Origin of the sequence: Raineya orbicola (assembly GCF_002843425.1) — a bacterium.
Lineage (GTDB): Bacteria > Bacteroidota > Bacteroidia > Cytophagales > Thermonemataceae > Raineya > Raineya orbicola.
Genome location: NZ_NKXO01000016.1, coordinates 1 through 57,671, shown reverse-complemented (window position 1 = coordinate 57,671; position 57,671 = coordinate 1). Strand labels below are relative to the sequence as shown.

The following is a 57,671-nucleotide window of genomic DNA, read 5'->3' as shown; positions in this document are numbered from 1 at the left end:
TTCTTTGTAGAGGTTTTCAGCCTCGGCATAGCGACCTTGGTTTTCGTACACCCCTGCCAAATTACTGCAAGATTGGGCATAATCGGGGTGTTCTTTTCCGAGGGTTTTGGCACGAATGGTTAAGGCTTCTTTGATTAGGTTTTCGGCCTCGGCATAGCGACCTTGGTCTTGATATAACGCCGCCAAATTATTGCAAGATTGGGCATAAAGTGGGTGTTCTTTTCCGAGGGTTTTGGCATAAATAAAGTGAGCTTCTTTGTAGAGGGTTTCGGCATCGGCATAGCGACCTTGGTTTTCGTACACCCCTGCCAAATTATTGCAAGCTAGGGCATAAAGGGGGTGTTCTTTGCCAAGGGTTTTGACAAAAATAGAGTGAGCTTCTTTGTAGAGGGGTTCGGCCTCGGCATAGCGACCTTGATAATGGTATAACAAAGCCAAACTATTGCAAGAGTTAGCATAATCGGGGTGTTCTTTTCCGAGGGTTTTGGCATAAATAGAGTGAGCTTCTTTGTAGAGGGTTTCGGCCTCGGCATAGCGACCTTGGTCTTTGTATAACGATGCCAAATTATGGCAAGATTGGGCATAATCGGGGTGTTCTTTGCTGAGGGTTTTGGCACGAATGGCTAAGGCTTCTTTGAATAGTTTTTCAGCCTCGGCATAACGACCTTGGTCTTTGTATAACGCCGCCAAATTATTGCAAGAGTTGGCATAGTCGGGGTGTTCTTTGCCGAGTTTTTGGCATAAATAGATTGAGCTTCTTTGTAGAGGTTTTCAGCCTCGGCATAGCGACCTTGGTTTTCGTACACCCCTGCCAAATTATTGCAAGCAGTGGCATAATCGGGGTGTTCTTTGCCGAATTCTGTTTCAGCTTGTTTGAGGGCTTTTTCTAAAATAGGTTTTGCTTCTGAGTACTTATCTTCATTAAGTAGCTTCACTCCTTGCTTATTTAACTCTCCCCAGCTTTGGGCAAAAGACACATAGCTCCCTGCTAAGGCTATGCAAAAAACAAGTAAAAAAACACGAGTTTGCATAAAATCAATATTTTGCCTATACAAGCAAATATAAGTGATTTCAGTTTGTTTTTCAAAAGATTGGAGGATTTTTTTGCGAGATAAAGTTGCTTTAACACGCCAAAGAAAGCGTTTGGCAAATGTCTTGATAGAAGGCACGCCTGAAAAATTTGATTTTGATTTCAAAGGCTTCAAGCGAAATAAAAATGAGTAAAACTCAACTATTCATTTCGCAAGAAGTTGAGCAAATAGTTTAATTCTTGCAGTTGTGTATCGCTTAGATTTTGGCAAATATCATCTAATTCTTGGGCTTGTTTGTCCATTGTTTCAAGCAATTCTAAACCTTTGTTGGTAATGGTAATATCTACGCTGCGGCGGTCATTGGGGCATTCTTTGCGTTTGAGTAAGCCTTTTTTGTAGAGTTTATCTACAATCCGAGAGGCATCGGGCATTTTATCAAGCATACGTTCTTTGATGTATTTCAAAGAAACGGGCTTTCCGCCCGCCCCCCTGACAATACGCAAAATGTTGTATTGCTGCATAGTGATTTTATACGGCTTGATGTGTGTTTGTACTTTGTTTTCAATAAATTTGGCTGTATAAAGAATATTGACCAAAGCCTTATGCTTTTCGTTCCGAAAACGGCTTTGGATAGCTTCCTCTATGGTTTTCATACATTCTTAGTTACTTCTGATAAACTCTCCTTGAAAATTTAGCTTAATCTCATTGCCTACCAGCCAAGCACCATTATCTAAAAGTTGGTTCCAGGTTAAGCCGAAAGAAGTACGGCGAATAAGTGTTTTCGCTTTGAAACCTGCTTTTACATTGCCCCAAGGGTCGCGGGCTTGCCCTGTATATTCAGCTTCTAAAATCACAGGTAATGTTTTTCCTTTGATAGTGAGATTTCCTGTAACTTGAAATTTCCTATCAGCAACTTTCTTAAAATCAATACTGATAAATCGTATGATAGGAAATTTTTCAGCATCTAAAAAATCAGGTGAAACAAGATGCTGGTCGCGTTGAGTATTGTTGGTATAAAGCGAGTTTGCTTTGATTTCCGCTACTATTTTGGCATCAGAAAAATCTAGGTGTGTGGTGCGAATAGTAACATCAAAATCTTGCATAAAGCCAACTACTTCTGCAATTACCATATGAGGTACAGCAAAAGTCAGATTGGAATGTAAAGGGTCTAATTTCCAAATATACTCCATAGGCTTGATAATTTTTCTTGAGAATCTTTTCGCAAACTAAATGTTTAAGAAAAATTTTCCAAGAAAATATGGGCTTAAATCTGAAAAAAACCTCTGACATTTTTTCAAATTTAGTCAGAGGTTGAATTTTTACTTATTTTGCTACACCTGCCGATATCTTAAAGCCCATATGTACCGTGTTGCTGATGAGTTTATCTGTAATACCCCACTCCATACCCCAATCTTTGCGATTGATGTTGAATTTGGCTTCGGCTTCCATTTTTCCGCCTTCCAATTTTACTATCGCTGGGAACGTAATGGATTTGGTAACGCCTTTCATTGTCAAGTTACCTGTAATGCTGTGAGTAGGGTTTTCCAATGTGTATTCTTTATCTTTTTCGCTTACTTTTTGAGTGGTATCGGCTTTGTAAGGTTCTACCGAAACTACTTCAAAAGTAGCTGTGGGGAATTTCTCGGCATCTAAAAAGTCAGGGCTTTTGAGATGACCTGTAAGTTTAGCATTTTCTTTTTCAGTTTCAGGAATATCCAAAACTTTCAAAGATTTCACATCAATTACAAATTTACCCCCTACGATTTTACCTTCCTTTACTGATACAGAGCCTTCGGAAAGAGCAAAAGTGCCGTTATGCTTGCCTGTGGGTTTGGTACCAACCCAAGTAATCACGCTATTAGCTACATCTACTTTCAAGGTTTGAGCTTCAGCGGCTTTGGTGCTATCTACCTTTTGGGCTTCGCCTGTTTTGGCTTCATCGCTTTTAGGAGCCGATTCGCAAGAAGCGAAAAGAATTGCCCCTGATAAGAAAATTCCAAGAATTTCTAAACTTTTCATTGCTGTAAGAGGTTTTAATGTTAAAAAATGAAATTTGTTTGCAAATATATGTAATAACTTTTAATGTTACAACATTTTTTGAAAATCTTATCTAAATTTTTTCCTATTCAAAACAAATTTTTACTTTCTTTGTGAAATTTTTGTGAAAGCGTACAAAAAAATGAACCCTACGGCAGAAAAGTTCTTGCAAGATGCTGAACAAAAATCTTTTGATTTGAAGCATCGACAGACCATCAATTACAATATTGGTAAATACAATAATGCTGTTCGGCAAGGTTTGGAGCAGTACCATAATCACGATTTGGCTCGTGAGCGGGCTTCGTATCTGAAAACAGAAACTATCAATCATTTAGGCGAATTGCTTTTGGATTTTGAGGAGCATTTTACCAAGCGTGGTGGTAAGGTAATTTGGGCGGAAAATGCCAACTCGGCACTGAAAAGCATTGAAGAAATTTGCAAAAAATATAAAGCCAAGTCCGTAGTAAAATCTAAATCAATGACTACGGAGGAAATTCATTTGAATGAGTTTCTGGAAAAAAAAGTTATTGAACCCATAGAAACAGATTTGGGAGAATTTATTGTGCAATTGGCAGGGCAGAAACCTTATCATATTGTTACGCCTGCGATGCACCTTTCTAAAAAAGACATAGCCGATATTTTTGTTGAAAAATTGCGTATCAAGCCTACCGATGATGCCCAAGAACTTACGCTTACAGCTCGCAGAATTTTGCGAGAAAAATATTTAGAGGCTGAAATTGGCATTACAGGGGGCAATTTCCTGATTGCAGATGTAGGAGCGGTGGCAATTACTGAAAATGAAGGAAATGCCCGTATGGCAACCACTTTCCCAAAAGTACATATTGCGATTGTAGGCATTGAAAAGGTTATTCCCAAACTGGAACATTTGGATTTATTTTGGCACTTACTTGCCACTAGCGGCACGGGGCAAAAAATCACGGTGTATAATTCTATTTTTTTCGGACCGCGACAAGCCGATGAATTAGACGGACCCGATGAAATGTACGTGATACTTCTGGATAATGGCAGAACTCGTCTGCTTGCCGATGCTGAAAAACGAGAGGCTCTGAATTGCATTCGTTGCGGTGCTTGCCTGAATGCTTGCCCTGTGTATAAAAACATTGGTGGGCATACCTACAACACCACTTACAGCGGTCCTATTGGCTCGGTGATTACGCCACACCTTGCAGAGCTGAAAGAATACAAACATTTGAGCTTTGCAAGTTCGCTTTGTGGGGCGTGTAGCTCGGTATGTCCTGTAAAAATTCCTATTCATAACTTGCTCTTGCTCAATCGTAAGCAGAGTGTTGAAGAAAAGCAAACTACTTTTTTAGAGCGTTTGGGGTTCAAGTTTTGGGAAAAAGCAATGCTAAGCCGAAAAATAATGGACTTTTTTTCTGCTAAAATCAAAAACAAATGGCTGAAAAAATTTTTCGGAAAAACTTGGGGAAAGCATCGTACTATGCCCCAAATTGCTGATAAGTCCTTTGCAAAAGAGTGGGAGGAGAAAATGAAAATATAGTTAGAGGTTTAGTTTCTTAAAATCTATTCAAGATGATAGTCGTTGAAAATCTTACAAAAATATACGGAAAGCAGAGAGCAGTAGATAATATCAATTTTGTGGCTGAAAGTGGTAAAATCACGGGCTTTTTAGGTCCGAATGGAGCGGGAAAATCAACTACTATGAAAATTGCCACTGGTTATTTAAAAGCGACTTCAGGCACTGTGCAAGTAGCAGGTTTTGATATAACAACTCACACAAAAGAAGCTCAAAGAGCTTTGGGGTATTTGCCCGAACATAATCCGCTGTATTTGGATATGTATGTACGTGAGTATTTGGGTTTTATGGGTAAAATTTACAAGGTAGCCCGTTTAGAAAATCGTATCAAGGAAGTAATAGAAATGTGTGGCTTGGAGCGTGAGGCTCATAAGAAAGTAGGAATGCTTTCCAAAGGCTACCGCCAGAGAGTAGGTTTGGCACAGGCTTTGATACATAACCCATCGGTGATGATTCTTGACGAACCCACCACTGGTTTAGACCCTAACCAAATCATTGAAATTCGCAATCTTATCAAGCAAATTGCCCAAGAAAAAACTATTTTGCTTTCTACGCATATTATGCAAGAAGTGCAAGCGATTTGCGATAAAGTGGTGATTATTCATTTGGGAAAAATTGTGGCGGATGCCCCTGTGAGTGAAATTACCAAACTTTTTCAAACTGAGCGAATTTTAAAAGTAGAATTTGCAGAAAGCATTGACGAAAATATTATTGCGAAAAACTTTGAAAAAATCTTGCAAATTCAGCATATTGCGGGCAATTTGTGGGAAATCCGAACACCCGCCGATATAGACTTGCGAGCCGATTTGTTCCAACTAGCTAAAATGCAAAATTGGACAATCTTGGAAATCAAACAAGAGGAAAAAAATATTGAAAATGTATTCAGAGAACTTACAAGAACCGCTATTTAAGCAAGAAATTCAAATTACTTCCAACAAACACCCTCGTCCTATTGGTTTGGATATTCGCCTTATTTTTGATGATATTCCCAAGCCACTTGTTCTTTTTATTCACGGCTTCAAAGGTTTCAAAGATTGGGGGCATTTCAATTTGATTGCCGAGCAGTTTGCTCAAAGAGGTTTTATTTTTGCTAAAATCAATCTTTCACACAACGGCACTACGCCTACCCATAAAAAAGAGTTTGTAGATTTAGATGCTTTCGGCAGAGAAACTTATACCAAAGATTTAGACGACATTACGGCGGTTTTGGATTATTTCTTTTCCGAAGATTATTTGTTCAAAAGAATTACATTGCTGGATAAATTGTTTGTCATCGGACACAGCAGGGGCGGAGCTTTGGCTCTGTTGAAAGCCGCCGAAGATAATCGCATCAAGAAAGTAGTTACTTGGGCATCTATTGCCAACACCAAATTTTTATTTACCCCCGAACGCATTGCCGAAATTGAAAAAAATGGGGTAATTTATATTGAAAATGCCCGCACCAAACAAGAAATGCCTATTTACAGAGAAGTATACGAAGATTTACTAAAAAACTGGTTGCATTACGATTTAGAAAAACAAGTACCTAAAATTCAAGTACCTATCCTCGTAATACACGGAAAAGCGGATACTTCTGTTTCGGTGGATAATGCTCGCCAATTATCATCTTGGGCTAAAAATGCAGAAATGATATTACTGGAAAATGCAGACCATACTTTTGGAGGAAAAGAGCCCTACACCGATGCCTTGCTCCCTATTCATACCGAAGAGGTAATTGATGAAACTATCAAGTTTTTACAAAGCGATTAGTATTAAGAATTTGGTGGGCAGGTTGTGCTTCAGCTCACTCCTCTACCGTCACGAAAGCACTCCCAACTTTTGGGTGGTATTTGTTAAGTAGAACTTTGTGCTAATTACAGCTTTTTACTTCAGAAAAAAGCTAGCCAATAGGCAAAAAGGCAAGTTGCAGGGAAAAGTAAATAAAGAATAGCAGGAAACAAAGCGTATTGCGTGAGAATAGTCCCTTGTTCTGAAATTTCAGGGCTACCGGGTAGAGAGTTAATAAGCAGAGCTTTTTCAGGCTGGTGGGGTAAGAACAATACTTTCAGCGGTTTATCGGTAAAAAACTTATGCGTTTGATGAGTGTTGTGGTGTATTGTATAGGTTTTTCCTCCACTCTGTAGATGAAAAGACATTTTCATTACCCTTTGCTTATTGACGGTGGTGTTAGTAGGCTTCATTCCACTAAAAGTAGCCTCACCCATTGTACCTTCGCGTAAGATGCGAATTTTAGAAAAAACCTTAGGAATAGCAATGGCAAGTATTATCCCGCCAATGAGTGGAAAAATAACAATAAAAAGCAGGAAATATGGCTGAAACTGCTTATGACGCAAGTTTTCAATGCGAGAGTAAGTAGGTTTGCCTTTTTTGTAAATTACCGTGGCAGTATTACCTACTTGATAATCAGAAGAGTAGCCGTAGGAAATGCCTGTGTATTCTTGTCCTTCTACCTGAAATTTGTAATGATACGCATAAATAGAAACTCTATTTTCACGGGCGTTGGCATATTCCTTTTTGTAAATAATGGCTTGGGTACGGGGACTATCTTTGGATAAAACGAAATCGCTGAAATCGGAAATAGAAGCAAATACACAAAAAATGATACTCCCAAAGGTAAAAAATATCCAACCGAAAAGCAAGAGAAAATTGCTTTCAAAAAACATTCTGATAAGCAAAGGTAAAGGAATATGACGAGTGCGGTGGAACATAATTGCCATACATAATGTAGCTCTACAAAGCCTAATAAACCTTCATTGATAGGTCTCCGCCTAGATGGATAGTCTTCGGTTTTGTAGCCTAATTGTAAATTTATACCGAAAGAACGCCAAATATTATATTTTAGGCTCGCTTGTTTAGAAAAATCTGCATCATAAAAACTTTGAATACAAATCTACTTGCAAGTATAAGAAAAATTTTTTGAAATTCAAAATATTATGTTTAATAATGCCTAATCCTTGATTTGTATGAGGAAAACCATATTTGAGATAAAAAGTACACTTCCTCTCATTGATTTTGAAATTGCTTACTAAAAATCTAATCAACCAAAGAAAGAAATTTAGTAAAGGATTGAAAAGTTTAGAATATAATTTCCATAAGTTCGTTATCAGGTGTAATAGCCCATATGCAGTTAGGTGAAGAGAATATAAAACTGCTTATTACAAGGCTATAGTTTTTATCTGCCGGAATACCAATTTCCTTAACGAGTTTATGTTCCCTTGTTTTAGTGTTTAGTTCAACTATTATGTATTTTTCTTGATATTTTAAGAGAATACGGAATAAGTTTTGGGATATAGGAATGATATCGTAAACGTAATAGTTTAGAGAGCTATCTTTACCATTAAAGAAATCAGAATTATTAGGATAAAGGTTTCTTAATAGCTGAAAAAATTCACCTGTTTCGATATTACCAATTAGATTTTCATAAATAAAAAAATAAAATGGGTAATGAATATAACCATAAATATATTTGTATGATTCCGTGTTTGTATTTACAAAATTAGGAAATTTAAGAGGTTTTAATTTTTGAAAAATGATTTTCTTATTTTTCTCATCTATATGTAGTTCCGCTATTAGCTTGGTACTTGTATCTGGTTGAACATTTTGGATACTTCCAAATATTTTTTTTGTTTTTTTGTCATAACTTAGTAAGTTAAAAGACATAATGTAATTACTAGGTAGCTTATCAGATTTTTCAAGGCTGTAGACATTAAATGTATTATCTTTAATCCATTCTGCAATGACAATTTCTTTGTAAATGTGATATTTTCTATCTTGAATTTTTACATATGATAAACCTAGTTCAATAAAATCCCTGCTTTCAAAAGAACGGTGATGAGATCCTAAATCAATATTTTGTTTATTCACCTGACTCAATATTTTTGAATATTTAACAACAGATTCATGATAGTTTGTGGTATCACCGAATATTTTTTTGTAAATTTCTAACTTGTCAAAATCTTTTGATGTAAAAACTTTTAACAGTTTTTTAGAGTTTTTGGAAAGAATATAATATTTATCAAATTGATAATCAAATAAGTAAATAAAATCTTGGTTTAATGAAACAGAAATAAAATTGCCAAGTAAAATCTCTTGGGGAAGTAAACGAGTAAGTGTAATTTTTACTTCTTTATACGGTTGAAGTTCTTGTAGTGTAAATTTATTCAATTTTATTGACTTAATAACTTTTGCATTCCAAGTGATGTGAATGTATGACTCATAACGATTTGAGTTTTTTTGTAAGGCATTATAGAGAGAGTCTGAAAATACTGTATGGGCTAAGGGTAGCTCAAAATTCATATTTTCTTGAAAAAAATACTTCGCAACTCTTTTGTCATTTTCCTTCATTACGATTTGTGGAGAGAAGTCTTTTGGAATTTTATTAAACTCTTTGATAGGTTGGATACAATTTATACAATCTTCTAAGCTGATAGCAAAATAAACACTGAAGTTTTTATTGCTTTGTGTATAAGCATAAAAGGTTTTGAGAAAAAATAATAATGATAATATGTAAACATTTTTTGAATAACTTATAAGAGAAACCATATAGAAATATTGATGGTTAAACCATAAAGAGTTTGAAATTTTAGATTAGAAATAAAATTTTAGATAATCAATTTCCTACTTGAAAAGAACTTCTTTTCAAGTAGGAAGTATATGTTACTTATCAATTTTTTTTATTTCTTTCCCTTTTCTTACATAAATCTCAGCGGATTCTAAGTATCCAAAAATAAAGTTGTTATTTTCAGGGCTATACATATCTATATGCCAGATGAGATTTTCATCTTTATTTGAAACTTGACTGCTAGATTTTGAATAAAAGGAAAAACAAGTTTTCTTAGGATTATTGGAGCAGGTAATAATGTATGTACCAGGAGTTTTGCCAGGTTTTACACTTATTAAATCACCTAAAACCACTCCGTCATTCCCGCCCAATCCAGGTTCGTCTGCAGGTTCAATAGCCATTTGAGCTTGCGAAAAATGGAATATGCTTATTCCAAGTAGTATTGACAAATATAACTCTTTCATAAATGTTTAAGTTTAGCGAATAAAAAACTTACTTTGTGTTTTTTGATAAAAAACATAAAAATTCTTAAAGATATTTGAGGCTGTCTTTATAAAATTTTCTTTTCGTTTTTTGTAAGTTATATGTTAATTTTTGGGAAATAATTTATCGTATACAATACAATTGCAAATAAAGTTTCTAAAAATAACTATTCTGTTTTTACAAAAAACTTTCTAAAACTAGTTTGAATTTCCTCTTTAATATCAGAAATTTTAATTTGCAGGACTATATTTTTATTTTCATCATAAACTATCAAGGTAGGATTTGAATCTTGATATTTTCCATTGTTTTTAATAGTCATACACTTGTGCATTATAGCACTTCCACATTCTACTATAAGAGTACCATTAGGACCTGGTGAAATTCCTTTCCAGTTGCCCATAATAATAATATCATTAGGGTTATCTGGATCTGGTAACTCTATTGGTGGAGGAGGGCTAAAAAAGGTAGATACTTCTTGCCCATTTGAATAAAATGAGAAAAAAAAGAAAATCGAGCAGAAAAATAAAAGATATTTCATAATGATAAATGGTTAAGTTTAAAAATACTCTGCAACGTTGCGATACAAAATAACAAAAAAAAAAAAAAAAAACAAGAAAAAAAGTTTTTTTTTTACCTTTGCCTTGCAAATTTCCGAAACAGGGGTGCCTTAATACAACGGGCTGAGAACATACCCTTTGAACCTGATGCAGATAATGCTGCCGCAGGGAGTTAAGGTAAGAAGCAGGTGGAGCTACCCCCTTGAAGCTCCTATTGTTTCACAATTTAACTTTTCAATTTTTTATGAAATCTACAATTGTCTGCTTTTCAGCAGGCTTGCTTGTGCCTTACTTAGGTTTTGCACAACAAGCCACTCGCGACACTTTGCTTCAAGAAAAAGAAATTGAAGCTGTAACCGTTACGGGTATTCCGTACATTACAGAACTTACACGCTCTACGCTCAAAAAAACAGACCTGCAAAAGCGTAATTACGGGCAAGATATGCCATTTCTGCTCAATTTTACGCCTTCGGTAGTGATTACTTCCGATGCAGGAGCAGGGGTGGGTTATACGAGTATGCGTGTGCGAGGCTCTGACCCAACTCGCATCAACACTACTATCAATGGCATTCCGCTCAACGATGCCGAGTCGCAAGGTGTATTTTGGGTAGATTTGCCTGATTTGGCTTCTTCAGCTACTTCGGTTACCTTGCAAAGAGGGGTAGGCACTTCTACCAATGGGGCAGGAGCTTTCGGGGCAAGCCTGAACATACAAACCTTTGATAAACCCACCGACCAACCCTTCGCTGAATTTAACAACTCTTGGGGCAGTTTCAATACTTGGAAACATACCTTGCAGGCTTCTACGGGAAAAATGCAAAATGGCTTCGTGGTAGATGCTCGTCTTTCTAAAATCAAATCTGATGGCTTTATTGAAAGGGCTTTTTCAGACCTTTTGGGAGTGTATCTTTCAGGAGGCTATTATGGCAAAAATACTACTTTGCGGCTTGTTACTTTGCAAGGCAGAGAGCGTACCTATCAGGCTTGGAATGGTGTTCCTGAGGATAGATTGAAAGAAAACAGGCGTTTCAACGTCTATGACTACGAAAATCAGGTGGATAACTACAACCAAAACCACTATCAAGCCATACTTGACCAGCAAATTACTAGTAACCTCAAAGCTAATGTTTCGCTTTTTTACGTAAGAGGCTTTGGTTATTACGAGGAGTTTAAGAAAAAGGATAAGTTTTCCAAATACGGCTTGCCCGATGTGGTAATAGGTTCAACAACTATTGAGAAAAGCGATATTATTCGCCGCCGTTGGCTGGATAATCATTTCTACGGAGGTGTTTATTCTTTGGATTATACGCAAAAAACTTGGAATTTCATTTTAGGAGGTGGTTGGAACAGATACGAAGGCAAACATTTTGGCGAAATCATTTGGGCTGAATTTGCCCCTAATGCTCCTATTCGCTATCGCTACTATGATAACGATGCTATTAAAGTGGATTTTAATCAGTTCTTAAAAATTGCCAATGAGTGGAACTTGGGCAACAACAGCAAAATTTCTGCTTTTGTTGATGGGCAATATCGTTACATTGGTTACAACTTTTTAGGCTTTGACCAAAATCTGCAAAGCACCCAACAAGATGCTGAATTTCATTTTTTCAACCCCAAAGCAGGAGTTGATTATGCTTGGCAGAAACATCGCATTTATGCTTTGTGGGGCATTGCTCACCGAGAGCCTAATCGCAATGATTTTGTAGAATCTACGCCTGCGAGCCGTCCCAAAGCAGAGCGTCTGAACAATGTAGAACTTGGCTACCAAATCACTTGGAGCAGAGCTAACCTCAAAATCAATAACTTTTTAATGGATTACACGAATGAGCTGATTTTGACAGGCAAGGTAAATGACGTAGGAGCATACACACGTACCAACGTGCCTCGTAGCCGTAGAATAGGGGTAGAGTTAGAAGGCAATGTAGAACTTTCTAAAAAATGGATTTGGCAAGCCAGCTTTACATTGAGCCAAAATAAAATTCCTGAATTTACGGAATTTGTTGATGATTACGATAATGGCACACAAGTAAGTTTTACCTACCAGAATGTAGATTTGGCTTTTTCACCTCGCATCATTGCCGCCCAACAGCTTACTTTTAAGCCTTGGAATGCTTTTGAAATAGGATTGCTTTCTAAATACGTGGGCAAGCAGTATCTGGATAACACCCAAAACGAAAACCGCAAACTTGATGCCTTTTTTGTGAATGATGTACGCTTCGCTTACACAGTTCCTACCTTCAAAGGCTTGAAAGAGCTACGATTAGGACTTTTGGTGAATAACATTTTCAATGAGGAATATGAGCCTAATGGTTATACTTTTGGCTACATTGTAGGCGGGCAAAGATTGTGGGAAAACTATTACTACCCGCAAGCAGGAACTAATTTTCTGCTTAATGTAGGTTTGAAATTCTAATCATAAAGCAAAAATTTTTCATAAAGCGACTACATCAACGGCGAGGTAGTCGCTTTTTTTTGAGTAACTTATAGGAACTTTCTGACATTCAAGCAAAATTTCAATACTTTTGCAGAAAAAATAAACTAATAGCAAAATATGTATCAACGCGAGGCGGGTATTATACGACTTTCGCCGAAATTTGGGCATAGTCGTTATTATTATTTAAGGAAGTTGGCTCAGGAAATAAGGCGTGTTGTAGCAGTGTATCTCAAGCCTTTACAGAAAGTTTCAAGAATAGCGGATTTTGGCTGTGGGAATATGCCTTACAAAATTCTTTTTGAGCCTTTTTGTGAAAAATACATCGGTATTGATTTGCCTGAAAATCCCTACGCCGATATTCATATTTTTTCTGATGGAAAGGTAAATATAGGCGACCATCAAATACAAGTAGTGCTTTCTACGCAAGTTCTGGAACACGTGCCTAATCCTAATTTTTACTTACAAGAGGCACATCGTATATTAGAGAAAAATGGCTTGCTGATACTTACTACTCACGGCTATTGGATGTTTCACCCCGACCCTACGGATTTTTGGCGTTGGACATCTATGGGTTTGCGTAAAATTATTGAAGAAGCAGGTTTCGAGATTTTGGAATTTAGAGGCATTGTGGGAAGAAGTGCAATAGGTATGCAATTGGTACAAGATGGGTTAATGTTTAAGCTACCGAAGTTTTTGCGTTTTTTGCTTACAATCCCGATGCAGGGTTTAATTTTTTTACTTGATAAAACCCACTCGCAGAAAGCTCGCAATGCCGATGCGGGAAATTTTGTGGTAGTGGCAAGAAAAAAGTAAGTTCTTGATTTTTAAGAAAAAACTCCCCAAAAATTTGGGGAGTTGATGAGTAAATTTTTATTACAAGCCGAGCATAGCTTTGTAGGTATCGGCATCCATCAGATTATTCATTTCTGAAAGGTTCGTAGGTTTGATTTTAATCATCCAACCTTTGCCATAAGGGTCTGAATTAACCAGTTCGGGACTTCCCGAAAGTGTATCATTAAATTCTAAAATTTCACCACCTATGGGCATAAAAAGATCTGAAACGGTTTTTACGGCTTCCACAGTGCCAAAAACGGCATTGGCTTCTAAGGTTTGCCCTACGCTGGTAATATCTACATACACAATATCCCCCAATTCTTTTTGGGCGTGGTCGCTGATACCTATGTAGGCAAATTCACCTTCAAGGCGTACCCACTCGTGTTCTTTGGAGTATTTGAGGTTACTTGGAAAATTCATAAGGTTTCATTTATATTTTTTGTGGAACAATAAACAGCGAACTGATAGACTCATACTCGTGTACGCTACGAATAGCTTTGGCAAAAAGCGGAGCAACACTCAATACCGTGATTTTAGAGCATTGTTTTTTTAGCGGTATGGTATCAGAAACAATCACTTCTTCCAAAACCGAATTTTCAATATTTTCATAGGCTTTTCCTGAAAGTACAGGGTGCGTACAAACTGCTCTAACACTTCTTGCTCCTTTTTCTTTGATGATTTGAGCGGCTTTGGTGATAGTTCCGCCTGTATCAATAATATCATCAACAATCACCACATCAGCACCTTCTACATCACCAATAATTTGCATAGCGGCGATTTCATTGGCACGTTTTCGGTGTTTATCACATACAACCATATCAGCGGCAAAAATGGTAGCAAAAGCTCTGGCTCTGCCCACGCCTCCCACATCAGGGGCGGCAAAAACCATTTTGGGTAAGTTCAGACTTTGCAGATAAGGGGCAAACACTACTTGCCCGTCAAGATGATCCACAGGAAAGTCAAAGAAACCTTGAATTTGTCCTGCGTGTAAATCGCAAGTGATGAGCCTATCGGCACCTGCGGCAGAAAGCAAATTAGCAACCAATTTGGCAGCAATAGCTACACGAGGTTTATCTTTTCTATCTTGGCGGGCATAGCCAAAGTAAGGCATCACTACCGTAACATATTGAGCCGAAGCACGCCGAGCCGCATCAATCATCAGGAGCAATTCCATTAGGTTATCGGCAGGAGGGAAGGTAGATTGTATCAAAAACACATTACACCCACGCACCGACTCAGTGAAACTGGGGCTGATTTCCCCATCACTAAATCTTTGAATAGCTATTTCGCCTAAATCCTTACCATATTCTAATGCAATTTTTTCAGCCAAATAGCGTGAGGCTGTGCCTGAAAAAAGTTTTACAAATGCTGGATTTGCCATAAAAATTTTTTTGCAAACTTACAATTCTTTTTGGAAAAACCTTTGGAGAAAGGTTACAATTTTTTCAAAGTAGCATAAACCAACTAAATGGTACTAAAATTGTATTTGCTTTTATTTGTGGTTCTTTGAAATTATCTGTAACAAGCAAATTGTATCGGCTATCTATACGAACTTTTATCAGTTGTTGGATATTTTTTTTATGAGTACCAATTTCTAAAATTATAGGGCTTTCTCTTGTTTCTATGATTATGTCGGGGTTTGCTTCCTTGCTTGCTGAATGAAAAGAAATAATAAGTTCTGGCAAAATTCTTTTCAAGTACATTACAATGGTATCCTCTAAAAGCTTACTCTGGAAATGTTTGGGTAAATTTTCTCCGTAAATGGTAGTTAGCAAAGCCCTACGCAAAGAGGGAGACATAAAAAATGCCTTACGATTTTTGAGAATTCTGCCCTCAAAACTTGCGTATGGGGGTAAGATATGTAATATTTCGGCGTTGGCTAAAAAGTTTAGCAAGTTATTGATTTCTAATTGTTTAATTCCAATTGCTTTGGATAAACTATCAGGATTTATTTCATCTGAACCTGCTAATCGTAAAAGTAGTTTTTCGGCATTGTGAAAATTATGCAAATTTGTAGCGAGCCCTTCTAATTTGGGAATATCCTCATAAACCACTCTTTTGAGCATTTCAAGGATAGCATCGGTGATAGCTGATGGCTCTTTATACATCAAAAAACTTGGAATATTCTGATAGTTAATGTAATTTTCTTGTAATTCAGTCAAATCCCATTTTTTTTCCTGAATTTTTTGGAAATAATTTGAAATGTTTGTTTGAACATTTTGCAATTTTTCATAGGATTCGGTTGCCGAATTGCTGAAAAAAAGAGCTTCTTTCAGTTTGTGGCTTAAGTTTTTTTCAGGCAGGATAGTTTCAGAAGAGAGTAAGAATGTTTTAGCTGTTACAAATTCAATAAATTTGAATGGATAAATTTTTTCTATTTTCATTCTGCGGGCTAAATCGGCGGTGTTTTTAAGCAGTAGAGCAGATGAACCAGTACAAAGAATAAAAGCCGTACGTGCTTCATCATAAAGAATTTTGAGTGCTGAAGCCCATTTTTCATCTTCTTGAACTTCATCAAACAGAAAAACAATAGGCTCTGAAAGTTGGTTAAAGCTCTTTTGAAGAATGTTTTTCTGGAATTCTTGCAAGGCTTGTAGTAAACTGATACCTAAATTGCTGAGAATGTTAATGTTGAAAAAGAAAATCTTTGCACAATGATGTTTATAGATAAAGTCAGCTATTTGCCACATTAACGTAGTTTTTCCTGTTCCTCGCAGACCTACGAGGCTAATCATACGAGGTTCTGTTCCTTGGGTGAAAAAATCTTTTGCATATTTTTGCAGTAAAACAAAAGCGGTACGTTTAGGATAAGCCTTTTGTATAATGGGGTGTTTTAAGCGGCTTTCTAAACTTTGTGGGTTGATGGATGTATTTTGTAATAAATAGTGTAAATTTTCAAGCATAATTTATCTGTGAGCATACTGCTCTGTATAATATTTCTGATACTCTCCCGAAGTTACTTGATGTAACCATTTTTCATTCGCCAAATACCAATCTACGGTTTTTTCCAAGCCTTCTTCAAATTGTAAAGTAGGTTTCCAGCCAAGCTCATTCATAATTTTAGAGGCATCAATAGCGTAGCGGAGGTCGTGTCCTGCACGGTCGGTAACGAAAGTAATGAGCTTTTCGCTTTCACCTTCGGCTCTGCCAAGTTTTCTATCCATAATTTTGCAAAGCAGACGCACCACATCAATATTTTTCCATTCGTTGAAGCCTCCAATATTGTAAGTTTCGCCAATTTTACCTTGATGGAAAACCAAATCTATGGCTTGGGCGTGGTCAATGACATAGAGCCAATCGCGTATATTTTCACCTTTCCCGTAAATAGGCAGAGGCTTGTAATGCTTTATGTTATTGATACACAAAGGAATAAGTTTTTCGGGAAATTGATTAGGTCCGTAGTTGTTTGAGCAGTTGGAAATGAGTATAGGAATTTTATAGGTATTATGATAGGCTCTTACGAAGTGGTCGGAACTGGCTTTGGAGGCTGAATATGGCGATTTAGGGTCATAAGGAGTTTTTTCAGTAAAGAATTCATCGGGGTTGTGCAGTGAGCCATACACTTCATCGGTAGAAACGTGGTAAAAGATATGTTCCTCTAAATTATCTTTCCAAGCGTTTTTGGCAACATTTAGCAAATTCACCGTGCCAATAACGTTAGTCATTACGAACTGAATAGGATTGAGTATAGACCTATCCACGTGAGACTCTGCCGCCAAATGTATTACCCCTTTGAAATCGTGTAGAGCAAAGAGTTTTTCTAAAAAATCTACATCACAAATATCACCTTTGATGAAAGTGTAATTAGGTTCATTTTCAATATCTTGCAAATTCATCAAATTGCCTGCATAGGTGAGGGAGTCAAGGTTGTAAATGTGATAGTTGGGATACTTCTTTACAAAAAGTCGTACTACGTGAGAACCAATAAAGCCTGCACCACCCGTAATGAGAATTTTTATTGCTGACATAGTAAGTTTTTGAAGGTTTTAGGCTCAAAAAGTTTATTTTTACAAAACAAAAATTTCTAATCCTTATCTCTTATCTCCTATTTCCTGTCTCTTGTCTCCTGTCTCCTGTCTCCTGTCTCTTGTCTCTTGTCTCCTATCTCACTCATTACCATTCTCCTACGCTAATATTCTGATAAGTTGTGATACCAAGTTTGTGTTTTTCAGCAAGCATTTCCATAATGCCATCTTTCAAGCCCAATCCTGGAACTAAAATTTCCTTGATTTTTGCCCATTTCATTACCGAAAGATATACATTAGAAGCAGGTGTAATTACATCGGCTCGGTCGGGATTTAGCTCCCATTCATTGATAAGTTCTTCCAAAGTATATTTAGAAAGCCTTTGTACAACTTCTTCAATTTCTTTGATAGTAAGCGACTTAGATTTTTTTCGGGCAAGTTCCCAAATTTTATTGATATTACCACCAATACCTACCGCTGTAATTTTAGGTACTACATCACGAATATTCTTTTCTACCCAATTTTGCATTTCTTGCCAGTCTTTTGCTGAAACGGCATTTTCCAAAAGCCTCACCGAACCCACAGGAAAAGATTTACTTGCTAACACTTTTTTTTGGGAAAAAAGCGTAACTTCTGTACTGCCACCGCCCACATCTATATGCAAATAGTTTTTATCATCTAAAACTCGCAAAAGTCCTTTATTAACGATTTCGCTTTCTTGGTCTCCTGAAATAATCTGCAAACGCAAGTCAAGTTCTTTTCTAACTTTTTCGGCGATTTCAGTTCCATTACGAGCTTCACGCATTGCCGAAGTAGCCAGAGCAAGGTAGTCATCAACCTGATGCAATTCCATTAGAATTTTATAGGCTTGCAAAAGTTTCAGAATGTCTTTTTCCTTAGCTGAGCTAATTTCTCTATTTCTGAACACTTCCAAGCCCAAACGTAAGGGAAAACGGACATATTCTACTTTCTTGAAAGAAATGCTTTCAGCGTGATACAACACACTGCTGATTTGCATACGAGCGGCGTTAGAGCCAATATCTATTGCGGCAAATTTCATTGTGCAAACTTACGAGGCAAAAATAAAAATTGCAAAGGTTTGTAAGAAAAAATTGGTTTAATCAATTTTAGGACGATAAAACCAAAGTACATCACTCAAAGAAACACCTAAACGTGCTTCAATGTAGCGTTCTTGCAAGCCATTGCGAGAAAGGTTGCCTCTTTGCCCTGCAATAATGCCCAAGTGTAGATAAGTAAGTTTGCCTTGCCCGCCTGAAAAAGCAAAAGAACCACCTAAAGAAAAGTTGGTTTCGGCAAGTGTTTTTCCTTCAATTTGTAAGATTTGTGGCGTATGATTGAAACCTATGCGATAGGTACTTCTGTTCAAAAATTTATTAGAGCCGAATTCAGGTGTCCATTCGCCGCCAATGGCAAAAGTAAGGCGATTAGTCAGTTGTGTATCGGGTATATCAAAACGCCTGAACTGCGACCAATTTTGTGAAATCATTTCGGCGTGTATGGTGTAATGGTTTAATTTTTCGTAAGAAACACCTACTCGCAAGCGAGCGGGTAAGAAAGTTTTACCTTTTATAGTGGTAAGTGTATCTACAAAAGAAGGAGCAATCAGGTTATTACCAAAGAAATCGCGTTTTTCAAAAGCCTCAAAACGCTTGGTTTTCATTTGTGCCGAGAGGTCGTAAGTAAGCCCAAAATTCAAAAACTTGCGGTCTTTTTCCAAAGGGTAGCGGTACGAAGTACCCACATTCCAAGTAATTTGGTTGATATTATCTCTTTGGAGAAAAGCTATTCGGCTATTTTGCCCCGAAGCAATGAGTTCTGTAACCGATTCGCGTGTGAGATTGCCAAAAAGATAAGACATCTTTACGCCTAAACTCAAATTTTTGATAGGCATAAAACCATTAGCCCAAAAAAAGTTATTCAGTCCGCCTTCGCCCTTGAAAGTGTAGTACGCAAAAAAATCGGAGTTTTCTACTTTTGCAGAAGTTTCGGTAAGGTATTCTAAATAGCTGTATGGTTGCAAACCAATGGCACTCGTCCATTTCTTGGTAATAGGCAAAGCCAATGTGGCATAATTGAAATTCCCCGTAGTAAAACTTTGTTGGGCTTTATCGGAGCGAAGTTGCTGGATTTTGAAATTATAACCTGCATCAAAAATTACACTTCCATTCCGAACAAGGAGAGCAGGGTTTAGGGTATTTACCCAAAAAGAGTTGCTGGTACTTACGCCTACACTGCCCATAGATTGCTGGGCTATATTACCTTGGGGGGTAAGCATACCCAAGCCGAAACCAGAAAGAGGAGAGTTTTGAGAAAAAAGCTTTTGCATAAGCAAAAAGCAAATAGTAAAAAGAAATAGCTTGATTGAATGATTTTTCATAGATTAACTTTGTATTCAATATAAATTGTTTCAAGAAACCCAACGAGAAAGCTCGCGGCTTTAATCCCTGAACTTTGAACTTCAAACGAACTAATTGCTTGCCATAGGCAGATTGTACATCAAAATTTGGTTTAATCCGTAAAGTACAAGTTTTGGGATTGCAAAAGTACCTGCTTTTTTGATATTTTCAAAATAAATACTATCTCCACCACATAAAATAGTTTGCAAATCGGGGTGTAAAATTTGATAGTATTCACGCAAGCTATGAATTTCGCCCTTTACGCCATTTACAGCACCGCTCAGAATAGCTTCTTCAGTAGTAGTAGCAGTGATAGGCACTTCTTGTTCGGGTTTCCACTCTACAAGAGGTAATTTTTGGGTAAATTCGTGCATAGCTTTGAGCCGCATTTTTACGCCGGGGGCAATCATTCCACCCATAAATTTGTTATCGGCAGTTACAAAGTCGTAGGTTATGCAAGTACCTAGATCGATAACAAGGCAGGGCTTATCGGGAAAAAGAGCCTTTGCCCCAATTGCCGCCGCAAGCCTATCAGTACCGAGCGTTTGAGGGCTTTTGTAGCAATTTTCAATAGGTACAGGTACATTATTATCAAAAATTAGTGGTTTTTTGGGTAGTTTTCCTGCGAGTAAATCAGTATCTTTCCTTACAGAGCTAACAATAAAATTATCGGCATTGTAACTTTCAATAGTACGCAAAAGTAAATCTTGGTCTGTGGTTTCCAGACCTTCTACCAGACGATTATCCTCAAAAAGAGCTGTTTTAGAGCGTGTATTTCCTAAATCTATGGCTACATTTTTCATTGGAAGTCTGATTTGATTTTGGGGTTTGATGTGTCTGCACTTGAACCCTTTCACTTAAATCTTTCATTTTTTGGCTCAAAATTAGCAAATATCATTCCAAACAATCAAGAATTTGTCTAAAAGATTTTGCATAAGGAAAACATTTTTTTACGGATAAAGTTGTATTTTGCAAGCAAAAAACATTTCAACCCTAAAATTTACTTCTATGGCAGATGCTTATATTTATGATGCACTTCGCACACCACGTGGTAAAGGTAAAGCCGAAGGGGCTTTGCATACTATTCAACCCGTGGAACTAGTGAGTACCTTGCTAAAAACATTGCGAGAAAAAAATCAATTAGATACAAGTCTGATTGAAGATATTATCTTGGGTTGTGTTACGCCTATTGGCGAACAAGGGGCAGATATTGCCCGCACAGCGGCATTGGTAGCGGGTTATGCCCAAACGACGGCAGGGGTGCAAATCAATCGGTTTTGCTCTTCAGGTTTGGAGGCTATCAATATGGCGGCGGCATACATTATGTCGGGGCAAATAGAGGCTATCATTGCAGGAGGGGTAGAGTCTATGTCAAGAATACCGATGGGGTCTGATGGGGGAGCATTATTTACCAGTCCTGCCATTATTGCCAAGCATAAAATTGTTCCACAAGGCATTTCTGCGGATTTAATTGCTACCAAATATGGCTACTCTCGTACTGACTTGGATACTTATGCGGTACATTCTCATCAAAGAGCTTACAAAGCTCAAAGTGAAGGATATTTCAAGAAATCTATTGTACCTGTCAAAGACCAAGCAGGTTTTGTGATTTTAGATAAAGACGAAACCATTCGCCCTGATACTACTTTGGAAACTCTTGCCAAACTTCCTCCTTCTTTTGCTATGATGGGGCAGATGGGTGGTTTGGACGGCTTGGCTCAGTTGCGTTATCCCGAAGTAGAACGCATAGAACATTTACATCACGCAGGAAACAGCTCGGGTATTGTAGATGGGGCTTCTGTTACGCTTTTGGGTAGCAAAGAATTTGGCGAAAAAACAGGCTTGAAGCCGAGAGCAAAAGTGAAGGCTTTTACTATCATTGGCTCCGAACCTACCATTATGCTCACAGGACCTGTGCCTGCGGTGCAGAAACTTCTTAAAAAGCAGGGTATGCAAGCCAATGATATTGACCTTTATGAAGTAAATGAAGCCTTTGCGGTTGTGCCATTGTATTTTATGGATATGCTTGGCATCTCTCACGACAAAATAAATGTGAATGGCGGTGCTATCGCTATGGGGCACCCCTTGGGAGCAACAGGTTCAGTAATTTTAGGAACATTGTTAGATGAATTAGAGCGAAGAAATTTACAAACAGGACTTGCAACACTCTGCGTTGGTGGCGGTATGGGAATTGCAACAATTATTGAAAGGGTGTAAGCTCGGAATTTGAACTTTCCTGACAAAAGCCCCTAAATAATCATTAAATTTTGTAGGGGCGAAAAGAATAAAAAAGCAAAGGCTGTCTGAAAAAGACAGCCTCACTCTTTCTTTGTAGCGGAGGCAGGACTCGAACCTGCGACCTTCGGGTTATGAGCCCGACGAGCTACCAACTGCTCTACCCCGCGATGTAATTTGCGAGTGCAAAGGTACGAATAAAAATATACTTTGCAAACTTTTTTGTGAAAATTTTTATTTTTTTGCAAAGCATATCACAAAAATATACCTTTGCAAGACCTTGAAGTTAATTTTTATGCAGTATCAAAGCCAAGATATAAGTCGTTTCAACTTTTTAGTTACAGGCGGTGCAGGTTTTATAGGCTCCAATATTGTTGCCTATTTGATTGATAATCAGGCGAAAAAAATTAGAATTTTGGATAACCTATCTACGGGTTATCTAAAAAATATAGAGCCTTTCCTTAGCCTTCCGAATGTAGAGTTTATTCAAGGGGATATAGCGTCGGTAGAGATGTGTTTGCGTGCTTGCGAAGGGATTGATTATGTGTTTCATCAAGCCGCTTTGGGTTCGGTGCCTCGTAGTATTCAGAACCCACTAGCAAGCCACGAAGCCAATGTTACGGGATTTCTGAATATTCTTTGGGCTTGTAAAGAAAATAAAGTAAAACGCTTGGTGTATGCTTCTTCTTCTTCAGTATATGGCGATAGTCCCATTTTACCTAAAAAAGAACACCAAATAGGCAAGCCACTTTCGCCTTATGCCCTTACCAAATCTATCAATGAGCAATACGCAGAAGTATTTGCACGTGTATATGGCACTGAAAGCATAGGCTTACGCTATTTTAATGTTTTTGGCTATAATCAAAGTCCCGAAGGGGCTTATGCGGCGGTGATACCACTTTTTATGAAAGCCTTGCAGTCCCAAAAATCTCCTATCATACACGGCGATGGTAAGCAAACACGTGATTTTACTTTTGTAGAAAATGCCGTACAAGCTAATATTAGGGCAATGTTTGTAGAAAATCCCGAAGCTGTGAATCGTGTGTATAATATTGCTTGTGGTGAGCAACTTTCGGTGCTTGAAATTTTTGAAATTTTGCGAGATTTTTTTAAGGTGGATATTGAACCTCAATTTACCGAATCACGCAAAGGTGATATTCGTGATAGCCTTGCCGATATTTCTGATGCTCAGAAATTCTTGGGATACAAGCCTACTATTTTTGCCAAAGAAGGCTTAAAACTTACGGCTGAGTGGTTCAGGGAAAATCTTTAAGCTGTGGCTACAATTTTGAGAATATCTTCAACAATTTCCCTGCTATTAGAAAGACGTGGAACTTTGTATTGCCCACCCAATCTGCCTTTACGTTTGAGCCACTCGTAAAAAGTACCCGTAGGCAAACTATGCACAACAGGTTTTTGCAGGGCTAAATCCTGATAGCGTTTGGCATCATAATCGGAATTGACTTCTCGGAGGGTTTTATCTAAAATTTCTACAAAGAAGTTCAAATCAGTGGGTTGTTGTTCAAATTCTATAAGCCACTCGTGTCCGCCTTTACTGCCATCACCTATGTAAATAGGGCAAGCAGTGAAATCTACAATGGTAGCGTGTGTGTATTCACAGGCTTTGGCGATGGCTATATCTGCATTTTCTACCATCAGCTCCTCGCCAAAAGCGTTGATGAAATGTTTGGTTCTGCCTGTAATCTTGATACGATACGGATTGAGCGAAGTGAATTTCACGGTATCACCAATTCTATAACGCCATAAACCACCATTGGTAGAAATAACCATAGCATAATTGGTATCGGGTTCTACCTCCGAAATGGTTAGCGTTTTGGGAAAGGGCTTATCCCACTCATCAATAGGAACAAATTCATAAAAAATACCATAGTCCAGCATCAGAAGCATATCATCGCGGCTCATATCGTCTTGCAAGCCAAAAAAGCCTTCGGAAGCATTATAGACTTCCATATATTTGAGATTGGGGGCAATTTGGTTGAAAAGTGTTCTGTAAGGTTGAAAAGCCACTGCCCCGTGAAAAAAGACTTCCAGATTTTCCCAAACTTCGTGAATATTTTTTTTGCCTGTAATTTCTAAAATTCTTTGCAAAAGCACTACCATCCACGTAGGCACGCCCAAAAGACTTGTAATGTTTTGGTGCATAGTTTCTTGTGCCATTCGCTCAATTTTTTCCTCCCATTTAGCAAGCATAGCAACCTCTAAGCTGGGAACTCGTAATTTTTGAGCCCAAGCGGGGAGTTGTTGGGTAACAACCGCAGAAACATCACCATAAAAAACTCCTTTGGTTTCAATACTTTCTTGGAATGTACCGCCAATACCTAAACCTTTTCCAAGAGCAAATTTTGTTTGGGGGTTATTCTCTAAATACAAGGCAATTAAATCTTTACCACCCTGAAAATGGCATTTTATAAGTGATTCTCGCGAAACAGGAATAAACTTACTTCTTGCGTTAGTTGTTCCTGATGATTTGGCAAACCAATGAATAGGGGAGTTCCAAAGAATATTTTGCTCTCCTTTCATCATTCGCATAATGTAAGGGGCAATTTCTTCGTAAGCGGATACAGGTACTCTTTGGGTAAATTGTTCAATATTGCGAATAGAAGCGTAGTCATATTTTTTACCCCATTCGGTAGATTTGGCTTTGTTAATCAGGTAAAAGAATTGTCTTTCTTGCACTTCGGCGGCGTTTTGCATAAAATGCTTAATGCGGCGATAAGGAAAATGCAAGATTTTTTTTATCAGTGGTAATGCCAAACGTACTAACCCATTCATACGAAATACAAAATCAGGAAAAAATACAGAAAGTAGGAGCAATTTTTGAAATAATAACTGCAAAATTATAGCTTTTTGCTTGTAAAGTCAAATTTTACTTTGCCACAATTTGAAAAATTTGCTTATTTGCACCTTGCTAAAACTAAAAGCTATGATAGGAAAAATTGCACTCGTTACAGGAGCAACTTCGGGGATAGGGGAAGCTACAGCTCGGCTTTTTGCTCAAAAGGGCTTGCGAGTGATTATTTGTGGCAGAAGAAAAGAACGCTTGAAAGAATTAGAAGCAGAGCTTTCTAAAATTACAGAGGTTTATACCCTTTCCTTTGATGTAAGCCAGCAGAAAGAAGTTGCCGAAAGTCTTAATTCTTTGCCAAATGAATGGAAAAGTATAGATATTTTGGTGAATAATGCGGGGAACGCCCACGGATTAGAGCCTATTCAGGCGGGCAGATTGAGTGATTGGGAAGCGATGATTGATATAAACCTCAAAGGGTTGCTTTATGTAACGCAGTGTATTTTGCCACAAATGGTAGAGCGAGAAACGGGTCATATTGTCAATATTGGTTCTATTGCGGGCAAAGAAGCCTATCCCAATGGGAACGTATATTGTGCCTCCAAGGCGGCGGTAGATAGTCTTACGAAAGGTATGCGTATAGACTTGAATCCGTATGGTATAAGAGTTACGCAAATAGCCCCAGGACTCGTAGAAACAGAGTTCTCGTTAGTACGCTTCAAAGGAGATGCACAGAGAGCTAAAAAGGTGTATGAAGGCTACCAGCCGCTTTCAGCCCAAGATATTGCTGATGCAATTTGGTATGCGGTTGCGGCACCTGCTCACGTACAAATTGCTGATATAGTCATTTTCCCAACAGCACAGGCTTCGGCAACCATTGTTAAGAAAAAAACCTGAACGCAAAGCGAACAGGTTTTTTAGATTTATTAGGGTTTATTTTGTTTCGGCTTTTGTTTGTTTTTTTCTTCTTCCAGAGCCTTTTTCTCGTCAAATTTTTCGTCTTTGTGTTGCTTGTTAGGGTCGTATCGGTCTTTGATTTCAACTCCTTCTACTTCAAGCACTTCAAACTCTACGCGTCTGTTTTTAGCTCTGCCTTCTTTGGTATTGTTGGTAGCAATAGGTTTGCTCTCACCAAAACCTTTCCAAGTCATACGTTCCATAGGGATACCCCGTTTGTTGATGTATGTATAAACGGATTTGGCACGGCGATTTGAAAGGTCAAGGTTGCGGTGGTCGGGACCTACGGCATCTGTATGAGCATAAATACCAATTTTGAGGGAAGGATTTTCAGCCATTAGCTGATAGATGTATTCTACTTCTTTTTCAGATTGTTTGGTGAGCTTATCTGAATTGAACTCGAAGTTGATATTATTTACTATCAAAACCATATTCTTTTTGAGGCGTTTGAGAAGCACAATTTTTTCAACTTTCTTTTTGTTGTCAATAATACTCATCGTATCGTTCTTGAAAAAGTAGCCTTTGGCAGTAACGTGCAGGTCAAACTTACCTGTGCCAATGTTTTCAACGGTGGTTTTGCTTACTTCTTGTTTATCAAAAACGCTTTTCTTGTTTTTGTCGGTGATGAGCAGATGTGAAGGCACAGGCTGGCGAGTTTCTTCATCAAGAATAATCACCACAGGTATATTTTGAGGTATGGGTATCAGTGGAATTTCAATCATATCACCTTCCTGATATTTTTGCAATTCTTGCGGTGTAAGTATGAGCGTTACAGGTTCAAAACCTTCTTTTTGGGCTACTATTTTGTAGGTTTTTTTCTTATGAAACGTACCTTCTACAATGCCATCTTCGCCAGAAAGGCTACTTGTAACTACTTCTTGAAGCGAAATATTCACACTGGTAGCTGGAATAGGCTTTTTGGTTTCGGCGTTAAGCGTAATGGCTTTCAGTGTGATGTAGTTGCCAAAAGGTTTGCCCGAGAATTTGTAGATATCATCTTGGGCATTGGCATTAGCTCTATCAGAGGATAGATAGCCTGCTCTGCCTGTGGCATCTACAATAATTCCGAAATCATCTTGCGAAGAGTTGAGTGGAACGCCTACATTTTCAGGTTTTACGAATTTGCCTTTGAGGTTTTCAGCAAAGAAAATATCTAAACCACCAAAACCGCCGTGTCCTGTGGAAGCAAAAAATAAATTACCTTTGCTATCCATAAAAGGGAACTCTTCTTTGCCTTCGGTGTTGATTTCCTTACCCAAATTGATAGGCTTGCCCCAAGCACCATTTTCCCATTTACACATATACAAATCGGTTTCGCCTAAACCGCCGGGCATATCGGAAGCGAAATAGAGTGTCTGTCCGTCAGGGGAAAGAGTGGGGTGTCCTACGCTGTACTCATCGCTGTTGTAAGCAAAAGGAGTAATATTCCCCCAAGAGCCATCGGGCAATTTTTCGGCAAAGAAAAGTTTGAGCTTATTGATTCCATCAGAGCTTTCTTTATACTTTCCTTCGTGATAGTTGTTGCGGGTAAAAATAACCTTATTGCCATTGTCATAGAACACAACAGGACCTTCGTGATAGCGAGTATTGATTTTTTTGTTGAAAATTTCAATGCCACTGCCGTCAGGATTGGTAACATACAAATCCAAAAAAGAAGATTTATTCCACTTAAATTCATCTTTTCGCCAGCCATTGCTTGAAGGGTGGCGATTGGAGCAGAATACGATTTTATCGCCTAAAAAAGCAGGGCTAAAATCAGAGCCATTGGAGGAGTTGAATGGGGCAGGCTCTATGGTGTAATCTTTGTTGTTTGCTAAAAGCGAGGGCATTTCGTTGTTGTAAAAATCTACAAATCTTTGCCCTCGGCTATCTTCATTATACACGTTGTACCATTTTTTTGCCTCTTCGTATTTACCTTCGCTGGCAAGAGCCTCGGCATAGTATAGCTTGTGAATGGATTTTGCCGTAGGTCTTTGCAAGACTTTGGCAAGCCACTTTTCAGCATTTTTGTTATCATTATTTTGCCTATAACATTCGGCAAGTTTCTCCTCCGAATCAGTATCATCAGGATTTTTAGCTAAAATACTTTCGTAATACTTAATGGCTTCGGCATAATGAAAATTGGTAAAATTTTTATCTGCCATTTTCTTTTTTATCCCTTGCCCACAGAGTAGAGCGGGCAAGAGAAATATCGCAAGGAATGTGATTTTTTTCATAACAAAAACTTTTAATTTTTGTGATAGACCCTCTTTTAAGTGCTTAAACATCAGAAAAATCGGGGAGTAATAATTCGCGTTTTACTGGTTCTGAGTTGATAGCGAAGCATTAGCTCGTGGCTACCTGTATTGTATCTACGCAAATCGGTTGTAGAAAAATCGTAGGCGTATCCTGCTGAAAGTTGTTCATTGATTTTATAGCCCAGCAAAATATTAGCAGAACTAAACGAACGCCAAGAAAGTCCTGCACCGAATTTATCCAAATACCATAGTGTTGCATTGATGTCTAACTGCAAAGGAGCGGCTTGAACGCCTTTGAAAAGCAAGGAGGGTTTTAGTTGCCAATCTTCGCTTAAATCAAAGGCATAACCAGCCATTACGAAATAGTGTCGGTATTGTCTTGCCCCATCGGTATCGTTCAAGAAAGCGGCATCGCCTGATTGAGCATTGTTGATAAGATGAGGTACAGAAACCCCTACAAAGAGTCTTTCAGTATTGTACCACACTCCTGTACCTACATTGGGCAAAAACTTACTGAACATTCCTGCACCTTGAAAAGTAGGGTCATTATTTATGGTATTCACACTTCCAAAGTCTGCAACAAACTGGCTGCCACCTACCTGCAAACCAAATGCCAAACGAGAACTTTCATTGAGTTTAATTCGGTATGAGTAAGAAGCATAAATTCCCAACGTTTTGAATATCCCAATTTGGTCGCCTACTACATTAAGCCCTAACCCCATAGTTTCGTTGCGTAAAGGAGCATCTACTGAAAGAGTTGCTGTGGTAGGGGCTCCCTCTATACCTACCCATTGTTTGCGGAATAATCCTGTAAAGGTAAGAACTTCATTGCTACCTACATAAGCAGGATTTACTGCGATGGGGTTGAACATATATTGCGAAAACATCGCATCTTGTTGGGCTTGTGCTTTTAAGCCTAAAAGCACATACACACTTGCAGAAAGAATTCGGAGGTTTTTCATAAAAGTATTCTTTTATATTCCTTTTTAGCCCTGCTCTCATTAGGTAGAGAGCAGGGGTTAGGTATTTTTTATCTTTGAATAGTAAGGTAACGAGCGTAACGTTCGCCTGTGTCTTTGAATTCGGCGGTGTAGAAGTAAGTGCCGTCAGGGAGTTGCTCGCCAATACGGATACCTATGTTAGATGTTCCGTTCCAATCATCTTGGTAATTGAGGTTTTCATATACCAAATTACCCCATCGGTTGTAAATTCTAAGTACCACAGGTCTGCCGTTTCTGCCCTTGATAACAAAGTTGTCGTTGATGCCATCGTTGTTAGGCGAGAAACCTTCGGGAATTTGTACCACAGGGTCTTCAATTACAATAGTAACTGTTGCTGTACTACATTGCCCAAACTGGTTACAAACTTGGTAAGTGAAAGTTACTGTTCCTACAAATCCTGGGTTGGGTGTGAAGGTAAATGAACCATCAGGATTTACCACAAGCGTACCATTTTGCGTAGCAGTTCCACCATTTACTAAACTAAATGTAGGGGCTTGCCCTGCGGGTACTACATCATTTGTTCCCAAATTACCACTTACAGGGTTGTTGGGTGTTGTGGTGTAATTATCATCAACGGCTTGCACGGGTGGAGCTACATTGATAGTTACTGTTGCTTGTGAGCAACCCACAGGGTTACAGATTTCGTAAGTGAATGTAACCGTACCACTAAACCCTGGGTTAGGGGTGAAGGTAAATATTCCATTAGGATTGAAGACCAAAGTACCATTTTGCGTAGCAGTTCCACCGCTTACAAGATTAAAGGTAGTTGTTCCACCACTTGGGTTTTGGTCATTTGTACCTACATTGCCGCTAACAGGAATACCTGCACCTGTGTTGTATTCATCATTTACTGCCAAAGGAGGCTGACCCACCGTGATAGTAACCGTTGCCGTACTACACTGACCTAATTGGTTGCACACTGTATAGGTGAAGGTATCAGTGCCTACAAAGCCGGGATTTGGAGTGTAGGTATAAGAGCCGTCAGGGTTCATCGTAACGTTACCATTGGCAGGTGGGGTAGTTACCGTAAAGGTATAAGTACCACCTGCTGGTAAATTATCGTTGGGGCTTACATTGCCGTTTACTGGCGTGTTAGGTTGCGTACCAGCGGTATCATTGCTTGCTACTGGTGGAGCGAGTATCGTAATAGTAACTGTAGCTGTGCTACAAACATTTACTTGATTACATACTTGGTATGTGAATGATACCACACCACTAAAACCTGTATTGGGAGTAAAGTTGTAAGTACCATCAGGATTTACTACCAAAGTACCATTGGATGCTGCGCTGCCACCGTTTACTAAGCTAAATGTGTAAGTAAAGCCCGTAGGCAATAAATCATTCGCCGCTAAATTACCTCCAACAGGAGTGTTGATAGGTGTTGTGTAATTGTCATTCACAGCCACAGGGTTCGCTGGAACTGTAATAGTTACGGTTGCCGTACTACATTGCCCTACTTGGTTACATACTTGATAGGTAAATACATCAGTGCCAGTAAATCCAGTGTTAGGCGTGTAGGTATAAGTGCCATCGGGGTTCATCGTAACACTACCATTGGCAGGTGGCGTCGTTACCGTGTAGGTGTAAGTACCACCTGACGGCAAGTTGTCATTCGTGCTCGCATTTCCATTTACAGGGGTATTGATAGGCGTATTTGCCGTATCATTTACCGCTACTGGTGGAGGCAATACTAATACACTCACGGTTGCGGTGCTACACTGCCCTAACTGGTTGCATACTTGGTAGGTAAAACTCGCTGTTCCAGTAAATCCTGTTGCAGGCGTGAAGGTATAAGTACCATCAGGATTGATAGTTACAGTGCCTTGTGCAGGATTGGGTGGGGTTGCTACTGTGTAAGTGTAAGTTCCGCCTGCGGGTAAGTTGTCGTTAGAGCTCAAATTACCATTTACAGGGGTATTGATAGGTGTTACTGCACTATCATTTACAGCCACAGGAGGAGGCAACACGACTATCGTCGCTACTGCTGTATCGCATTGAGCAGGTATAAGGCTGTTGCAGACTTGATACGTAAATGACACTGTACCACTAAAACCTGTGTTAGGTACATAGGTAAATGTGCCGTCAGGGTTAAAGGTAAGTGTGCCGTTAGCTGCTGCACTGCCACCACTCACCAAGCTAAAGGTATGAGGATTGCCTGATGCTGGTAATACATCATTGCCCACGACTGAGTTGCTCAAACTGCCGTTCTGTGGCATTGTGTAAGAATCATCATTGGCTACTGGTGCAGGAACTACATTGATAGTTACGGTTGCGGTACTACACTGCCCTACTTGGTTACATACTTGATAGGTAAATACATCAGTGCCAGTAAATCCAGTGTTAGGCGTGTAGGTATAAGTGCCATCGGGGTTCATTGTAACACTACCATTGGCAGGTGGGGTAGTTACTGTGTAGGTGTAAGTACCACCTGACGGCAAGTTGTCATTCGTGCTCGCATTTCCATTCACAGGGGTATTGATAGGCGTATTTGCCGTATCATTTACCGCTACTGGTGGAGGCAATACTAATACACTCACGGTTGCGGTGCTACACTGCCCTAACTGGTTGCATACTTGGTAGGTAAAAGTTGCTGTTCCAGTAAATCCTGTTGCAGGCGTGAAGGTATAAGTGCCATCAGGGTTGATAGTTACAGTGCCTTGTGCTGGGTTGGGTGGCGTAGCAATCGTATAAGTGTATGTTCCTCCCGAAGGTAGGTTATCATTTGTGCTCAAATTACCGCTCACAGGCGTATTGATAGGCGTTACCGCATTATCATTCACCGCCACAGGAGGAGGTAACACGACTATCGTCGCTACTGCTGTATCGCATTGAGCAGGTATAAGGCTGTTGCAGACTTGATACGTAAATGACACTGTACCACTAAAACCTGTGTTAGGTACATAGGTAAATGTGCCGTCAGGGTTAAAGGTAAGTGTGCCGTTAGCTGCTGCACTGCCACCACTCACCAAGCTAAAGGTATGAGGATTGCCTGATGCTGGTAATACATCATTGCCCACGACTGAGTTGCTCAAACTGCCGTTCTGTGGCATTGTGTAAGAATCATCATTGGCTACTGGTGCAGGAACTACATTGATAGTTACGGTTGCGGTACTACACTGCCCTACTTGGTTACATACTTGATAGGTAAATACATCGGTGCCAGTAAATCCAGTGTTAGGCGTGTAGGTATAAGTGCCATCGGGGTTCATCGTAACACTACCATTGGCAGGTGGGGTAGTTACTGTGTAGGTGTAAGTACCACCTGACGGCAAGTTGTCATTCGTGCTCGCATTTCCATTCACAGGGGTATTGATAGGCGTATTTGCCGTGTCATTTACCGCTACTGGTGGTGGCAATACCAATACGCTCACCGTTGCCGTGCTACACTGCCCCAACTGGTTACATACTTGGTAGGTAAAAGTTGCTGTTCCAGTAAATCCTGTTGCAGGCGTGAAGGTATAAGTACCATCAGGATTGATAGTTACAGTGCCTTGTGCTGGGTTGGGTGGCGTAGCTATCGTATAAGTGTATGTTCCTCCCGAAGGTAGGTTATCATTTGTGCTCAAATTACCGCTCACAGGCGTATTGATAGGCGTTACCGCATTATCATTCACCGCCACAGGAGGAGGCAACACGACTATCGTCGCTACTGCTGTATCGCATTGGTTTATAGGTGTTACTCCGTTACAAACCTGATAAGTAAATGAAACAGTGCCACTAAAACCAGTGTTAGGAACATAAGTAAATGTGCCATCAGGGTTAAAAGTTAAAGTACCATTTGCCGCAGCACTACCACCACTCACAAGTGTGAAAGTGTGAGGATTTCCCCCTGCTTGTAAAATATCATTAGTAGCAACAGAATTACTCAAATTTCCATTTTGAGCCATTGTGTAATTATCATTCACCGCATCAGGAGCAACATTTACAGGTGTAGGTGTAGCTGTTGAACTATTATTTCCTGCTACTGGGTCGGCTTGGTCGCCAGATATGGTTGCGGTGTTCGTATAAGAACCGCTTGCGTTCACGGTAACTGTAATTGTCAGAGTAGCTGATGCACCATTCGCCAGTGCTCCGATACTCCAAACCCCTGAAACGTTGTTGTAAGTACCTTGTGAAGCTGTTGCTGATACAAAGGTATAACCTGAAGGCAGAACATCATTCACCACTACGCCAGTGGCATTGCTTGGACCAGCATTGTTTGCCGTGATTGTGAAGGTGATGTTAGAACCCACAGGTGGCGTCATATTGCTTGCCGTCTTGGTTACGCCCAAATTCGTTTGAGGCACAGGCGTAGGTGTAGCTGTTGAGCTATTATTTCCTGCTACTGGGTCGGCTTGGTCGCCAGTTATGGTTGCGGTGTTCGCATAAGAACCGCTTGCGTTGACGGTAACAGTAATAGTCAGGGTAGCAGATGCACCATTCGCCAATGCACCAACGCTCCAAACCCCTGAAACGTTGTTGTAAGTACCTTGTGAAGTTGTTGCTGATACGAAGGTATAACCTGAAGGCAGAACATCATTCACCACTACGCCAGTGGCATTGCTTGGACCAGCATTGTTTGCCGTGATTGTGAAGGTGATGTTAGAACCCACAGGTGGGGTCATATTGCTTGCTGTCTTGGTTACGCCCAAGTTTGTTTGGGGTACAGGTGTAGGTGTAACGGAGGAAGTATTGTTTGAAGTGTTCGGGTCGTTTTGGTCGGGAGTAGAAATCGTTGCTGTATTTGTATAAGGACCACTCGCATTGACCGTAGCTACAATAGTAAGGGTAGCACTTCCTCCAATGCCCAAACTTCCTACATTCCAAACACCTGTTACGTTATTATAAGTACCCTGCGAAGGGGTAGCTGAAACGAAAGTATATCCAGCAGGTAGTAAATCATTTACTACAACATTGGTAGCAGGGTCTGGACCTGCATTGCTTGCTGTTAGGGTAAAAGTAACGTTTGTACCTACATTAGGCGAGCTATTACTGATTGCTTTGTTGATACCTAAGTTTGAAGTACAAACTATGCTGAATAAAGAAACTGATACAGAGCTAATGGTCCCACTATTACCACTGGTAGCACCGTTGGCGGTAAATTCTGTAACCGCAGCTGAAGTGGTTGTTCCGTTTTGTCCACCATTTACTTGCTTGGTTGAGCCATCGGTAGTTGCATTGATAACTATTACTCCTCCTCCTCCGCCACCACCAGGACCTTCAGACTCATTATTTGTGATTAGCTGATTTCCACCATTTCCGCCATTGGCTCTAATATTTATCGTATTAGCAATTGATGTAGCTTGAATAGCTACAGTACCACCACCGCCGCCACCACCTGGAGCATCGTTGTGTCCGCTGATGGTATTAAATCCATTTTCACCATTTGCACTGATGGTACCGCTTCCCGTAATATTTCCTGTTGCAATTAAAAATACAATACCACCGCCATCTCCACCATCTGCGTTGGCACCATTGTTTCCATCACCCGCACCGCCACCGCCGCCGAAGAAAATTTGATTTTGAAAGTTAGCAGATACAATAGGTCTTCCGCCAAGTCCTCCGACAGCATCTCTATTATCACCTCCCCAAGCAGTATTTTGCACATCAGCAGCAGGGATGCCCGGTGCAATAAAATTAGCGGGGTATGAAGGACCAAGTGTACAAGCATTTTGATTCGAACTTCCAAAAGAATACCCCCCTCTGCCACCACCTTGTGAGTTGGTTAGAGCGTTTCCGTTAGCGATATAATCTGGGTCCAAAGCCCAAGCACCGGGATTACCACAAGTTCCAAAACTATTCATTACCCCTGCTCCTCTGAACCAGCCTGCGGGGTTTCCACCATTGGCACCCCCACCTCCACCGGCGTTGTGTCCATTACCGCCGCCTCCGCCATTTGCTGGTGCTCCTCTGCCGTATCTACCATTATACAAATTATCGTAATCATCTCTATAGCCAGCTATACTTTCTCCTTTTTCAGCAGATTCATTAGAGCTATTAGTTACAAAAGCAATTGAGAAGTTATTTCCTGTTGGAGATGTGTTAGGGTCTATTGTACCACCTCTAAAACCTGCTGCGTTGGCGTGGATAGTTCCGTTATTTACAATATTAGTAGCATGAACAACCATAAAACCGCCTCTGCGGCGTTCAAGAGCAGAAGGGTCTGCTCCACCAAACGAGGGTGCCCCCCAAGGAACAGCTACCACACTTGCCCCTGCATTTACGGTAAGTGTAGTGTATTGAGGCACACGTATCACCTGCACATAACGTGCCGCAAAATAACTGTATTTTGTTCTACAAGCCAAGGTGATGTTATTTCCCGAAACACTGGCTACTTGGGCAAATTCATACGTACCTGCTCCATTGTAGTTCGTAACTTGTCCGTAATTGATGGTGTTGGTGGAGTTGATAATTGCCCCTTGGGCTTGATAAATGATTATCAAATCGCCAGGGGAAAGTGCATTGTTGGCATATACCGAGCTATTGGTTACAAAACCCGCAGGTAGATACCCTATGCCATCTCGGTTCAAGTCATTGATATTGACAACCGTGATTACATTGGAGCCAGCCGTAACATCAGTAGTTACACGCGTGTAACGGTTGAGCACCGTGTTGGCAGTAGTTACCGTTAGTGCTCCATCTTTGCCTGCTTGGGCATAGCTACTTGTTACGTTCAGCCAGTACAATAGTAATAATATTGTGCCGAACCCTAAAATGTTTGGAGTTAAGCCAGTACCTTGCCTAAAACCAAACAACTTTTTGTAGGTAATTTTTGATAACATAAAAAAGCAGTTTTTGATGTTGTAAAAATAAGAAAGAGTCTATAATCCAATTTTGTGTTTTCGGCGAAATGCTACAAATACTCGGCGAAAACTCTAAAAAAAGCTATGAAACTTTCCAAAAATAATGAATGATGAATTTTTCAACGCGTTACGATACGAGAGGTGTGACGAAACGTTACAATTATAGAAAAAAAATAAAAAATTGAAAATATTGAAAATACTGAACAAAAATAAAAAAACCTGATACTAAGAGAGTATCAGGTAAAATTTATTCCTATTGTTTTGTAAGAAATTAGATTGTTGTTGTGCTTTTTCTTTTCCAGCCTTTGTAAGGGTTGTAGCCATTGGTATTTTTCTGGTAGTAGCCTGTGCCATCATAAGGGCGTTTGTCGGGGTGGCTTTTACATTCAGTAGAACAAGCTCCTTCATATTCCCAACCACATTTTTCGCAGATAGGTACGTGATTGTTGCAATGAGGATTGGCACAATTTATCATTCTATCACATTCAGTACCACAGATGTAGCAATGAGAGATTACTTTGGGATTTATCTTATTGATTTCAACAGCAATGCGATTATCAAAAACATAACATTTACCTTCAAAATCTTCTCCGCCCGCCTCTAAACCATATTTAATAATACCACCGTGTAGCTGATAGACGTTCTCAAAACCTTGCTCCAAAAGATAGGCACTTGCTTTTTCGCATTTAATACCGCCTGTGCAGTACGTAACGATTTTTTTCCCTTGCAGTAAAGGAAAAACCTCTTTTACCTTTTCGGGAAATTCTCGGAAGTTTTCAATATCCAAAGTAATAGCATTTTTGAAACGCCCAAGTTTGTGTTCATAATTGGAGCGAGCATCTAAAATGACTACATCTGGGTCGTCTTTTAGTTTTTTGAATTCTTCAGGTGAAAGATGAATGCCTGTTTTTTGGGTGGGGTCTATGTGGCGTAAGCCCGAATGTACAATTTCGGGTTTCACTCTTACGTGGATTTTCGTAAAAGTGTGTCCTTGAACTTTTTCAATCTTAAAATCAGTATTTTTGAATCGTTCATCAGAAAGGACATAGTCCATATACTTCTGACAGGCTTCTTTGGTGCCAGAAACCGTCCCATTCAGCCCTTCGTGGGCAATAATGATACGCCCTAAAATGCCATTTTCAATGCAAAACAAATGATGCTCTTCGCGATATGCTTCGGGGTCGGCAATGTGGGTATAGCAATAGTACAAAAGCACCCAATACTCTTGCCCTTGGGTAAGATTTTGATTTTCCATAATAACCTTGTGTTTAGCTCTGCTTCAAACAGAGTGGTAAAAATTTTCACAAAGTTAATATTTGTTTTTGAAACGAGAAAATGATTTTTGTCAGAAAAATCAACCCTCAAATATGATTTAACCTAACAAAAAGTCAATATCTTCGGCTGAAAAGTGCTTGTAAATGCTTTCTTCTGTATTTATTAAATTTTGCGATAAAGTTTTTTTTCGTTCTTGTAAAAGCAAGATTTTCTCTTCAATGCTTCCGTGTGTGATAAATTTGTAGGCGATTACGTTTTTCGTTTGCCCAATGCGATAGGCTCTATCAATGGCTTGGGCTTCTACGGCAGGATTCCACCAAGGGTCTAGCAGAAAAACATATTCGGCGGCGGTAAGATTTAGCCCTACACCACCCGCTTTCAACGAGATAAGAAAAACAGCAGTTTTGGGATTTTGCTGAAAATCATTGACTTGCTCCTGCCGATTGAGCGTGGCTCCGTCTAAATAAGCGTAACGAATATTGTTTTCTTCTAAATATCTGCGAAAAATTGCCAAATGCTTTACAAACTGACTGAAAATCAGGACTTTTTTACCTTCTGCTAAAAGCGTTTGCAGTTTGTAGCAAACATCTTCCATTTTTCCTGAAATTCCCTGAAAATCAGTATTTACAAGTTGTGGGTGATTGGCAATCTGACGCAGTTCTGTAAGAGCTTTCAGAATGATAAATTGCGATTTGGCTACGCCAAATTTTTCAATTTGTTCTAAAATTTGGTTTCGGTGTCTGGATTTTGTTTCCTCGTAAATTTTGGCTTGTTCGGCACTCATTTCGCAAAAAGCAATATGCTCCATTTTGGGGGGTAATTCGGTAGCGACTTGCTCTTTGGTGCGGCGTAAAATAAAGGGTCGGATAATTTTTTGTAGTTTTTCTAAACGCTTTGCATCATTTTCTTTTTCAATAGGTCTGAGAAAGTTTTTCTTAAAGAAAGATTGGTCGCCGAGCAGATGAGGATTGGCAAAATTCATTTGCGACCACAAATCCAGCAGGCTATTTTCCACGGGCGTGCCTGTGAGTAAAAGTCTTTTTTCGGCTTTCAGCAGGCTTACAGCTTGTGAAATGTTAGATTGAGGGTTCTTGATAGCCTGCGATTCGTCTAAAATGACGTAATTGAAGGAAATTTTAGCAAGTGCTTCAATATCCATTCTTACCACGCCGTAAGATGTGAAAACTACGTCAAATTTGTGTAAAAAAGGTAATTTTTGCTCTCTTTGTGAGCCTGTGTAGGTGGTTATTTGTAAAAAAGGCGTAAATTTTTTTGCTTCCACTTCCCAATTATACAGCAAAGAAGTAGGCATAATTACAAGCGAGGGTTTAGTAGCTTTTTTTTCTTTTTCGCTTTGCAACAGGGCAAGCGTTTGTAAGGTTTTCCCTAAACCCATATCATCTGCCAAAAAGCCGCCTAATCGGTTTTCAGCCAAAATACAAAGCCAATTAAAACCTACTTTCTGATAGTTTCTCAAAGTAACTTTCAAACCTTGTGGCAGAGGGTAGTCTTGTATTTCTTGAGATAGCAGATTTTTCAATTTTTCTTGAATATTTAGCTCAAATTCCTGATTTTGAGCGATTTCTTGTAAAATAGGCAAATGATACTTTTCTAATCTGATTTCGTTATTTTCATTTTGAGCTAAATAAAAAACATCACTATAACGACTAAACCACTCATCAGGAATAAGAGCAATTTCGCCGTTAGGTAGAGGAAACTCCTTGATGTTTCCTAAAATGTAAGGGCGTAATTTTATGAAAGGAACTTCGTACTCTCCGAAACGAATAATGGCTTTCAAATCTAACCAATCCGCTTTTTCAGTGGTTTTCAGGGAAATAAAACTTTTGCCAAAAAAATATTTTTTACCACTTTCAAAGTTTTGTTCCAAAACAATCTGTTCGTTAGGAAGGTTTTCGGCATTTTTTTCAAGCCATTGTAAAGCCTTTTCTATCGGCAAGAATAGCCTTCCTTTGAATATTTCTAAATTTTTATTTTTCAGAAACTCAAAAGTATTCTGCTCAAAAATCTTGTTTTTGAAAATTTTACGAAAAATATAACCATCTTTGTGCTTCTCTAAATTCACAAAAGCGGGTTTGTGGTCGTTTTCGGCGGGAAATACATAAGAGCCATAACGGAAAAATAGTTCAAATAAAAAATCTACTTCCTGCTCTAAGGTTTCACTTTCAGCTTCAAAAAGGTTGTTTTCCGCCACTCTGCAAACCGAGCCAATGCGTAGAATGGCTTGTGGAGCAAAACTTTCGCTAATAATTTCAAAACCGCTTCCTTTTGCAGAAACATCAAAAGAAGCGATAAGAGGCAAAACGAATTTTTGAAAGTAGTTTTCCTCTACATTGCGAGGAACGTTGATGTACCACTTTTGCAAGAAGGGTCGCAGTTTGTTGCCATCAATGTTTTGTTTGAAATGGTACAAAGTATTTTCCAAAAGCAACCAAGCTCGCTGATTGCATAAAATTCGGGCATCTTTGAATTGAAAAGTAAGTTTTTTGCCTTCATACAGCAAGGTAGGGAAGTAGTGAGTTTCTTTTTCATTTCTTACAAAATGAAATAGCACAGAAACAGGGTTTGGTGCAATTTGAATAGGTTTCCAAGTGGGGTTGCCGTCTGTTCCCATTACAAAAAAAGGCTTTTGATGCGTTTGAATAAGTTTGAGAATTTCGCCAATTCGGCTATCTACGAACTCTTCAACGAGGGTTTGCAAGTTTCTATCGCCTTTGGTTTTGTCATACACTTTCAAGAAAAACTCGTTGGGGTGAATACGCTTGTTGTAAAATTTGCTTACAATATATTCAGGTTGAATAGCATCGGCGTATTTGATAATTTTGAGGTCGGTTTCGTCTGTATTTTTTTGAAACTCTTTGGCGGTTTTCGCTGAAACAGCTTGATAGGAAAAGGTCAATTCACCTTTGCTATTGATTTGCACCACGAAAGGGGCTATCAGATAGCCTAAAAATTGATGATTAAAAAGCGAATAAACTACTCGGAAAGGTTGTGAAGTAACTACTTTCATAGCCAAAAACGCTTGGTATAATTTTCAAAAATAAAATTTTCTACAATCTGCACCAAGCGTTTTTTGTGATTTTTATTTTATGTTTGTGTGAATTTTACCATTTTACTTGCAAAGTGCCATAAAACCCTCTGCCATCAGCAGGAATAATGCCCGGACCTGGGTAGCCTTCGGCTCGGCGGGTAAAATACTTTTCATTGAGCAAGTTATTCACTGAAAACTCGGCACGTAAAAAACGCCAGGTGTAGCTGAAAGATAAATCCACAACGCTATAAGCGGGAATAATACCTTCAATAGCAGAGGCGGTTCGGCGGGTATTGGTAGCATCGGAAAAATGTTCGGCGGTGTAGGCATATTGTAGGGTAGTGCTGAAATTCTTGTATTGTAGGGTGTTACCCACTCGCAAAGTAATAGGCGGTACCATTTCTACTTTGCGGTTGCGAATAGAGCTTTCTTGCGTATGTACGTAGCGGGCATCAATGAATGCGAAATTTCCAAAAATAGCCCATTTCCAAGCCGAATTTTCTTTGCCTACAAGTGGCAGTAAGGAAATTTCGCCGAAAGCCTCCACGCCTATGTTACGAGCATCGGAAACATTGGTGCGAAAGCGGTAGTCGTTAAAAAGTACGCTATCGGTACGTAAAACTTGACCAATTTTGCCCTTGTAGCTCAAATAAAACAAAGTTATTTCATAATTAAAAAAATCATACGATTTGCCACGCAAACCCACATCAGCCGTGAAGCCTTTTTCATCTTGAATATTGGCATCAATGCGTAAGTTGGGATTATTGATGCGTAAATCGGTAAAATTGATAGCTCGGTAGTTTTGAGAAAAGTTTGCGTAAATTTCGGCTTGGGGCTTCATTTTATAGCTTACGCCCACGCCCGCAAACACAAAACCGCGTTTGCGTGCTAAATTTTCAGAAATTTTGTCTTGTACAATGATATTCCCTGCTCCGTCTTTTACATAACGTTTGTAGTAACCTTCGGCGAAGGTTTGAATATTTTCGTAGCGAATACCCGGGGTAATGCTCCATTTATCATTGATTTGAAAGATATTTTCAGCAAAAAAGGAATAATTCGTATTAGGAAAACGATAGTTAGAATCTTCTACGTCATCAGGATTAAGAAAAGTAAAATTAGCATCAGAGCTGTTTGTGCCGAAACCTTGTTGGGCGGTACTATTGCCTTGGTAGATTCTTGCACCGAGCAAAATTGTATGTTTTTGGTTGGAAACTTTGTAATGATGTAAAAACCTTATTTCGGAGCCAAAATTTTGGAATTTTCCTGCAATTAGGGTTCTTTCTTTGCCAAAATCAGCCACGTTGGCACGTTCCAAATTACCCAAAGCAAGCCTTTGAGCAAGCAAGCCAAAATTACGAATATTGATTTGGCTATTATCGTTGAGTTTGTACGTAAAAAGTAGAGCAAGCAGGTTCCAATCTACACAAAACCAGTTCCTTTCTCTCAATGATTGTCGTGGGTTTTCTTCAAAATTCTTGTCGGTAAGTCCGCCCGGTTGCTGGGCTAAATATTGCATTTTAGTAAATTGCCACGTAGCTGAAAATTTTTTGGAAAAAGCATATTCCAAAGAAGTGTAAAAGTTATGGTAATTGAAAGCGGAATTGGGTCGGTAGCCTTTGCCTGTTTTGTAGAGGTAATACGCATAATAGTTTAGTTTGCCGATTGTTCCGCCTGCACTATTAAAAGCACTCCAAAAGCCCCAAGAACCCACCGACTGACGGCTTGTGAGTTCTATTTTTTTCTCACTGCCTCGCTTAAACTTGAAATTCAACATTCCGCCAAATTGCGTGCCATATTGCAAAGAAGCCGCTCCTCGTACGATTTCTATGCGTTCCAGAGCCTCTACGGGGGGCGTGTAATAAGATTCAGGGTAGCCCAAGGCATCGGCAGAAATATCATAACCATTTTGCCGAACATTGAAATTTGAAGTGCGGTTAGGGTTCAAGCCTCTGCCTCCGATGCCTAATTGCAAACCTGCTTGGTCGCTTTCCCAAATGTTCAGCCCTGTGATACGAGAGAAAATTTGTCGGGCATTGTTGGTGGCAAAGTTGGCTGTAAGGTTTCCAATTTCAATGACTTCATTTTTCTTGCTTTCGTAAATACCAAAATTTTCTACATTTTGCAAGCGGGTAAGCCCCAAAAGACGTTCCTTTTCAGCTTGTACGGTGATAGCTTCAATTTCATTTTCAAAACTTTCTAAAACAATGTTTAGAAACAAATCTTTGTTTAGTTCTATTTCCTGAAAGTAAGTTTTAGCATTTTCAGCAAAGGCAATTAGTACATATTTTCCTTGTGGAATGGCAGTCAGGGTGAAATTTCCATTGGGTTGTACTTGACTTTGAAATTTTGTACCCTGCAAAGCTATTATCCCATTAGTGATAGGCTCATTAGATTGCCTAAAAGCTATTTTCCCTGAAATATTGAAAGTCTGCCCCCAAGTCATTAAGGGTAAAAATAACATTGTATAAAAAAGTTGTCTCATAGCCCTGAAATCAAAAGCGAGGCAAAATTACAAAATTTATTTAGACAAAATCTAAACAATGTAAGAAAATTTGTTCTTTGTAGAAAATGAATAAACTACAAGGACTTTACCTTCTTGGAAATTTGAAAAAAAGCACGTAGAATTGTGTATATTTACAAATTTTGCACAATTCCGAAAATTTTCTTCGCTTACAGCATAATTTTTCATAACTTCGTCAAAACTACTGTTTTTTCTGTGTCATTCGGAGAATCAGAAAACCAGAAACATCAAACCAAAAATGATTTCAAAGATTGCGATTTTCAACTCTAAAAAGCACGCAAAAGCAGTTATTACGCTTGACAAAAGTTCTATTCAGTTGGTGGGTGAAAACCAAATCGGCAAAACTACGCTGATTGACACACTCAATTTTTTGTATTGTATCAAACAGCAATATATGTCGTTTGACAATGACAAGTATAACTTTAAACAAACTCTTGACCACCTTTTTCCTTCTGACAAAAACAGTTATATCGTTTTTGAAAACTTCAAAAGGAAAGCAGGCGGATATTATTGCATCTTACTTAAACGCAAAATTGACGAATTGGAATACTATAAAATAGATGCTCCTTTTGACGAACTAACTTTTTTTGAAGAAAACGGAAAAATTAAAGACTTTCAGACTTTTATAGACTATCTTTTGAGCAATGGTATCAATTACCGAAAGTTAGATAAAGCTAAATTATTTGATGAGTTTTATAGTTTTGACCAAAGCAAAAATGCGGTAGTTTGGCTTAAAAATGAAGTGCAGCGTAAAGAAATGTTTGCTGAAATTTATCAACATTTGATAAATTCCAAATCTATCAATGCCGAAAGCCTGCAAAAGGCGTTAATTATTGCTAATAATCGCAAAAATGTCGTTTTGAAAGTTTTTGCAGACAATACCAAAAAGGATAGCCTTGTTCAGTTAAGGAAAATTCACCAAGACATAGAACTCTTTAAAAGTATCAAAGAAGATTTTGAAGCTTTTAAGGATTGTATGGTGCGTTTTGAATTACAAAAAGAAAAAATAGGGCAACTTTTCTATACTTTCAACGAGTATTTTAACAAACGTACTCAAGAGTTGGAATTACAAATAAAGCACGCAGAAGAACAAGCGGATATGTACGAAAAATTGAATGAAAAAATAGAGTCTGATAGAGATAAATTGCTCAAAGAGACGCAAAAATTGGAAAACGAAGTTTCAAATAAGAAAGAAGCCATTGAAAAATCAGAAATTGTTTTACGTGAAATTGCCTTGCTCAATCCGCTCAATTTGCCTACGGAAAGTTTGATTAAAAATTTTGAAGAACGAATTGAAAATCTAAACAAGCAAATTGATGAACTTAATTATTACTTGCAAAACATAACCAAAAACCAACTTTCAGAAGCACAAATTCGCAATAAATTAGCTGACTCAGAAAAGAAAAAAGAAAGCCTTATCACAAATATAGAAGGCAAAGAAAGATTGCTGCTTTTCAATATTACACAAGATGTAGAAAAGCAAAAGTTACTCAATGCCTTGCTTTCGCAAGATGTTTTGGATAAAGGGAAGTTGGTAAAACAGATTACCAATTTTACTGATTTGCTGAAAATTTTTGACGGTGAAATTGATATTTCAGCTATTAGTCCTAAACAAATTAAGACCCTTACCGAATTGCAAGACGAATTGGAGCAAACTGAAAACGAAATTTCCGAGTTGAAAAAGGCTTTGCCATACAGCATTGATTTTGAAAAAAAGAAAAACGAACTTCAAAGCAAAATTAATGAAAAAGAGTGCGAAATCAAAAAAATTGAAAAAGTAAAACTTAAAGAACCCAACGAAAACAATATCAAAGTTTTAAGCACAGAACTTGAAAGCCTTAACAAGCAACTTGACGAAAAAAATAAAGCCTTTGAAACGATTGAAAAGCAAATTAAGGACAATAAATATCTGATTAAAAATCACAACCAACAGAAAGCAAAATACGAAAAAGAATTAGAGAAACTTGTGGAAAACAACAAGATTTTTGCAGAAGAAAAATTGCCTGAATTGGTTTGTAACTACATTCCTATTTCAGATTTAGAACTCTTTTTAACCGATTTTCGCAAGCAAATTCACGACTACAAAGAATTGGAAAGGATAAAAAACAGCCTTTTCAACGACCTGAAAAACAAATCAGGACGAGAATATGCCTATGAAAAAGATTTTATTGAAAACGTAGGCAAAGAATTGGAAGCCATTGCCGAAAGAGAAAAACAAAAACAGGAACACCTGAAAATCATTTCTAACCAAATCATTCACCCTGTTTTGGCTTATTTGAAGGAATACAAAGAGTTCAAACGAGATTTTATTAGTGAGTTCAATAATTGGGTGCGGAAATATCCTATTTCACGTATCAAAGAAATGACAATAAAAATCATTGATAATGAAAGTTTTATCAAAGAACTCACCTTGATAAGTAAGGTAGAAAAACTAAATATTGGGCAAACCCAAGAACTTATTTTTGATACCAACGACCAAGAACAACAACAAGGCTTGCAAAAACTTGATGAGTATTTGAACAGTGCCAAATCAAGAGTTTATGAATTTGAGGAACTGTTCAGTATCAAAATTGATGCTTTGTACGAAGACGGTAGCAAAAAGGAAATTGACTTGAAAAAGCAAAACGAAAGTACAGGCACTATCCGAATGATAAATCTGATTTTGTTTTTGCTCATTATCAAATATTTCAAGGTGGATAGCGAAGAAAATAAAGTCGTTTTCTTTGTTGATGAACTCACGATTGACCCTAAAAATATTGGTGAATTGGTGCAGTTCTGCAAAGACAATGGTTTTATTACCATTTTCGCCGCCAATATTATGGGCTACGGCTTTGAAAAATACTACTTTATGCGACCTTCGCCCGAAAATAAAGGAAAGGTAGTTTTGGACGAAACCCACACAGGAAAAACCCGAAAATACAATGACTGAAACCTTACTCAAATATTTTCAATTACTCAAAACTGAAAAATTGCAATCTAAATCAGTTCCAAAAACTTTTTTAGAGTGCAACGACTTTCAAAATATGTTAGATAGTGGCATAGTGTTGAAATCAAGTGTAGGGCGTGGCTACGTTTATGAGTTGAACAAAGAGAAAAGACAAGTTTTTGAAAATTGGTTTGCTAAAAAATTCCCAAATGCAGACATCGAAGTTATAAACCGAGCAAGCAGTATTGCTAAATTGAAAGATAGTAAGAAAAGCAAGGAAAAATCGGTAATTGTGTTTCTGAAAGGAAATAAACAAGTTGAAGTTAATAAAGAAATAATTGATTTACAAGAATATACAAAAAAATTTGGCTTTTTTGCTTGTGTATTAGAAAGTCTGAAAACCGAAAAATTGTGCTTTGTAGAAAACAAAGAAAGTTTTTTGCAAGCCGAAAAAGTAATTTCGCAAGATTATGTTTTTGTTCATTCTTACGGAAGAATTGGTAAAAACTTGTTAGAGAAAATACAGACAAATGAGGTGCTTATTTTTTCAGACTATGACTATATTGGGTTGAATGAATACTTGAAGTGCAAATCTGTTTTTGAAAATACAAATTTCTTTGTGCCTGAAAATTACGATTTACTTTTTGAGAAATACGCCAAAGAAATAACACTCAACCGCAAAAAAGGACAAAAAGCCTCAAAATATGTGTTGGCTTCACAAGATGAAATCGTTTTGAAAATTTGCCAAGATTTGCAGACCAAACAGAAATTTTTAGAGCAAGAAAGCCTACTGATAAACCTATGAACATTAACGGAAAAAGTATATTAGGATTTTTACACCGCTATTATGACTTTGTGTATAGACTTTTTTCTATTGCCAAACAGACTAATTTTTTTATCAAAGAAGAAACTCTAAAAGATATTTGCAGAGAATTTGAAGTACCTTTTGATACGTTGAAAGAGTATAGAATTGTAAGAGAGCAACGTAATAACGAATATAATTTACCTTCGGTTTATGTGCAGTTTTTGTCGCATTTGTTCAGCGACTATGCTATGCCTTTACACGAAAGTGTAGATAAATACCGAGTTTCTATTGCCAATTATTATACGCAACTTCTGCAAGAAAAAGAACATAACAAAGTCAATGATTTGATAAATAGTTTGGTAAGTGAAATAGAAGAATTTAGCGAAATCATAGAAAACCGAACCCGACAACTTCTGAAAGAAACAAGAGAACTCAAAAGCAATCTTTCTCAAATTGATTATTTGGATAAAATTCGAAAAGCGAGTTATTGGATTGAAAACTACATCATTCCTTTGAATGATATTTTAGAACGAGAAAATCCACATTCTGTTTATCAGGAACTTACCCGAATAAGTGATTTTGCAAGCCGACAGCAGTACGAATATCCACGTTTTGAAATTCGTAATCAATTCGCTACTTTGTACTTATATTCTAAAAATATCATTGATGAAGTGTTGAAAAATTCGGCTATCATTTCAAAAGAACTCCTGCCTTTGGCAGAACGTATCAAAAGCGAAAGCCAAATTTTATCGGGTGCTATTGCTTATTTGGAAGACATTAGGCAAGTGGCGTTAGGCTTGAAAAAATCAGAAGAATTGCCACAAATAGCCTTTTTTGAAAACACAAGGCTAAATCATACTTTGTACTCTGAAAGTTTTGGACAAGATGCCAAATTTTTATGCGAAAGACTACAAGAAAGTGAAAGTTTTGTATTACAACCTACTAAAAACGAAGTCTCTGATACTTGGTTTTTTGACCTGGAAACTAAAAATTACTACAAGAAAAAACTCGTTCAAGATTTGCCGATTGATAATTTTTTTCAATGGTGCTATAATTCTTTACAAGCGGAACTTCAAGAAACAGCCATCCAAAACATCAATGCTGAAAAGTTTTTTGCGATTTCGTCTTTGTTGTTTTTAGATGAAGAATTTGAAAAAGATTTTCACATACGGTTAGAAACTGTTTTTGAGCCTGAAAAAGTTGAAATCTGTTTAGCAGATTTGATTTTAGAAGTACCCAAAATTCTCCTAAAAATTTTGAAAAAATGACTTTCGAAGCACCCAAATATCACTACGAAATAGTGAATGATTTGCTCAAAGGAAAATTTATCCTCCGGAACGAAGTTCATTTTGAAATTTTGACAAAAGAACAAGATTTTTACAAGGCTTTTTTCAAGGAAAGTTTTGGTTATGAATTGGTTTTGAGAAAGGAATTTGCTTATTTGTTATCAAAAAACACGAGTGAAGAATTTTCAAAACGATTTACGGTTATCTTATCCATTCTTTGTTACGAGTGGAATTTACAAGGCAGAGACATCAAAGACCGCATAGAAAATGGAAGTTTTTCAGTCCTTGAAATTCAAACTCTTTTAGAAAACTCAACGTACAGCGACATATTTAGACTCATCGAACTCAAAGAAGAAGGCATAGAAAAGTTTTTGAAAGAGTTAGACCAACGCAACATCATCAAGTTGGACAACAGCAAGGAAACTTTTGAATTTACAAAAGCCGTAGATTTGTTCTTTGAGTTTGCCAAAGAGATAGCAACAAACAAATTAGCCAAGCTGAATGAATAACAATTTATACTTGCAAAAAAGTACACTGATATGCCTAACATAGGCTTTTGTGATTTCTATACTTACGTTAAAAATAGATTTTGTAAATGACTTTGAAAGAATTGAACCCCAAACAGGCTCTCAACAAAGCCTTTCTTAAAGTAAAACCCCATAGGGCTGAAATTGAAAGTTTCAAGACGCATCTCATTACTTTACTCGACCGAGTAAATGATACCGAAAGCGAAGAGTTTCATAAAAACCTTGTGATTGACTTTTTGAAGAAAACTTATTACGAACCAAATCATTTTATCAATACCAAAGGCAGAAACGACCTTGTCATACACAATAGCGATACAGCGAAATCTTCCGTTGGTGTAATTATTGAGACCAAAAAAACAACTAACAAAGCCGAAATGCTAACCCGTGAAAACATCAATAAAAAAGCATTTCAGGAACTGGTGCTGTATTACTTGCGTGAAAGAATTACACACAAAAACCTTGAAGTAAAACATTTAATAGCGACCAACATTTACGAATGGTTCATTTTTGATGCTACCTTGTTCGAAAGACTTTTTGCCCAAAACAAAAATCTTGTAAAACAATTCAACGACTTTGAAGCGGGACGGTTGGCAGATACCAAAACCGAGTTTTTCTATAAACGAATTGCCGAGCCATTTATCAACGGCATTACATCTGAAATTGAATTTACTTACTTCAACATTCAAGACTTTCAGAAACCTTTACGCAACAACGACCAAGCAGACGATAATTCGCTGATTGCCTTATTCAAACTGCTTTCCCCTGAGCATCTCTTAAAACTTCCTTTTACCAACGACAGCAACAGCCTCGACAAACGCTTCTACAGCGAGTTGTTGCACATTATCGGACTAACAGAAACCAAAGAAGGCGGCAAAAAACTCATCGAGCGAAACAAACCCGGCGAACGACACACAGGAACTATTCTTGAAGATGCTATCATTCAGCTTGATAGCTTAGATAAAATCAGCCGATTGGAAAAATCAGAACAATTCGGCAATACACACGAAGAAAGACTTTTCAATGTTGCCCTTGAACTTGCTATTACCTGGATAAACCGAATTTTGTTTTTGAAACTGCTCGAAGCTCAACTCATCACCTATCACAAAGGCGACAAATCCTATTCGTTTCTCAATCTTGACAAAATCAAAAACTATGACGACCTGAACAGCTTGTTTTTTCAGGTCTTGGCACGCAAGTATGACGAACGGAACGAAGACGTAAAAAAGATTTTTGAGAAAGTTCCTTATCTCAATTCTTCGCTTTTCGAGCCAACCGAACTCGAACACGCCACCATCTTTATCAGCAACCTAAAAGACGATAAAACCATTCCAATTTTTTCGCAAACCGTGCTCAAAGACCTGCAAGGCAAAAAACGAACAGGCAATATTCCCACGCTCCAATATTTGTTTGAGTTCTTAGATGCCTACGACTTCGGAGCCGAAGGCGTTGAGGAAATTCAGGAAGATAACAAAACACTCATTAACGCCTCGGTTCTTGGATTGATTTTCGAGAAAATAAACGGCTACAAAGAGGGTTCGTTTTTTACCCCCGGTTTCATTACGATGTATATGTGCCGTGAAACTATTCGCAAAGCTGTGGTGCAGAAATTTAACCATGATTTTCCTGATTATGGGATTAGCAAGATTGAAGATATTTATGAGTTGATTCCTCAAAAAATTTCAAGAAAAAAAGCCAATCAAATCATCAATTCCTTAAAAATATGCGACCCTGCCGTAGGTTCGGGGCATTTTTTGGTAAGTGCCTTGAATGAAATCATAGCAATAAAAAATGATTTGAAGATATTGGAAGACAAGGACGGAAAATCTTTACACAGATACGAAATAGAAGTACTCAACGACGAACTCATCGTAACCGACGAAAACGGGGAAATTTTTGAATACAACCCCAATAACAAAGAAAGCCAACGCATACAAGAAACCCTTTTCCACGAAAAGCAAACCATCATTGAAAATTGCCTTTTCGGGGTGGATATCAATCCCAACTCCGTAAAAATTTGCCGGTTGCGTTTGTGGATTGAGCTTTTGAAAAATGCATATTACAAGAACGAAACCGAACTTGAAACACTTCCGAACATTGACATCAACATCAAATGCGGAAACTCACTCGTGAGCCGTTTTGCCTTGGATGCCGACCTACGGCAAGCCCTCAAAAAAAGCAAATGGAGCATTGATACCTACCGAATAGCCGTTGCCACCTACCGAAACGCCCAAAGCAAAGAACAAAAGCGAGAAATGGAACGGCTGATTGCCAATATTAAGTCCGATTTTAGAACAGAAATCTACAACAAAGACCCCAAACTCGTCCGAAAGCGAAAACTTGAAGGTGATTTATTCACTCTAATGAATCAAACCCAAGTCTTTGAACTTTCAGAAAAAGAAAAGATAGAAAAAGAACTAAAAGCCAAAACACTTGCACTTGAAATCCGAAAATTGGAAAACGAAATTGAAGAAATCAAATCCAACAAGATTTTTGAAAATGCCTTTGAATGGCGATTTGAGTTTCCCGAAGTACTCAATGAAAACGGCGATTTTGTGGGCTTTGATGTGGTCATCGGAAATCCGCCGTACATCCAACTGCAAGCAATGAAAGAAACCTCTGAACAACTCAAACGCTTTGGTTACAAAACCTACGAAAAAACAGGCGACATCTATTCGCTATTTTACGAAAAAGGATACCAAATTCTTCGGGAAAACGGATTCTTGGCGTTCATCACTTCCAATAAATGGATGCGGGCAGGCTACGGAAAAACCACTCGCAACTTTTTCCTTACACACACCCAGCCCGAGCTACTCATAGACTTGGGAAGCGGCGTATTTGAAGAAGCTACCGTAGATTCCAATATCCTGATTTTCAAAAAACAAGCCTATCATCGCCCCTTTGATGCCCTAGACATCAGTAAAGAAAAAAAGATAAACAATTTCCAAGCCTACCACCACAAAACCCTTCAAATAAACCCCCAAAAAGACGAAAGTTGGACGATTGCAAGCCCCATAGAGCTAAGCATCAAAGCCAAAATAGAACGCATTGGCAAACCGCTCAAAGAATGGGACATAAACATTTATCGGGGCATTTTAACCGGCTACAACGAAGCCTTTATCATAGACGGTAAGAAGCGAGCCGAACTCATTGCCCAAGACCCCAAAAGTGCCGAAATCATCAAACCCATTCTGCGAGGCAGAGACATCAAACGCTACCGAGCCGAATGGCAGGATTTGTGGTTGATAAATACGCACAACGGCGTGAAAGAAAAAAATATTCCGAGAATTGATGTGGTAAAAGATTACCCTGCCATTTACAAGCATTTACTGCAATACGAAAAAGAACTTATCAAACGCCAAGACCAAGGAGACCATTGGACAAACCTTCGCAACTGTGCCTATATCCAAGAATTTGAAAAGGAGAAGATTATCTATCCCAATATGACGCTGTTTTTGCCGTTTATTTTTGATGATAAAGGGCATTTTATCAACGACAAAGGGTTTATTCTTACAAGTAATTCTATATCATTAAAGTTTTTGGTTGGTTATTTTAACTCAAAAATATCACATCGCTGGATACGTGAAAACTGCCCCGAACTACAAGGCGGCACAAGAGAGCTACGAAAGATATTTTTTGAAAACATACCCATTCCCCCCATATCTGAAACCGCTCAACAGCCCTTTATGGCGTTGGTAGAGCAGATACTTGCCAAAAAAGAGCGAGGCGAAGACACGCAAGCAGAGGAAAACCAAATAGACCAATTAGTTTATGAGCTTTACGGCTTAACGGAGGAGGAAATCAAGGTGGTGGAGCAATCTTGCTGCACAAATACTGCTAAAACAACTTAGAAGCTAAAAAAGAATTACTCATCGCAAAATCCACTTTTTAGGGGCAAAGGTATCTTTTTGTTTCATTAGGTCTATGTTGGGGTCTATGAGCAAACGGCTGGGCTGTCCGTTGAGTGTAACGTACACCTCTGCTCTTACTTGGGGCTTGCAAACGCCTTTTTGCTCGTAATATTTGCCTAAAAAATGAGCAAATTGTAAAATCATATCGGGTTGCATAGCCATTTGTTTTTCCTGATGGGCATTGAGAAACTCACTATTATCTACTACGCCCTCTCTGCCTGTGCAAGTATCTTTTACGTAAAAAGTAGCTGTTCCTGCTTTTTCCATTAGCATTACCCGCCACGAAAACCGATAACCTTCTTCTGTCCAGAATAAATTCCCTTCGTACAGCAAATACCGCCAAGGAAATAGCATTTGAAAAATGAAAAATATTCCTAAAAAAATCATTGTTAAAATTTGGGATACCGTAGTAGAGACAAGGCATTGCCTTGTCTCTACGGGTGCAGGGGATATTACAGGATTTTTTTCAAATTCAAAAAAAATCAATGTTCCACCTATCATTACAAGAGGAAAAATACCAATCTGAAACAATAGCCCCACAAGCGTATGAAACACAATGACAGCAAGATATGCCCAAATTCGCGTTTTTCGCCACATCAGAAAGAATGGAATCGTACAATCGTAAATCATTCCTGCCCAAGAAAATACATAAGGCGTGATTTCCCAAGTAAAAATTTCACCTATAATAGGCAGTTTGTTGTTGGCAGGGAGCCAGATTTTAAGCGGTAAAGCATTGATGAGCCAATCGTAATTGATTTTGGCAAGTCCTGCATATACATACACAATCGTAATTTGCAGTTTGAAAATACCTATTGCCCAACGAGGTACAAAATAACCTCTTTTCAGCACAGGTGGAGGTGAGGGTATGATACAAAGTAAAAGACAAACTAAACTTACAAAATAATAATGATTGAGATAGTACGTTAGGTCAATTAGTTCGGTGTAGGTGAAAGTTAGAAAAAGGGCAATAGCTGAAATTCTGTACCAAATACGAGTAGCGAAAGCTACCCCCAAAGCGGCGAGTATCATTGCAAAATGCACCACATAGAGCCAAAAACGAGGCAAAGGTTCTACCCATTCAAAACCCCAGTATTTGAAATGAAACATCGGTTCGGTGTAATGGTCTTCTATCCAGCCCAAAGCCATAAAACGTACCGTTCCGAAAACCATCAATAGCCCAAATGCCAAACGAAAAACCCCTAATGGATAAGCAGGAATAGGGGCTGAAAGATGATGAACAAACTTTTTCATTGTTTGTTTAATTCTTGCATAATTTGTTCTATTTCTTGGGTAAGAATGGGTAGATATTTAGTTATTATTAGCCAAATAATATCACAGGAAACCGTATCATAGCCGTGTATAATCCTATTGCGAGTAGCTATAATTTGCCCTCTTAATGTCTTCAAGCCATACTTTTATGTTTTCCTGCATACACTAATTTCTTTGTCCGATTGAGTATTTCTCTAAATATTTCATTTTTAATAGTTTTAGCCTCTAAAAGGTCGATAGGTCTTTGAAAAAGATCCTCTAACGTAAATTTCAAGGAAAAATAATTTTCCGCATAAAGGATAGGGTCTTCGTCATAAAAAGCGACTATAAAGTCTATATCGCTACTTTCATTGAATTTGTTTGAAAGAACTGACCCAAAAACAGATAATTCTTTTACATTGAGCCTTTGACAAATTTGCTCTATTTCTTTTTGGTGTTTTTCAAGTAATTTCATAAATTATTTTTCCTCAAATTTACGCAAAAAATCTTTTTGTATATCAATCCCCATCGCCACTGCTGTATGTAATGGCAATTCCTAAAAGCGAACTCATATCACTTTTGAAAAAACGTGTGTGTTTTTGCAATTCGGTGTGTAATTTGTCAAAAGGTGTAGGGTTAGAGGTAATTTGTTCAGAAATGCGAGGGTTTTGAGGAATGTTTTTGTAGGTATCCATTACGATAGCCCATTGAGTTTCGGTAGAGGTAATTAGGGTAGTTCCACCTTCTACACTTTCTAAATATTCTTTGAAGCCGATGCCGTCGTTGCCGTTTTTATCTTTTCCGTACCAAATGTTTTCAATAGCTTTCAAATGTTCGCCTATCACTTTGAGCGTTTTCCCTGAATAATACGCTTCTACGCGTGTAGGTTCGGCTTGGGTTTGCCCAGGACGCTTTCCCAAAGGCAAGCCAACCTTGTAATTTTTAATGCTTTCAAAACTTTTAATAAATTCATTGTAAAGTTGTGAAGTACTGCTACCTACGTCTGTGCCTGCATTGCTGATAAATTCGTTGTAATAGCTTCCGTTCCACGCAGAAACTACTTCATCAACCCGCATTTTGATATTATTTACCACATCTGCTAAAAAGTTTTTACGATTAGCCGAGCTGAAATTGCTTAAAATATTGGTATTGTTGCCGTTGAGGTCAAAAATAAGATATTCTACCGCTAAAAAGCCCCGAGCATCGCGATTGAAGTCGTTAAAATTAGCATTGTTGTTGGAAATAAAACTTTCAATTTTACTGGTAGAAACAGGAAAAGTACCAATTTCCTCTATCAATCCCTTGCGAAGCCCTTGCTCGCCTGCGGGACCGAAATTGTAGGCATTCGCATATTGCCAAGCAGTGTAGGCATTTTCCCAAGCTACTTGTAAGTTTTGTAAGTTTTGTAAAGTAGTATTTTGCACAAAATTATCCGTAGCAGTTTTGAGCGTATTTACCTGATTTTGTAATTCTTGAAAAGCAGGTTTGATGAGGTTTTGAGCAAAATTTTCAAGCATTTTTGCTCTATCAAAGCGGTCAGAGGGTTCAGAGTTTTTTTTCTTACAGGCAAAGGCAAGTGTTGCTAATAGTGCTATACAGAGAGATTTTTTCATTTGGCAAAAATTTTGAAGTTCAAGAAAAAATCCCCCTCTCTTTTCCGAAAAGAGGGGGGAAAGATATGTTTAACGACCTTGCAAAGCTACCCAATTATTTTTGAAACTTTCAATTTCGGCATTTGTGAAGCCGTAGATGTTTTGTAATTTGCTGATAGCTTGTTGTAATTTAGGTAATTGATTTACAGCATCGGTTACGAACAAATAGCAAGTAGGAGTAGCATTGTAAGGGGCGTTGAAAAGTGTAAGAATTTCATCTATTTGTGCATCTGTGATTTTCTTTTGGTTTTGAGGAATAGTCCGAAATCCGTGAATGAAACCAATAGCTTCGCCGAGAGCGTGTAAAGCAGAGCCTTTTTGGGCATCGGTGGGGTTAGTTTGGCTTAATGTTGCTATTACGCTGTGGCAATAATTGATAGCTGTTGCGGCAATGGCTTTTTCCCAAAGCAGTTTAATTTCAGCGATAGCATCATCTCTTTCTTTGTTGTAAGCAGTTCCTGCCTTAATAGCCGCTTGCAATTTGATAAATTGCTTTTTGATTTGCACATAAAGGCTGTTATTATCGTTGATGTCGCTACGACGAGCGGCGTAATTAGCGGCAAATCTATCTCTTACGTTAGCGGGTACGTTGTTTGAACCTGAATTTGAAAAATTAGGTGTTGCACCGAAAATAGCTACCAGTTGGTCGGCAGTGGCTTCGGTGAAATTGCCTGCATTGATAAGGTCAAGGGCGTGTTTGTAGAGGGTAGCTCCGAATTGTCCTTTTTCGATGAGCTGTTCAATTTCCAAGCCGTTTTCATCAAAAAGATAACCGCCGAGTACGCCTCCTTGTCCTGTAGGAGGTGCAGGGGTATAAGAACCTTGTCCGCTGGCTTTGGCGAGTTCATCAAACCAACCGCCTGTACCTTCCAAACGACCTTTGTAATATGGTGTAATAGTATTCGCTAAACTGGGGTTACCTGCATTGAATAGATTATCCAAAGCAGATTTTGCCACCGAAACCGAAGGATTACGCCCCTTTTGGGCTTCTTGGGTAAGCGTAGCAAGCTGATTGAGAATGTTGGTTTGTACAGAGCTGTTTGCGTCAAAATTTACCCCGTCATAAGTGCTTGGAATTACCAAATCGGGGCGGGGGCTTTCTTTTTTCTTGCAAGAAGCCCAAACAAGCAGAGCAAAGGCGAAAAGATAGGTTATTCGTATCATAACTGAATTTTTTAGGGTTTGAATTGAATTAGAATATTTGCCCCAAAGTAAAAACTTATTTAGACTAAATCCAAATAATTTTAATAAAAAAATGAAAAAAAACACTCAATTATTTGAAATTGAGTGTTTTGTTGCTTTGTGTTTGTGTAGAGCTTAATGCTTATTTTTTAGTGGGGGAATTGGAGATAGGGGCATAATCTCCTCTTTTATATATTTTCGCTTCCTTATCCTCTACAAATTCAAAAGTTGCTTTTTCTTCGTTGTAGCGAGGTTCGTACCACTCGCCTTCAAATTTGATGTAGGGTAAAGAATTTCTTTTTCCCCGCATAATCATTTTTACATCTCCTATATCTAAAAAAACTTCGCCACAATCTACATCAACATCTTCAAAACTAAAAGGCATAAAGTTTTTAGTGTCTTTTTTGATGAATTTCCACCTACCATTTTGCTTGACGGCAATGATGGGATTGTGTATGGTAAAAGTTTCCCCTTTTTTTACGCCTAAAATTTTACTATGAAAAGTTTTTCCTGTTTGCTCGTATTCAAAGGGAATAAGCACCTCATTGCTGTTTATATCAATGACGCCCCATTTGCCATTCTTTTTCGCAGAAGTAGTGTGGTCGCAACTGCTGTAAATCATTTCATATTCAAAAGGAATGAGAACTTTGTTGTTTTCATTGATAAGCCCCCATTTGCCATTTTTCTTTACAGCGATATTGTTACCTACTGCGTAAGTTTCTGCGTCTTCGTATTCACAAGGAATGACTAACTTTTTTTCTTTCAAATCCAGAAAGCCTACTTTTTTATTTTGTACCACTTTTTCTGCCATTAGTTGGGCAGAAAGATTTTGATAACTCGCAAGAGCTATGGAGAACAAGAATACAAGATTTTTCATAATAAGCTATTTAATCCCAATATTTGTTTCCTTTAGTGTCAATATAGCCAAGAATACCATTTTCTACTACCAAGAACAAATCTTTTGAGTATATTAAGTGTAAGAAAACTTCACCTCGGCTACTAACAAAATTTCCGGTAAAATTTTTTCTTAAACTATTCAAAAATTTATCTAATCTATTGTTTTCAATTAACCCAATATCATCATATTTGCAAGGAATTATTGCTTCTCCTTTGTTGCTAAAAATACCCCACTTTTTTTCTTTTTTTGCAAAAATGAAGTCTTTACTCGTGAAAATTTCATCATATTCGCAGGGTAAGACTTCTTGAGCATTTTTTGATATTACTCCTTTTTTTCCATTTTTGACTACACAGGCTAAATTATATGGAAAGATTTAGTCCTCCGACAAAAGTTGAATAGTTTTTACAAGTTGTGGATATTGGGTATCATTTAAGAGGCAATATTGCAAAAACAGGAAACCATACCTAAAAAAAGAGAACTCTCTACGCCCGTTAGGACA

General features: G+C 38.3%; 42 protein-coding genes, 1 tRNA gene, 1 pseudogene and 1 riboswitch (1 of these 45 running past the window's edge). Of the genes and pseudogenes, 13 read left to right on the top strand and 31 right to left on the bottom strand.

Features of this window, described 5'->3' with window-relative positions; translation table 11 throughout:
• The 5 genes and pseudogenes from Rain11_RS14225 to Rain11_RS06240 form a co-directional block, all read right to left on the bottom strand.
• Positions 1-750, bottom strand: partial view of a CHAT domain-containing tetratricopeptide repeat protein gene (locus tag Rain11_RS14225; RefSeq protein WP_394341587.1) — the beginning only. It extends 2,415 nt beyond the left edge of the window; the window shows 750 of its 3,165 coding nt (coding positions 1-750); it begins with the start codon at positions 748-750; the stop codon falls past the left edge of the window.
• Positions 744-1,031: pseudogene (locus Rain11_RS06255) on the bottom strand (tetratricopeptide repeat protein); the annotation flags it as partial. The pseudogene Rain11_RS06255 and the gene Rain11_RS14225, both read right to left, overlap by 7 nt.
• 200 nt (positions 1,032-1,231) lie before the next feature.
• Positions 1,232-1,684 (bottom strand): MarR family winged helix-turn-helix transcriptional regulator, encoded by a 453-nt coding sequence (locus Rain11_RS06250; protein ID WP_101358490.1) that lies wholly within the window; start codon positions 1,682-1,684, stop codon positions 1,232-1,234.
• Positions 1,685-1,690: 6 nt separating this feature from the next.
• A complete protein-coding gene (locus Rain11_RS06245) occupies positions 1,691-2,221 on the bottom strand; it encodes a YceI family protein (RefSeq protein WP_101358489.1) in 531 nt (176 codons plus the stop codon).
• Positions 2,222-2,354: 133 nt separating this feature from the next.
• On the bottom strand, positions 2,355-3,050 hold the full coding sequence (locus Rain11_RS06240) for a YceI family protein (RefSeq protein WP_101358488.1): 696 nt from the start codon (positions 3,048-3,050) through the stop codon (positions 2,355-2,357).
• A gap of 160 nt (positions 3,051-3,210) precedes the next feature.
• Here Rain11_RS06240 and Rain11_RS06235 point away from each other — a divergent pair, with 160 nt between their 5' ends.
• From Rain11_RS06235 to Rain11_RS06225, 3 genes are read left to right on the top strand one after another with little or no spacing between them, the layout of a single operon-like run.
• Complete coding sequence (locus Rain11_RS06235) at positions 3,211-4,590, top strand: LutB/LldF family L-lactate oxidation iron-sulfur protein (RefSeq protein WP_101358487.1); 1,380 nt, start codon at positions 3,211-3,213, stop codon at positions 4,588-4,590.
• 32 nt (positions 4,591-4,622) lie between these two features.
• Positions 4,623-5,537 (top strand): gliding motility-associated ABC transporter ATP-binding subunit GldA, encoded by a 915-nt coding sequence (gene gldA / locus Rain11_RS06230; RefSeq protein WP_101358486.1) that lies wholly within the window; start codon positions 4,623-4,625, stop codon positions 5,535-5,537.
• A complete protein-coding gene (locus tag Rain11_RS06225) occupies positions 5,503-6,375 on the top strand; it encodes an alpha/beta hydrolase family protein (protein ID WP_101358485.1) in 873 nt (290 codons plus the stop codon). Before gldA ends, Rain11_RS06225 begins: the two co-directional genes overlap by 35 nt.
• Before the next feature lie 119 nt (positions 6,376-6,494).
• On the opposite strand, the gene Rain11_RS06220 is transcribed toward Rain11_RS06225, so the two are convergent.
• From Rain11_RS06220 to Rain11_RS06205, 4 genes are all read right to left on the bottom strand, one after another.
• A complete protein-coding gene (locus Rain11_RS06220) occupies positions 6,495-7,343 on the bottom strand; it encodes a DUF3592 domain-containing protein (protein WP_101358484.1) in 849 nt (282 codons plus the stop codon).
• 358 nt (positions 7,344-7,701) lie between these two features.
• The gene (locus Rain11_RS06215; protein ID WP_101358483.1) at positions 7,702-9,168 is read right to left on the bottom strand and encodes a hypothetical protein; all 1,467 of its coding nucleotides are present in this window, start codon (positions 9,166-9,168) and stop codon (positions 7,702-7,704) included.
• A 114-nt stretch (positions 9,169-9,282) separates the two neighbouring features.
• A complete protein-coding gene (locus Rain11_RS06210; protein WP_101358482.1) occupies positions 9,283-9,651 on the bottom strand; it encodes a hypothetical protein in 369 nt (122 codons plus the stop codon).
• A gap of 185 nt (positions 9,652-9,836) precedes the next feature.
• Positions 9,837-10,208, bottom strand: coding sequence for a hypothetical protein (locus Rain11_RS06205; protein ID WP_101358481.1), 372 nt, complete (start codon positions 10,206-10,208; stop codon positions 9,837-9,839).
• Between the two features lie 110 nt (positions 10,209-10,318).
• A riboswitch (TPP riboswitch) is annotated at positions 10,319-10,415 on the top strand.
• 56 nt (positions 10,416-10,471) lie between these two features.
• Here Rain11_RS06205 and Rain11_RS06200 point away from each other — a divergent pair.
• Both Rain11_RS06200 and Rain11_RS06195 read left to right on the top strand, forming a co-directional pair.
• Complete coding sequence (locus tag Rain11_RS06200; protein ID WP_101358480.1) at positions 10,472-12,640, top strand: TonB-dependent receptor; 2,169 nt, start codon at positions 10,472-10,474, stop codon at positions 12,638-12,640.
• Between the two features lie 138 nt (positions 12,641-12,778).
• Complete coding sequence (locus Rain11_RS06195; RefSeq protein ID WP_101358479.1) at positions 12,779-13,474, top strand: class I SAM-dependent methyltransferase; 696 nt, start codon at positions 12,779-12,781, stop codon at positions 13,472-13,474.
• A 60-nt stretch (positions 13,475-13,534) separates the two neighbouring features.
• Here the strand turns inward: Rain11_RS06195 and gcvH are convergent, their stop codons facing one another.
• The 7 genes from gcvH to Rain11_RS06160 form a co-directional block, all read right to left on the bottom strand.
• The gene (gene gcvH, locus Rain11_RS06190; RefSeq protein ID WP_101358478.1) at positions 13,535-13,915 is read right to left on the bottom strand and encodes a glycine cleavage system protein GcvH; all 381 of its coding nucleotides are present in this window, start codon (positions 13,913-13,915) and stop codon (positions 13,535-13,537) included.
• A 10-nt stretch (positions 13,916-13,925) separates the two neighbouring features.
• Complete coding sequence (locus Rain11_RS06185) at positions 13,926-14,876, bottom strand: ribose-phosphate pyrophosphokinase (RefSeq protein ID WP_101358477.1); 951 nt, start codon at positions 14,874-14,876, stop codon at positions 13,926-13,928.
• Between the two features lie 64 nt (positions 14,877-14,940).
• Entirely contained in the window at positions 14,941-16,398 is a 1,458-nt protein-coding gene (locus Rain11_RS06180; protein WP_101358476.1) for an ATP-binding protein, read from the bottom strand.
• 3 nt (positions 16,399-16,401) lie between these two features.
• Positions 16,402-17,463, bottom strand: coding sequence for a dTDP-glucose 4,6-dehydratase (gene rfbB, locus Rain11_RS06175; RefSeq protein WP_207764428.1), 1,062 nt, complete (start codon positions 17,461-17,463; stop codon positions 16,402-16,404).
• A 145-nt stretch (positions 17,464-17,608) separates the two neighbouring features.
• On the bottom strand, positions 17,609-18,520 hold the full coding sequence (locus Rain11_RS06170) for a Ppx/GppA phosphatase family protein (RefSeq protein WP_101358475.1): 912 nt from the start codon (positions 18,518-18,520) through the stop codon (positions 17,609-17,611).
• Positions 18,521-18,577: 57 nt separating this feature from the next.
• Entirely contained in the window at positions 18,578-19,807 is a 1,230-nt protein-coding gene (locus Rain11_RS06165; protein WP_207764427.1) for a hypothetical protein, read from the bottom strand.
• A gap of 141 nt (positions 19,808-19,948) precedes the next feature.
• Entirely contained in the window at positions 19,949-20,680 is a 732-nt protein-coding gene (locus Rain11_RS06160) for a type III pantothenate kinase (RefSeq protein ID WP_101358473.1), read from the bottom strand.
• Positions 20,681-20,885: 205 nt separating this feature from the next.
• Between Rain11_RS06160 and Rain11_RS06155 the strand changes: the two genes are divergently transcribed.
• A complete protein-coding gene (locus tag Rain11_RS06155) occupies positions 20,886-22,094 on the top strand; it encodes an acetyl-CoA C-acetyltransferase (RefSeq protein ID WP_101358472.1) in 1,209 nt (402 codons plus the stop codon).
• A gap of 115 nt (positions 22,095-22,209) precedes the next feature.
• Here Rain11_RS06155 and Rain11_RS06150 read toward each other — a convergent pair.
• A tRNA-Met gene (locus Rain11_RS06150) sits at positions 22,210-22,282 on the bottom strand.
• A 125-nt stretch (positions 22,283-22,407) separates the two neighbouring features.
• Here Rain11_RS06150 and Rain11_RS06145 point away from each other — a divergent pair.
• Complete coding sequence (locus Rain11_RS06145; RefSeq protein WP_101358471.1) at positions 22,408-23,385, top strand: SDR family oxidoreductase; 978 nt, start codon at positions 22,408-22,410, stop codon at positions 23,383-23,385.
• On the opposite strand, the gene Rain11_RS06140 is transcribed toward Rain11_RS06145, so the two are convergent.
• A complete protein-coding gene (locus tag Rain11_RS06140; protein WP_101358505.1) occupies positions 23,382-24,905 on the bottom strand; it encodes a GH3 auxin-responsive promoter family protein in 1,524 nt (507 codons plus the stop codon). The two genes, Rain11_RS06145 and Rain11_RS06140, sit on opposite strands and share 4 nt — an antisense overlap.
• Before the next feature lie 151 nt (positions 24,906-25,056).
• Here Rain11_RS06140 and Rain11_RS06135 point away from each other — a divergent pair, with 151 nt between their 5' ends.
• Positions 25,057-25,815 carry an SDR family oxidoreductase gene (locus Rain11_RS06135; protein WP_101358470.1) on the top strand — a complete coding sequence of 253 codons (759 nt, stop codon included), beginning with the start codon at positions 25,057-25,059 and terminating at the stop codon, positions 25,813-25,815.
• 29 nt (positions 25,816-25,844) lie between these two features.
• Here Rain11_RS06135 and Rain11_RS06130 read toward each other — a convergent pair whose 3' ends face one another.
• From Rain11_RS06130 to Rain11_RS06105, 6 genes are all read right to left on the bottom strand, one after another.
• Positions 25,845-28,091 carry an OmpA family protein gene (locus tag Rain11_RS06130; protein WP_165778086.1) on the bottom strand — a complete coding sequence of 749 codons (2,247 nt, stop codon included), beginning with the start codon at positions 28,089-28,091 and terminating at the stop codon, positions 25,845-25,847.
• A gap of 50 nt (positions 28,092-28,141) precedes the next feature.
• On the bottom strand, positions 28,142-29,074 hold the full coding sequence (locus tag Rain11_RS06125) for a PorP/SprF family type IX secretion system membrane protein (RefSeq protein WP_101358468.1): 933 nt from the start codon (positions 29,072-29,074) through the stop codon (positions 28,142-28,144).
• A 68-nt stretch (positions 29,075-29,142) separates the two neighbouring features.
• Entirely contained in the window at positions 29,143-35,874 is a 6,732-nt protein-coding gene (locus Rain11_RS06120; protein ID WP_101358467.1) for an Ig-like domain-containing protein, read from the bottom strand.
• 292 nt (positions 35,875-36,166) lie between these two features.
• Complete coding sequence (gene trhO, locus Rain11_RS06115; protein WP_101358466.1) at positions 36,167-37,150, bottom strand: oxygen-dependent tRNA uridine(34) hydroxylase TrhO; 984 nt, start codon at positions 37,148-37,150, stop codon at positions 36,167-36,169.
• A gap of 117 nt (positions 37,151-37,267) precedes the next feature.
• Positions 37,268-40,198 carry a DEAD/DEAH box helicase gene (locus Rain11_RS06110; RefSeq protein ID WP_101358465.1) on the bottom strand — a complete coding sequence of 977 codons (2,931 nt, stop codon included), beginning with the start codon at positions 40,196-40,198 and terminating at the stop codon, positions 37,268-37,270.
• A 94-nt stretch (positions 40,199-40,292) separates the two neighbouring features.
• Positions 40,293-42,680 (bottom strand): TonB-dependent receptor domain-containing protein, encoded by a 2,388-nt coding sequence (locus Rain11_RS06105; protein ID WP_165778085.1) that lies wholly within the window; start codon positions 42,678-42,680, stop codon positions 40,293-40,295.
• Between the two features lie 298 nt (positions 42,681-42,978).
• Between Rain11_RS06105 and Rain11_RS06100 the strand changes: the two genes are divergently transcribed.
• From Rain11_RS06100 to Rain11_RS06080, 5 genes are all read left to right on the top strand, one after another.
• Complete coding sequence (locus Rain11_RS06100) at positions 42,979-45,669, top strand: coiled-coil domain-containing protein (RefSeq protein ID WP_101358463.1); 2,691 nt, start codon at positions 42,979-42,981, stop codon at positions 45,667-45,669.
• The gene (locus Rain11_RS06095; protein WP_101358462.1) at positions 45,662-46,471 is read left to right on the top strand and encodes a hypothetical protein; all 810 of its coding nucleotides are present in this window, start codon (positions 45,662-45,664) and stop codon (positions 46,469-46,471) included. Before Rain11_RS06100 ends, Rain11_RS06095 begins: the two co-directional genes overlap by 8 nt.
• Complete coding sequence (locus Rain11_RS06090; protein ID WP_133121522.1) at positions 46,408-47,739, top strand: hypothetical protein; 1,332 nt, start codon at positions 46,408-46,410, stop codon at positions 47,737-47,739. The genes Rain11_RS06095 and Rain11_RS06090 overlap by 64 nt, the downstream gene beginning before the upstream one ends.
• On the top strand, positions 47,736-48,266 hold the full coding sequence (locus Rain11_RS06085) for a condensin complex protein MksE (RefSeq protein ID WP_101358460.1): 531 nt from the start codon (positions 47,736-47,738) through the stop codon (positions 48,264-48,266). Before Rain11_RS06090 ends, Rain11_RS06085 begins: the two co-directional genes overlap by 4 nt.
• An 86-nt stretch (positions 48,267-48,352) precedes the next feature.
• Positions 48,353-52,132 carry a class I SAM-dependent DNA methyltransferase gene (locus tag Rain11_RS06080; RefSeq protein WP_101358459.1) on the top strand — a complete coding sequence of 1,260 codons (3,780 nt, stop codon included), beginning with the start codon at positions 48,353-48,355 and terminating at the stop codon, positions 52,130-52,132.
• An 18-nt stretch (positions 52,133-52,150) separates the two neighbouring features.
• Here Rain11_RS06080 and Rain11_RS06075 read toward each other — a convergent pair whose 3' ends face one another.
• From Rain11_RS06075 to Rain11_RS14220, 7 genes are all read right to left on the bottom strand, one after another.
• Complete coding sequence (locus Rain11_RS06075) at positions 52,151-53,443, bottom strand: HTTM domain-containing protein (protein ID WP_101358458.1); 1,293 nt, start codon at positions 53,441-53,443, stop codon at positions 52,151-52,153.
• The gene (locus Rain11_RS06070) at positions 53,440-53,598 is read right to left on the bottom strand and encodes a HepT-like ribonuclease domain-containing protein (RefSeq protein ID WP_101358457.1); all 159 of its coding nucleotides are present in this window, start codon (positions 53,596-53,598) and stop codon (positions 53,440-53,442) included. Before Rain11_RS06070 ends, Rain11_RS06075 begins: the two co-directional genes overlap by 4 nt.
• Positions 53,595-53,915, bottom strand: a complete 321-nt coding sequence (locus Rain11_RS06065; protein ID WP_101358456.1) for a nucleotidyltransferase family protein — start codon at positions 53,913-53,915, stop codon at positions 53,595-53,597. The genes Rain11_RS06070 and Rain11_RS06065 overlap by 4 nt, the downstream gene beginning before the upstream one ends.
• 43 nt (positions 53,916-53,958) lie before the next feature.
• Positions 53,959-55,053, bottom strand: a complete 1,095-nt coding sequence (locus tag Rain11_RS06060; protein WP_101358455.1) for an imelysin family protein — start codon at positions 55,051-55,053, stop codon at positions 53,959-53,961.
• 69 nt (positions 55,054-55,122) lie between these two features.
• Positions 55,123-56,256 carry a DUF4856 domain-containing protein gene (locus Rain11_RS06055; protein ID WP_101358454.1) on the bottom strand — a complete coding sequence of 378 codons (1,134 nt, stop codon included), beginning with the start codon at positions 56,254-56,256 and terminating at the stop codon, positions 55,123-55,125.
• Positions 56,257-56,416: 160 nt separating this feature from the next.
• Positions 56,417-57,151: a WG repeat-containing protein gene (locus Rain11_RS06050; RefSeq protein WP_101358453.1), complete on the bottom strand. Its 735-nt coding sequence runs from the start codon at positions 57,149-57,151 to the stop codon at positions 56,417-56,419.
• 10 nt (positions 57,152-57,161) lie between these two features.
• Positions 57,162-57,494, bottom strand: a complete 333-nt coding sequence (locus Rain11_RS14220; RefSeq protein WP_394341586.1) for a WG repeat-containing protein — start codon at positions 57,492-57,494, stop codon at positions 57,162-57,164.
• Between the last annotated feature and the right edge of the window lie 177 nt (positions 57,495-57,671).

Bases quoted from the DNA above. Each gene is read 5' to 3' on its own strand.
- Rain11_RS06250 (WP_101358490.1), bottom strand. From the start codon at position 1,684: ATGAAAACCATAGAGGAAGCTATCCAAAGCCGTTTTCGGAACGAAAAG.
- Rain11_RS06245 (WP_101358489.1), bottom strand. From the start codon at position 2,221: ATGGAGTATATTTGGAAATTAGACCCTTTACATTCCAATCTGACTTTT.
- Rain11_RS06240 (WP_101358488.1), bottom strand. From the start codon at position 3,050: ATGAAAAGTTTAGAAATTCTTGGAATTTTCTTATCAGGGGCAATTCTT.
- Rain11_RS06235 (WP_101358487.1), top strand. From the start codon at position 3,211: ATGAACCCTACGGCAGAAAAGTTCTTGCAAGATGCTGAACAAAAATCT.
- gldA (WP_101358486.1), top strand. From the start codon at position 4,623: ATGATAGTCGTTGAAAATCTTACAAAAATATACGGAAAGCAGAGAGCA.
- Rain11_RS06225 (WP_101358485.1), top strand. From the start codon at position 5,503: ATGTATTCAGAGAACTTACAAGAACCGCTATTTAAGCAAGAAATTCAA.
- Rain11_RS06220 (WP_101358484.1), bottom strand. From the start codon at position 7,343: ATGGCAATTATGTTCCACCGCACTCGTCATATTCCTTTACCTTTGCTT.
- Rain11_RS06215 (WP_101358483.1), bottom strand. From the start codon at position 9,168: ATGGTTTCTCTTATAAGTTATTCAAAAAATGTTTACATATTATCATTA.
- Rain11_RS06210 (WP_101358482.1), bottom strand. From the start codon at position 9,651: ATGAAAGAGTTATATTTGTCAATACTACTTGGAATAAGCATATTCCAT.
- Rain11_RS06205 (WP_101358481.1), bottom strand. From the start codon at position 10,208: ATGAAATATCTTTTATTTTTCTGCTCGATTTTCTTTTTTTTCTCATTT.
- Rain11_RS06200 (WP_101358480.1), top strand. From the start codon at position 10,472: ATGAAATCTACAATTGTCTGCTTTTCAGCAGGCTTGCTTGTGCCTTAC.
- Rain11_RS06195 (WP_101358479.1), top strand. From the start codon at position 12,779: ATGTATCAACGCGAGGCGGGTATTATACGACTTTCGCCGAAATTTGGG.
- gcvH (WP_101358478.1), bottom strand. From the start codon at position 13,915: ATGAATTTTCCAAGTAACCTCAAATACTCCAAAGAACACGAGTGGGTA.
- Rain11_RS06185 (WP_101358477.1), bottom strand. From the start codon at position 14,876: ATGGCAAATCCAGCATTTGTAAAACTTTTTTCAGGCACAGCCTCACGC.
- Rain11_RS06180 (WP_101358476.1), bottom strand. From the start codon at position 16,398: ATGCTTGAAAATTTACACTATTTATTACAAAATACATCCATCAACCCA.
- rfbB (WP_207764428.1), bottom strand. From the start codon at position 17,463: ATGTCAGCAATAAAAATTCTCATTACGGGTGGTGCAGGCTTTATTGGT.
- Rain11_RS06170 (WP_101358475.1), bottom strand. From the start codon at position 18,520: ATGAAATTTGCCGCAATAGATATTGGCTCTAACGCCGCTCGTATGCAA.
- Rain11_RS06165 (WP_207764427.1), bottom strand. From the start codon at position 19,807: ATGCAAAAGCTTTTTTCTCAAAACTCTCCTCTTTCTGGTTTCGGCTTG.
- Rain11_RS06160 (WP_101358473.1), bottom strand. From the start codon at position 20,680: ATGAAAAATGTAGCCATAGATTTAGGAAATACACGCTCTAAAACAGCT.
- Rain11_RS06155 (WP_101358472.1), top strand. From the start codon at position 20,886: ATGGCAGATGCTTATATTTATGATGCACTTCGCACACCACGTGGTAAA.
- Rain11_RS06145 (WP_101358471.1), top strand. From the start codon at position 22,408: ATGCAGTATCAAAGCCAAGATATAAGTCGTTTCAACTTTTTAGTTACA.
- Rain11_RS06140 (WP_101358505.1), bottom strand. From the start codon at position 24,905: ATGAATGGGTTAGTACGTTTGGCATTACCACTGATAAAAAAAATCTTG.
- Rain11_RS06135 (WP_101358470.1), top strand. From the start codon at position 25,057: ATGATAGGAAAAATTGCACTCGTTACAGGAGCAACTTCGGGGATAGGG.
- Rain11_RS06130 (WP_165778086.1), bottom strand. From the start codon at position 28,091: ATGAAAAAAATCACATTCCTTGCGATATTTCTCTTGCCCGCTCTACTC.
- Rain11_RS06125 (WP_101358468.1), bottom strand. From the start codon at position 29,074: ATGAAAAACCTCCGAATTCTTTCTGCAAGTGTGTATGTGCTTTTAGGC.
- Rain11_RS06120 (WP_101358467.1), bottom strand. From the start codon at position 35,874: ATGTTATCAAAAATTACCTACAAAAAGTTGTTTGGTTTTAGGCAAGGT.
- trhO (WP_101358466.1), bottom strand. From the start codon at position 37,150: ATGGAAAATCAAAATCTTACCCAAGGGCAAGAGTATTGGGTGCTTTTG.
- Rain11_RS06110 (WP_101358465.1), bottom strand. From the start codon at position 40,198: ATGAAAGTAGTTACTTCACAACCTTTCCGAGTAGTTTATTCGCTTTTT.
- Rain11_RS06105 (WP_165778085.1), bottom strand. From the start codon at position 42,680: ATGTTATTTTTACCCTTAATGACTTGGGGGCAGACTTTCAATATTTCA.
- Rain11_RS06100 (WP_101358463.1), top strand. From the start codon at position 42,979: ATGATTTCAAAGATTGCGATTTTCAACTCTAAAAAGCACGCAAAAGCA.
- Rain11_RS06095 (WP_101358462.1), top strand. From the start codon at position 45,662: ATGACTGAAACCTTACTCAAATATTTTCAATTACTCAAAACTGAAAAA.
- Rain11_RS06085 (WP_101358460.1), top strand. From the start codon at position 47,736: ATGACTTTCGAAGCACCCAAATATCACTACGAAATAGTGAATGATTTG.
- Rain11_RS06080 (WP_101358459.1), top strand. From the start codon at position 48,353: ATGACTTTGAAAGAATTGAACCCCAAACAGGCTCTCAACAAAGCCTTT.
- Rain11_RS06075 (WP_101358458.1), bottom strand. From the start codon at position 53,443: ATGAAAAAGTTTGTTCATCATCTTTCAGCCCCTATTCCTGCTTATCCA.
- Rain11_RS06065 (WP_101358456.1), bottom strand. From the start codon at position 53,915: ATGAAATTACTTGAAAAACACCAAAAAGAAATAGAGCAAATTTGTCAA.
- Rain11_RS06060 (WP_101358455.1), bottom strand. From the start codon at position 55,053: ATGAAAAAATCTCTCTGTATAGCACTATTAGCAACACTTGCCTTTGCC.
- Rain11_RS06055 (WP_101358454.1), bottom strand. From the start codon at position 56,256: ATGATACGAATAACCTATCTTTTCGCCTTTGCTCTGCTTGTTTGGGCT.
- Rain11_RS06050 (WP_101358453.1), bottom strand. From the start codon at position 57,151: ATGAAAAATCTTGTATTCTTGTTCTCCATAGCTCTTGCGAGTTATCAA.